The organism is Paenibacillus sp. CMAA1364, from assembly GCF_054373195.1.
Genome location: NZ_JBITNB010000028.1, coordinates 1 through 48,206 on the forward strand (window position 1 = coordinate 1; position 48,206 = coordinate 48,206).

Genomic DNA, 48,206 nt, shown 5'->3' on the forward strand with positions numbered 1-48,206 from the left:
AGAATGCGGAGAGTCTGTCTTCGCTTGTAGAAAATCTACTTTTGGGACAGCCCCTAAACTTTTCAAACTCCTCAGCCATTTGTATTCAGTTTAATTCTTAATCTTCACATTTCCAAACACGGCCTTATTATTCAAGTCGTTCCCCGGATTGCTAAGTGCCAAACCGATATACACCTTGCGATTCATCGGAATCTGGACAGTTCCAACCGTTGTCCAGTTAGTCCCACCAGTCGAGATAGCACCAGTGAAGGTATTTCCACTTCTGGTCAGCTTAAGCCATCTTGGAGCTGATGCAGCTGCAGTATGGTCCACCATATTACCCGCGGTCTCTGTACGATACTGGAAGTTAGCCCCATTCTCGGGGGTAAGCATCATGTCTACATGCTTCGCATCATGATTCAACGTCTCGCGGATCATTACGCCTGCCTTGGCCCAGCCATCCATACGGCTAGTCGACTGTACCTTAACGATGATCTCCATGTTGCCTTTCATGGACTTGTATATATAATTCAGTTGATCTCCATTTCCCCAAATATCCGTAGAGTTGCTGCTCAATGTAAATTGTTTGTTGGAAGAATTGTAGGTGGCATTCCCAGGCATGGAACCGATATTCCGCGCCTTCCATCCAGCTGGCAGCTGAGCCGGATAGTCATGATCCACAGGAGCCGTCCAGCCCGGCGTCGGCCAGGTCTCACGTTCATGGATATTGGCCAGTTCACTTTCTGGCCAGGCCCCGTAGGCAAAGAACGACAGGCGTTTCACGCCCGGATAATTCTCTCGGATGCCCTTATAAATCTCTTGATATTGATCATCGGTCCAGTCATTATCTAGCGTTGCTACAATTTCCACGTCACTACCGCTGATCCGGTCGCTAGTTTCTTTCAGAATGCCGTAGGAAGTACTGTATACCCAATCACTGTTGAAATCCCAGTCATCAAAGTACGCCATGGGTGCGATAAAGTCGATATCTTCTTTAAATTTCGCTACATTCTGTCCAACCTCTGTAAACTCTGGTGGCAAAATGTACACACCGAGTTGCGTATTTGGTTTGGAGGATTGGGTAATATCCGCACGGATATCGCCTACATACTGTCCAATTTGTTCGGTTCTCCATTCATTCCACTGCTCACGCTGAGGGGAATCCGTAGCGAAATCAATATCAAGCGGGGAATACCCGAACTCCGCTTCATATTTAGCAACCGTGTAATTACTGACGTCCATGTTGTAATTATCGAAGCGTATCCAGTCTAGCACAACACCGTCAACAGCATAATTCTCGATCACTTCCTGAATGATGGAACGCTCATACTGTTGCACTTCGTGGTGAATCGGATTGACGAAATACTCGTTGCCGTTAGAACCTGTGAACGGTGTCTGAATCCCGTTAACCAGTGCCTGCATCTGCCATTCCTCATGCGCTAGGAATGCCTGCTGATCATGGAACTGCGGAATCCAGGCATGAACCTTGATTCCTGCGGCATGGGCTGCCGTAACCACCTCCTGCAGTGCATCGAAATTCTCGTAGCCTTGTGCGATAGGTGCGATACTACTCTGATAAAACACACTTCCGGATGGGACCTCATCATCTTCATCCTGCTTCACGTTCATGCTGATGACATCGACACCGTAGCTTGTAGACAACGCGATGAAATTCTGAATATCGGCCGAGTTCTTGAACTGGTTAACGGTTCGTACAATAACTTCCGTCTCGAAAGGGGGATTGATCTCCTGTGCCTTAACCGGAACCGAACCACCCGCGATCGAAGAAACAAACACGAAGCTTAACACTGCTATGAACCTTGATTTTAGCGTAAATGCCATAATCATACCTCCAATATAATAGTCTTATTTAACCTTCAAACAAGCATTATTTCGTCGCGTTGATTTTCTTAACATTTTCCTGCCATTTTTCGGTTCTGAACTTAAGCAACTTATCTAATCCCGCTTTTTCGGTGTTCTTTTTAGCCGTCTCGAGCGCTGACAGCACTCCTTCATCTGATTCCGCCAGAACCATTTGGGCATAAGCAAGGGTATAAATATCCCCAATATTCTGTGCGATGATGCCAATCTCTGTATCTGGAAGCGGATCGGTATTTACGAATTCTGTAATGTCCAGTGCGGTTTTCCAAGTCACCGTGGACTGCGCCACGGTCTCCCATGATTTCTGGTCCGCAGAAAGCATCGCCTCGAGGCTCATTTTGGCCGTATCAATAAAGCTCGTATTCCCCGCCCAGTTAAAGTCCTCGAATTTTCTCATCGTCTCCGTACGTTCGTTAGCAGGAGTCGTCTTGTATTTCTCGTTCGGGATTGGCGCTCCGTCCGCGTCCTCTTCATCCCAGAACAAGCCTTTAGGACCGAAGAAAAGCACCTTCTGTCCCTCCGGACCCGTAATCCAGTCAAAGTAAGCGAAGATAGCCTCTGGATCTTCGGCTTTTTTAGTAATGACATTAACGTTCCAACCCAGCGTCTCAAAGCCACTTAAAAATACATGTGTTTTGTCTAGTCCAGCTTTATGAATCGGCCAAATAATTTCATAACCGCTGTCTTTATTTTTCGCTGTCAGTGCTCGGTGTCCTTCAGCTCCATACGTAGTGATATTGGATTCGACCATGACCGCTACTCGGCTGGTATTGACCTTTTCTTTGACAGCATCTTGCGTTTGTTGTAGCGCATCCTGCGTAATTAGCCGTTCACGATACAACTTATTGATATACAGCACCATCTCTTCGTAAGCCGGATCGTCCAAGATAGATGACAACTTGTCGCCTTCTGGATGTCCCATGAGTGAAATGAACTTACTGGTGGAGTTCTCCCTGAAACCACCATACATAATTTCCAGACCTGCCCCCTTCTCACCAACCTCCAAAGGTACTACATCCGGATACTTTGCTTGCACCATGAGCAAATATTGATACAAATCATCAAAGGTCTCCAATGCCGGTCTACCGAGTTCGTTATAAATATCTTTATTCACCATCCAGCCGCCATTGCCGAATTGACCGGATGTATACCAGTTCGGGATTTGATAGATTTTTCCGTCTTCTGAACGGAGCAAATTCATAGTGGATTCCTTCACATATTTCTTAAAGTTCGGATACTTCTCATAATAATCATCCAGCGCAACGAGTTGCCCTGCCTGCACCAACCGTTCCACTGAAGATCCCCGGTCCGTAAAGATGACATCTGGTAAATCACCACCAACGATCATCGTGTTGAGCTTTTCTCCCGCCGCACCTCCGGATTGTATCGGCTCAACAGTAACCTTACGGTTTTCCTGAATCCATTTTGTTGCCTCGTTATCTCCCCATGGTGATGTCGTCAGCCAGTCGTAGTTTCCATAGAAGCTGAAGGTGACGGGCTTGATCCCGCTGCCGTCATCTGCGGAGACCTCGGTATTCAGATTTTGGTCGCTTGTGTTTGGTGAAGTGTTAGAATTCCCCCCTCCATTACAAGCTGCAAGTAGAAGCACCAGCGAAGTCAGCAAAAGTGATAGCCATTTCATACGTTTACGCATTCTTTCCCCTTCTTTCTTCATAATATGGAGTTTGCTATTCTTTCATTGAACCGATCATTACGCCCTTAACAAAGTACTTTTGGAGAAAAGGGTACGTCAGGATAATCGGAATGGTAGCGATCATCATCGTAGCCATAGTCAGTGACTTCGTGGTAATCGTCCGATTTCGGTTCATGTGATCCAGTGCGATAGCATTCGACGAGCCAATTTGAGTCATAATGTTGGAGTTCATAACCTGCCGAAGAAGGGTCTGTATAGGAAGCAAGTGATCTTTTGTAATATAGATCGCTCCCGTAAACCAATCGTTCCAGTAACCAACTGCGGTGAATAAAGCAATTGTTGCCAGCACCGGGCCGGAGACGGGAATGACGATTCGGAAGAAAATGCCGTAGTTGCTACTGCCGTCGATTTTAGCCGCTTCCTCTAACCCCTCAGGTAGAGCGAAGAAAAAAGTGCGAATGACAATCATGTTCCAGACGCTGATGATACCGGGGATGATCAGAACCCAAAAGGTGTCCAGCATACCTAGAGAGCGAATTAGTAAATAACTAGGAATGAGCCCTCCACTGAAGAACATCGTAATCATGAAGAACACCATATATTGTTTTCGAAAAAGTAATCCTCTCTTGGACATTCCGTAAGCTAACAGGGCCGTGAAGAAGACGGACAATGCCGTTCCACTTACCGTTCTGAGAATGGTAATCAGAAAGGAATTCAACAAGCGATGATCCTGAAGCACAATGTAATAATTCTCCAGGGTAAATGCTCTCGGCAACAAGGTTATACCACCGAGCGCCGTATCGCTCCCTAGATTAAAGGAAATGACCATCGCGTTCCAAAATGGGTACAGCATGAGTAGCGCTAGCAGCGTCAAAAAGATATAAATGCTCCACTGCATGATTTTGTCGCCCAGGCTTAGTTTCATTATTCAGCCCTCCTAAAGGGTTTATGGAGCATTACTTACCAGAGACTAACATCTGCCCGTCGGGCGATTTTGTTAGCCGTTACTAGCAGAATGACACTGATTACTGCCTTGAATAGCCCTACCGCTGTCGCATAAGAGAATCTGGCATTCAATATCCCTACACGGTACACATAGGTGTCGATAACATCGGAGTATGGCCGCAGGATTGGATTGGTTGCCAGCAGTAAAATGTCCTCGAAGCCCGCACTGAGTAGACTGCCGATGGCAAGAATCATAAAGATGATAATAATGGGGGTAATGCTGGGAAGTGTAATCAAGTGAATTTGCTTAAATCGGCTTGCTCCATCTATAGAAGCGGCCTCATATAGGGCAGGATCAATACCTGCAATCGCAGCCAGATAGACAATGCTACCAAATCCGATCTCCTTCCACACATTCACACTTACTAGAATGGACCAGAAGTATTTGGGTAAGGCAAGGAAGTTAACTGGCTCCTGGATTAGATTTAATCGCTCTAGCACATAGTTCACGGTTCCGTTATCAACGGATAACAGCGAAAATGCAAAACCAGATACAATAACCCAGGACAGAAAATACGGTAAATAGCTGACGGTCTGGATAATGCGCTTAAAGCCCATATTCCCGATTTCATTCAGCATTAGTGCCAGAAGAATTGGGGCAGGAAAACAGATGATCAATTTAAACAAACTAATTACAATGGTATTTCGCATCACATTCCAGAACTCCGGCGCCTCGAAGAACATTCTGAAATGCATAAATCCAACCCAAGGGCTCTTCATCATGCCGCCAAAAATATCGTATTGCTGGAACGCCATAACCACGCCATACATCGGAATGTAGCTAAAAATAAATACAAAGATAATTCCCGGCCATACCATGGACTGCAAATCCAATTGACTAGTAAATCTATTCCATATACTCGGTTTCTCGGCCGCTTTCATCCGCTTTTCCTCCTTTGGACCACTCTAGTGAAACAACGGCAAAAACGGTTTGTTCTTCTCCAGCATTTCATCCAGCAGTTGTTCAGCTACGGTGACCGAAGGCATAAGTGGATGATGAACAATAGCCTGCAGAGCCATATCCCGGTCTCCGTGCACTGCCGCCTCGATGGTGAGGCTCTCGTATTGCTTGACCGCGGCCAGTAGGCCTATGACGGGCTGTGGAATTCTGCGCAACGGAATCGGCAGTGGACCTTGTTTGGTTACCACACAGTTCACCTCAATGGAGGCATCGTCCGGTAAGAAGTCAATAATTCCGTTATTCCGCACATTCAACGTCTGGATATCGCGGGAATCATTATAAATGGATCTCATCAGCAGCACTGCCGCCTCCGAGTAATAGGCTCCACCGCGTTGCTCCAGCTGCGTCGGCTTTTCCTTTAGCTCTATATTTCGATACATCTCAAACAACTCTTCCTCTACCTTCTTCACTACCTCAGCGCGCGATCCGGTCGTTATTGCTGCTTCCTTCTGTTCCGCAAGCATCTCGTCAGTCATATAGTAATAGCTCAGATAATAAGATGGGATCGCTTTCAAACCATTCAGAAACCGGTGGTCCCAAGAATCAAATGGCACATTGCTCGCCTTGTAGCCCTGGGGGTAATCAATGAGCTCCTGCAACTTACTCTTACCGTCAATCACAACATCGGATACCCAGTGCAAATGGTTGATGCCGACAAACTCCGCATAGATCTTCTCCACAGGTAGTTCAAAGAACTCGGAGAGCCACTTTTGAAAACCGATCGGCGAGTTGCACAGGCCTACGCTTTTTACCGATGAATATTTATGAACCGCTTCCGTCACCATACCGGCCGGATTCGTAAAATTCAGCAACCAAGCATCCGGAGCTAGCTCCTCGATGTCCTTGCAAATATCCAGAATGACCGGGATGGTTCGTAGACCTTTCATCATCCCTCCGGGGCCAGTCGTCTCCTGACCGATGACATTGTATTGAAGCGGAATTAATTCATCCCATTTTCGCGCTTCCAGCATGCCCACCCGGATTTGGGTGCAGATAAAGTCTGCTCCGGCGATGGCTTCCCTGCGCTCAAGTGTCTCAACCACGCTAATCGGCAATCCCGACTCAGCAATCATACGCTTGCTCAGTTCTGCAATCGTATGTAACTTCTCGTTGCCCGCCTCAATATCTACCAGCCATATTTCGCCAACGGGAAGCTCTTTGTGATGCATGATGATCCCTTCAATAAGTTCCGGCGTATACGACGATCCTGCTCCGATAACAACGAGTTTCAAGGTTTCTTTCATAATAATAGTCCCTCCTGAACCAGTGATAGACGATTAATAACTTCCTGATTTACACGCATGCCGCTGCTTTCCATTGCCAGAACGACCGAGCCTACAACCGGCTCCCGGGTTAGAATCCTTAAAGTGCCATTTGGTGCTGAAAGCTTCACTCTCTGCTCAATGGCCCGCCGGATGATACCCGATCGATCTCCCTTACTCAATAAGCTACCTGCAAGTACGATGTCAAAGGAGTCCTCTTCCATAGCCAATCGGCGAATTGTCGATACCGCTGCCAACCCCAGTTCATCCCCTTGCTTGATCAGCAGTCCGATGGCAACTTGATCCCCTTCATCTGCCGCTTGAAACAGCAACTCCGCAATTTGGGGAGGCAAGTCTCTGGAATGATCTAGGTAATCCTCTCTTAACTCCGAAACACTGGAATAACCCAGCAAATGAATTAAGCGTTCGCTTAAGACAGTCTCTTTCTCTCTTCCTTCATCCGCCCGAAGAACACTTCGGAATACCTCAACACTTAGATCATAGCCGCCGCCGTAATCGCCGAACGAGTAGCCAAATCCACCACATTGGTATGTATCGCCTCGCGGATTCTTACCGGCGCAATTCACTGCCGAGCCACAGATCAGCACGATCCCATAATTACTCTCTGTACCTGCTCGCAAGGCAATCCATGTATCGCAGGAAATCTCAGTTCGGGGAAGGTCAAGCCTGCTGATGATCGGTCGTAAAATTTGAAAATCTACTTCTCTGTCCGCTCCAGCAAGACCGAACCAAGAATACTCCAACTGATCTTTTGTCAGCCTTGACGCCATAATCGCATCCGATACGGCCTGCTGCAAACTGTTCTCCGCCTGACGACGATTCTTTTGATGATTCCCGTTCCCACCTCGGCCCACACCAATGACCTCTCCCTGTTCATTTGCAATCATTGCGTAGGTTTTGCTGCCCCCTGCATCGACTCCCAAAAAGTACTTCACAGTTCGTCTCACTCCTATTATTTAGGTTAATCTTACAGATGCGGTGGATTCCCGCACGAGAAGCTGAGGAGCAAGCTTCGTAACAGCATCCGGAATCACCTCCCCATTGATTAATTTCATTAGTAAATCAACACCAATGCTACCCATTTGCGCCTCAGGTTGTCTGACTGTCGTCAATCGGGGATGAAATTCACCCGCAAACTGCTGATCATCGAAGCCAACAACGGAAATATCCTGAGGTACAAGAATTCCTACCTCACGCAGGGCTTGAACAACCCCAAGAGCAATAAAGTCGTCACCGGAAAAGATGGCTGTCGGTAGCTTATCTTCACGAATCCATCTATTGGCCACCTCATAACCGCTGCTAACCGTAAATCCGCAATATTCCGTGCCGAAGGACGTTAGGCCCGCTTCATCCAGCGCCTGTACATAACCCCGCTTACGCTCCGCTACACTTAGGAACACCGAAGGTCCACCAATATAGGCGATCTGGGTATGTCCAAGGCCAATCAAGTGCTTGGTAGCTTCATACCCCCCTTGAAAGTTATCGACGACGACACTGGGAACATCCTCATGCTCGAACTGGTTATCCAGCAAGACAAACGGAATATTCTTTCTTTTCAACTCCTCCACATATTCCTTTTCCTCAAGCGGAGACAACAGGATAATCCCATCAACGCGGTCCTTCTGAAATAGAAAGTTAGCGCTTTCATCTTCATTCTCAGCTATGGACAGGGCCAAGAAGTAACCTTGTTCTGCCAACTTCCGGTTCACCACGCGTATGACACGGTCATAGAAAGAGTCGTTAAAGTTGGTAATCGACATACCAATGACTCCCGTCTTGCCACGCACCAGACTCCGCGCCGCTGAATTGGGCTGATAATTCAATTCCTCCATAGCATTGAGTACTTTCTGCCGATTGCCCTCACGTACAGAAGGTGCATTGTTAATAACTCTGGATACGGTCACTACAGAGAGCCCCGACTTTTTGGCTACATCATGAATGTTCATCTAAGTTTCTATGCCTCCAAGTTCAAAAGTTTAATCGTTTTAACTTTCATGGTAAATAAAAAAGTTTACTCATCTCACTTCAACTACAATCCGCCTGTGAATAGAACAACAGATATCAGTTCCACCTTTATTTAAAGTATCAGAATTATCTTGAAAGTTTAAAGGTTTATACTTTAGATTTATTTTACAACGATTCCCAATATCCGTCAAGACATAATTTGAGCTGTGACTGAGGGTTCAATACACAACGAAGACCTATGCTAATCTACTTGAAAAAAGAACTTATGGGTACCTTGGCGACCTGTCTCCGTTTGGATACCGAAAGCAATTTGCCGCTTAGAAACCTTTTTTACTGACTACTTAAAGGTACTATGACTAGTTTGCAAGCTAACCCAGTTTTTTGTTATGCCCGGAAACTGAAAAAACATCAAGATTTCAGCCATAATCGGCTAAAATCTTGATGTTTTTATAAAGAGATTATGCAATTTTGCATTCACCATCGTAATTAACAAGTAACTTTGATAGTTCCTGTATTTACAAATAAATGCCTGTTATGCTTTTGGAGGTGTTCCTTCAGCATTCGATAGAACTACATCGATTTGGACTAAAGCATCTTTAAGTAAAGCTGATACGCCAACTGTTCTTCGTGCAGGAACACCGCCTGGGAAGAATGTTGTGTAAACTTCGTCTACAGCATCAATATCTGCGATATTTTTAAGGAAGATATTTACTTTAACCACATCGTCCATAACGTGGTCGATACTTTCTATAATTGCCTTGATATTTTTTAAGCACTGTCCAGCCTGCTCTTTTACACCACCAGATACCAATTTACCAGTTTGAGGGTCCAAAGGTAATTGAGCTGAAAGGTGGTTGTAATGAGAAAACGCTACCGTTTGTGTAGATAGGGAACTCTTTGGTGCATTTTCAGTGTTGTTTGCCCATATAACGATACCATGTCTGTCTTCAACAGCTTGTGGAGGTGTACCATCTCCGTGTGACACCACTGCTTCAATTTGTACCAAAGCATCCATAGGTAACGCTGAAGCTGCAACTATTGTCCGTGCAGGGACATAGGCTACGGCTCTAGCGATAGCCGAGTCTGGGAAAAAAGTTGAATAAACTTCGTTTACAACTTCAATATCTGAGAGGTTTTTAAGGAAGATATTAATTTTAACAATATCGTCAAACGGAACGTCGATACTTTCTACAATTGCCTTGATATTTTTTAAGCACTGTCCAGCCTGCTCTTTTACACCGCCAGCTACCAATCTACCCGTTTTCGGATCGATAGGTAATTGAGCTGAAAGATTATTGTAATGAGAGAAAGACACAGTTTGTGTAGATAGCGTACTTGTTGGTGCATTTGCCGTGTTATTTGTAAGCTTAATGAGGTCGCCCGCTTGTGGTGCGTTTGGAATTGTACCTTCACCATTTGAGACAAGTGCTTCAATTTGCACCAAAGCATCCATAGGTAAAGCTGCAACTGCCACATTCGTCCGTGTAGGAACATAGGTTGGGAAGAATGTTTTATAAACCTCGTCTACAGCGTCAATATCTTTGATATTCTTAACGAATACAGTGATTCTAACAATATCGCTCATAACATGATCGATGCTGTCTACAATTGCCTTGATATTTTTGAAACACTGTTCAGCCTGCTCTTTGATACCACCAGCTACCAATTCACCGGTTTGGGGTTCGATAGGTAATTGAGCTGAAAAATTATTGTAATGAGAAAAAGCTACAGTTTGTGAATATAGACCGATACCGTTTGGAGCATTTTCCGTATTTCTTGCTAATACTGCATTATAGTCGCTCATGATAGTATTCCCCTTTTAGACAAATGTGTTACTAGATAATTTTACTACGAAAACTATTTTAATCCAACATATTTTGTCCCATTAAAATAAAGTCCCGCCATAATTCCTCGAATTCCCCACATATCCATTCACGTTTCGACCCGCTTTTCACTCTTATTATTTACCTTCTTGCAGGATCGCTTCAGGACCGTAAATATGCTGGTCGTTTAATTGAATGGAACTGTTTAAAAGATTAACTTCCATCGTACGGTCTCTCCCAGTAACATGTACGATTCGGGTGGAACATAACACACACCTCAATGTTCGATTAAATCCACTTCACCTACTGATAACGATCTTTTTCAACTCTATGAACGCCACGCATTCCACATGACTTGTCCGCCTGTCCCTTTGCTCATGACTCCCCTTCATTCTAGTCAAATTTACAATCTTTAAGAGGAATGACTTTGGTCTTGTACACAAATTTATAACCTAACCAAACACCTAAGAATAACGGAATCCCAATATAGGAAACAAACGCGCCATACCAATCGATCGTTTCTCCAGTGAAAGCTTTAAAGTTCTGGCCGATAATAACGAACATGCATAATGCAAAGGCAAAGAGTGGACCTAACGGGAACCACTTGGCTTTATAAGGAAGTTCACTTAAATCCCGACCTTGTGCAACGAAAGCTCTACGGAAACGGTAATGACTAATTGCGATTCCAAGCCATGTAATAAATCCGCACATGCCAGAAGCATTCAGCAGCCATATATACACAACCCCATCACCGAAGAAGGAAGCTAGGAACGCAAGCATGCCGACTGCACAAGTGACCAGCAACGCATTAATAGGAATACCGTTTTTGTTTAATTTCTCTAGAAACTTAGGTGCTTTGCCTTCTTTGGCAAGTACCCACAATACACGTGTAGATGCATACATCCCCGAGTTACCAGCAGACAGCACCGAAGTCAAAATGACGGCATTCATAATAGCAGCAGCGAAGGCGAATCCCGCTTTTTCAAAAACAAGGGTGAACGGACTAACTGCAATATTCTCAATACCAGCTTGCATCAAGCTCGGATGTGTAAAAGGAATCAACATGCCAATTACGAAGATTGAAAAAATATAGAAAAGCAGAATACGCCAGAAGATTTGTTTAATGGCCTTCGGTACGTTCTCACGTGGGTTCTCACTTTCACCCGCTGCAATGCCGACAAGCTCGGTTCCTTGGAACGAATAACCCGCTGCCATAAAGATACCAAGAAACGCTAGAAAACCACCATGGAACGGTCCACCATCTAGTGTGAAATTACTGAAGCCAGTTGGCTTCGAGCCGCCCATTATACCAAATATCATAAGCACCCCAACAATCAAGAAGATGATGACAACGGCAATTTTGATCAATGCAAACCAGTATTCCGATTCACCATATCCTTTGACAGACAGTAAATTCAAACCGAAAATAATGGTAAGGAACAATAAGCTCCACAGATAAGAAGGACTATCAGGAAACCAATATTTAATAATAAGAGTTGCTGCTGCAAGCTCAGAGGCAATCGTAATCGCCCAGTTAAACCAGAAATTCCATCCCAAGGCGAATCCCAAAGAAGGATCCACGAAGCGGCTCGCATATGTGTTAAAAGATCCCGATTCTGGCATATAGGTTGCAAGTTCTCCCAAACTAGTCATAAGGAAGTACACCATAATACCCACCGCTATATAAGCAAGAAGAGCTCCCCCTGGACCAGCTTCTGCTATTGCACTACCACTAGCAAGGAACAAGCCTGTACCAATGGATCCTCCAAGTGCTATCATCGTGAGGTGACGAGCCTTGAGCCCGCGTTTCAATTCCTGTGAATCAGTTGCATTGTTTGATGACATTTAAAACACTCCTTAATCATGATGTCGATCCATTGTTCTGGAGTGGGAAATAAGAAGAAACGGTGACTGTCTCTCACAACATACGTTTCTTATGGTCACAAAAAAAAACGCTCACAGAGGTGAACGTTTTATATCATTCCCATCTTATCTTCTTTGAAGATAGCTCATCACAAATCTACTTATCATAAATTTGTGACAGTTCTGCACCTTTCGGCAACAGTCCCAGCCCAATTGCCCAGAGCAGCAATCAAACTTCGGCGGTAGTTCCTTTCAACAGCTTCAATGACGTTCTCTGCGTCTCCACTGATTTACTTCTAACAACCGCGACCTCTACCTCACCATTTGATAGGATGAGGGTTGTATTCAATTTAATTTACAAGAACATTATATCGAACATTGAAAGGGTAAACAATGGTATAAAAAGTATATTAGAATCTAAAACCAAGAGAGAGTAACATAATGTGAAATAAGAGGGTGCTCAACTACTCGGCACCCTTTGTCCTGTAATAATAAAGTAACAAATACTTCACACCCGCCAACCCGCATTCGACCGTTGCCCATTATAATAAAGTCTTGCTACAAACCTTACTTTTTACCCAATTCTCTACTCATTTTGACCGATTTTTCAGGCATTTCCCCACGTTTTTTATCACGTTTTTCTCGATTTATAATAAAGATTTAATAGATCTGTTGTCCCCTAATCGTTGATGGGATGGGGCGGGCTTGGGTCGGGATAGAGTGCTAAGACTTTATTATAACTGGGGGCGGGCGGGTAGTAGCGACTTTATTATAAATGCTACGACATTATTATTGGGCTACACCTCGCGATATAGCACTACCACGCACTCCACATGCACCGTATGTGGAAACATATCCACCGGTTGCACCTCAACCGTCTGATATCCGCCGTCTTCCAGCACTCTCAAATCCCTCGCTAGTGTGGAGGGATTGCAGCTCACATATACGAGTCGCTCCGGCTTCATCTCGAGGATGGTGGCCAGTAGGCGAGGATCGCAGCCTTTGCGCGGCGGGTCAACGACGATGACATCGGCTTCCACGCCTTGTTCTTTCCAACGTGGCATGACATCTTCGGATGCTCCAACCTCGAACTCGACGTTGGTCATGCCGTTAAGCACTGCGTTAGCCCGTGCATCTTCGATGGCTTCGGGAACAATCTCTACGCCATAGACGTGTTTCGCATGTTGAGCTAAGAACAACGAGATCGTACCGATGCCGCAATATGCATCGATAACCGTCTCTGCTCCAGTCAAGCCCGCATATTCGAGTGTCTTGCCATATAAGCGTTCCGTCTGAACCGGATTCACTTGATAGAAGGAGCGTGCCGAGATGGCGAATTTCACATCACCGATATAATCATAGATGACTTCTTCGCCCCATAGGACCTGTGTCTTCTCTCCGAATATGACATTCGTCTGTTTGGTATTGATATTATGAATGATGCTAGTTACAGAAGGCATGGCCTTCGTAATCTCTGCTATCCAAGACTCTACATTTGGAATCTTAGGGCCATTCGTTACGAGAACGACCATCATTTGCCCTGTACGGAACGCGACCTTAACGACAACATGTCGTAGCAAGCCTTGTCCTGTTTCTTCATCGTACGTTGTAATACCCAACTTGCGTCCAATTGCTTTGATATGATTCACAACATCATCATTAGACTCATGTTGAATAAGACATGTCTGCATATCTATAATCCGATGACTTCCGCGTGCGTAGAACCCACTGATAAGCCTGGCTTCGGATTCTCCAATGGGAACTTGGGCTTTATTGCGATAACGCCAAGGATCGCTCATACCAAGCGTTGGAAGCACTCTAATGCCGTCCCCAGCAGGATCTTCACCGTCAACCACATTCAATTTTCCAATACGCGCCAGGTTGTCCATCACTAACTGTCGCTTCCACCCTAATTGTGCATCGTAGTCCATATGTTGTAACTGACAGCCCCCGCATTGATCGTAGATCGTACAAGGTGCTGTAATCCTATCAGGACTTTCTACAACGATTTCTAGTAGCTTGGCATAGCCATATTGCTTCTTCGTCTTTAATACCTTTACACGAACCTGTTCTCCCGGAAGCGAACCCGGCACAAAGAGGGTATAGCCTTCTGCTCGGCCTACCCCTTCTCCGTCATGGTTCATACCGATGATGTCGATGACGACATCATCATTCTTGGATACCGGCAATCCGAGAATAGGTGTCGGATTGCTGCGGCGATCGTATTGTCGACCGCTACGGTTTTTTCTCATGATGCTATATTCACTTCTTTCCTTAACTTATGATTTGGCAAAAATCTGTATATGCTGTTTAAGCATTTCGAATGTTCCCGGCAAAGAGCCACCCAGTTCCCCATCGAGGTTCAATAGCACTTCTCCTGGTGAAGTCACTTCCATATAATCCGTTTGGAAATGAATGACCTTCTTGTCATTTAGATGTTCTCCTCGGATAGCCAGACTAGCCACACGCACGAATTCAGCGAGATTACAGTTCTTCAAGGCAATCACATCAAATAGTCCGTCATCGATCATAGCGTTTGGTGCAAGTAACTCGAAGCCACCTACAGAATTTGTATTCGCGATGAGGAATAGCATGAATTCATCATGCAACGTCTCATGTCCATTCGCTTTAATAATAAGTTCTTGTGGTGAGAGTCTCACCATTTTCTCAATACCTTTGAGATAGTAAGCTAATTGACCAATCAACGTCTTCAACTTACTTGGCACATCATATGTTAACTCGGTAAGTGTTCCACCGCCTGCTATATTTATGAAGTATCGATCATTCGCTTTCCCTACATCAATAGGTCTTGTTTCTTGTGCGATAATTAGATCACAATAATCTTCCCAGTTCTTAGATATACCTAACCCGCGAGCGAAATCATTTGATGTTCCAAGTGGAAACAGCCCTAGCGGGGGAAGATTGGGTTTACCCGCCATGCCATTGACTACTTCATACAACGTACCGTCGCCACCTGCAGCAATGATCATATCGTACCCTCGTTCAATGGCAATGGCAGCTTCACGAGTGGCGTCTCCTTCTTCGGTCGTAGCATGGACTGAAGTCTCAATACCACCACGATCAAGACGTTCTAGGATATCTGGAAGTCTCTTACGCATTTCCTCTCGACCGGAGGTAGGGTTATATATTAATCTCGCTCTCTTCATATTAAGATACCACCTGTTTATATTATTTGATCTTCTGTAACATAGCATAGATTTGTTTATTCAACCAATGCGTTAACAAGGGATGAGGTAACAATGCTTTACCCGTATAACGGTAATCGAATCCATCCAATCGTTGTGGAATAACATTCGAAGTGAAATACCCTTCACTTAGAAAGAGTGGAACAACAATAACATCATAGCCTTGATCTGTCTGCCAATATGACATTTTATCTATCACAGAATCTGGATTTAACAATGCATAATCTACATTAACCATTGTGCTGATGTTACGAATCTTTCCAACTAGTAATGACATTCCATCTTCCCAACGTTGTCTAAATTGATCATAAATACTGCCATGCCCTACAATAAGAATAACTTCTCGCTTAGGATTAACAGATTGAACTTTCGCTTTATCCCATATCATATTCGCAACATCTGTATCATCATCCATCGGAACACCATAATGTATATTAGCCTCAATACGAAAAGGTACAAGATCAGTCTCGCAATCCGCTGTTTTCTTCGCTCCTAAGGCAAATGCAATTTCATCCACATGTGTGCTTCCTGAGGATACAAATAAGGGTATAACGACAATATCAGTCACGCCTTGTTGCTCAAGTGCATCTATTCCATCTTGAATCAATCTATTCTCTACGATCTCCAAGAACGAAACCGCCACAGGAATACGATCCTGTAGCGGTAATTGATGGACAGCCATATCTACTAATTCTACCCAAGATGTTTCTCTAGAACCATGGCTGATAATTAGAATACCTGGCTTCTTCATCATTACCGCCCTAATCGTTCCAATGACATTTTATACCCTTCGTTACCATAATTCAAACAACGCTTCACACGAGAGATGGTAGCTGTACTTGCACCAGTCTCTGCCTCAATTTGATTATAAGTAGATCCTTTACCTAACATGCGAGCTACTTCTAGTCTTTGTGACATGGACTGCATTTCGTTCACCGTGCACAGATCATCAAAGAATACGTAACATTCCTCTATATTCTTAAGACTTAATACAGCTTCAAATAATTGATCTACGTTCTTGTCATTGAGTTTCTTTAATTGCATATTTTATCATCCCCTACTATTACTATGTATCCCCATTGTACTTTAGTCGATGTGATATTTTCAAGCATTAACGATGTCACGCACTAAAGAAGTGAAATTTATAAGAATAGATTCTTACTATATCAAGCGATATCAACTAACTATAGCCAGATGGGCACAAGCCCTTTTCCGCTCTTATCCCGTATTATACAGGCATTCGCCCTTACATTATGTTCGCCTACCACATACAGTGTTGTAAACCAATCCGAAAAGGAAAGTGATAATCATGGCTGAGCATTATCATCGTAATTCTCCGAGTAACCAACGTTCACTCGGTCCTTTCTCTTCGCCTTCATATAATAGTCCGTATCCCGGAATTGATTCTATGGGGGAGATTCCTACCATTGAACCTTCTGGTATTACACCGTTACTAGGAAATGGTGGCTTGAATGAATTAGGAACAACCGAATATATGAATCCGGCAGTTGCTGCAACAACGACAGTCTTACCCGCTGCGAAATCAGCAAGTGGGTTCTCTCTTGCAAATATTGGAGAACTTAAAGGCGTCATCGATCGAATGGGAGGTATTGATGGTATCGTCGCCTCCATGGGCAAATTCCAAAAAGTGATGGCAGGTGTCACACAAATGGCTCCCATGATCAAGCTCATGATGGGGTCTATAGGGAAAGGCAAGAAAAAGGCGTCCTCTGAAGATAAAGATAGTCTATACTATACACCACCTAAACGCCGTCGCAAGAAGTCCTCAACCTCTAAGCGAAAACAAGCTACAGGTCGAAAGTCCAACAAGAATACGAAGCGGTTCAAGAAACGTTTGACGAACAAGAGGTAAACAGATTCTTCCATAAGCATGATCTTTCGTTTATAATGATTTGCAACCCCATTTGGGGTTCTTTTTTATGTGTTATAAATTATCACCTTTACTTAAACCACCCACGACGTATGAACCAGAGTACCATGCCACCACCAAGCAGGAACATTCCTATCATGACAAAGTAATACCCATATGGCCAATGTAGCTCTGGCATATGATCGAAATTCATCCCATAGATACCCGCTATCAATGTCAAAGGCATGAACACAGTGGTGATAACCGTGAGTGTCTTCATAATGGCATTCATCCGGTTAGAATTAAGGGAGATATAACTATCTCTCAGATCAGCCGTCATTTCACGATCCGCCTCGATCATATCCGTAAGCTTAATCAAATGATCATATATATCGGCAAAATACATCATGTGCTCCCCACTATTCTTAATGTGGTTAGAATTTATGATCCGATACATCAGATCACGCATAGGAACGATGGTGCGTCGAAGCTTAAGAAGCCTTCCTCGTAGATCAAACACTTGATTCATTAGATCTTCCACCGATTCGTTACTACCTTCATTCTCAAGCTCAGCTAATTCATCCTCAATACTATATAACGAAGGGAAATAGCGATCTACCATCATATCCATGATCGTGTAGGCACAACCAATTGGGCCTCGAGACCAAATCTTACGTTCATGGGCATGTTGAATCACTTGTTGCCAAGCTTCATCAATCTCGCTGAGTTGTTGGTGATGAAAGGATACGAGGAGATTATGGTTTAAGAATAGATCCACTTCAACAGCCTTTAAAGTCTCGGGATTCAATGCATGCAGAACAAGAAATTGCAATTCATCATAGAAATCTAGCTTGGGTCTTTGTAATACAAGCATACAATCTTCTATGGCCAGTGGGTGAAAATGAAAGTATGTCTCCAGAAGTGATGCCTCTTTGGCAGTAGGTGAACTGAAATCTACCCACATCCATGCGTAATCCTCCATCTGAATCTCTTCTAATGGAATCCCTATCTTGACTTCATGAGAATGAGTAATGGCCATTGTTCTAATCATCAGTTCGTCCTTTCTAGTCATGTTCTTTGCATGATATAGATATAAAAAAAAGCCAACCTTCAGCGATTGGCCTTATCTTTAGAATAAAATTTTGAATATTAATCCTGCAAGCAGTCCTGAGATTGGAATCGTAATGAACCATGTGATAATAATTCTTCCAGCCAATGACCACTTCACTTCAGATACGCGTTTCGCACTACCCACACCTAGTAATGCAGATGTAATGGCATGTGTTGTACTTACAGGCATATGAAGTACTGTTGCTGTTAAGATGACAGAAGCTCCAGTCATATCTGCTGCGAATCCATTAATCGGTTCGATTTTAAATATCTTAGTTCCCATCGTTTTGATGATTTTCCATCCGCCGACAGAGGTACCAAGCGCCATAGCTGTTGCCGCTGATAGTTTAACCCACAACGGTACTTCTAATGTATCTAACCGGCCCGATGTCACAAGAGCAAATGTTATGATACCCATCGCCTTCTGTGCATCGTTCGTTCCGTGAGTGAATGATTGTAGTGCTGCGGTCACGATCTGCGCAGAACGGAATCCTTTATTTACGGTGTGAGGACTTTTATTGGCAAATATCCATTTCAATACCGTCATAACAATATAACCAACGACAAATGCAATTAATGGCGAGAAGATGAGAACCTTAACGATACTAAGAAAACCTTCCCATTTCACATGATCAGAGCCTGCCCCCACGAGAACTGCACCTGCTAGAGCACCTATTAAGGCATGTGATGAGGACGAAGGAATACCGAACCACCAAGTCACCAGATTCCAGATTATCGCGGCGAGTAGAGTTGCAATAACTACCTCTATCCCATTATCCAGTGTCGCAGGATCTGCAACACTTCCACCAATAGTCTTAGCTACACCAGTAAACATCATAGCACCAAGGAAGTTCATACAAGCAGCCATAATAATAGCTACTCTTGGCTTCAAAGCACGAGTAGAGACGGATGTTGCAATCGCATTCGCCGTATCATGAAATCCGTTGATGAAGTCAAATGCTAATGCGAGAAAGATAACAATACCTAAAACAAATAATGATGTCTCCATGTTCCTAAACTCCTTAAGAATTACTCATAATAATCGATTCCAGCATATTGGCCACATCTTCACACGTGTCCGTCGTTTGTTCTAGACGTTCATAAATTTCCTTCTTCTTAATCAATTCAATCGGATCGCTAACCGTCTCGAACAAATTCTTAATACAAATTCTTAGCAATTCGTCACCTTGGTTCTCAAGGTCATTCAAGCGAATCGTGTATTCCCGTATAGCAAGCAGTTTTTTCTGAGATAGCAAATGAATCGCTTTTTGTATTTCATAAGCTGATTGACGTAATATCTCTGCAAATGCAAGGATATATTCATCTGTTTCATCAAAATTATACATATAGAATCGAGATGAAGTCGCTTCAAGACCATCTATAACGTCATCCAAACTAGATGTAAGAGCAAGAATATCATCTCGATCAATCGGTGTTATAAAGGTTTTGTTAAGTTCTAGAATAATAATATGTGTGAACTCGTCACATTCAGACTCATACTTCTTCATTTCTGTGAAAAACGCATTCACATCTTTAACATTACCTACATTTTCAGCAAAATAATCAGCAGCTTGTACGATCTTATCTGCCATATTCTCCATCGTCTCAAAAAAAATGTCCTTCTTCTTCAATCTCATTTGATTACCCCTTTACAGAAATATTGCCATGCCTACAGCCTTTAAACTCCGATGACAACCCTGTTATTCTACCACATTTATAAACTAAATTGTGAAATCAAAATTGCATTGTTTTCAGAGCTAGCCTGTATATTTTACAATAGCATATTTTTCGTGTCAAAAGTCATTCTTTTGTGACAATTTATTCGACTTTCATTCCGTGCTGGAAGAGTTGGATACTTTGACATGACTGTCAAAAGAAGGGTTATTGGGAACGATGTTGATATAGGTTGTTCCAGGTACGAACGGTATCTCTATATTGTTATGAATAAAGCGAATGACATCCCCTTTACGATGAATCCAGCTCCCCTTCATCATACGACCCTGTTGAAATATTAGCGCTTCGCCACCTTGATTGATATCAACAGAGATTCTTCCAATATCATCGAGCACCTTGTGGTCCGCACCCATAACAATAACGTTCGCAGCTTCAAGTTGCAGATTTGTCGTCAAATCGATATGCGACTTATGGTTAATGAACCGTTTATACTTTTTAATCGTGTCATCATATTCATAGGTTACAGCGTAACTTTTCTGTAGAAAGGTAATATCAATCTTCTTAGCTTCGTCACCTGAGATGACTTCATTACCATCCCTGAACTCATACGTGGGGATGGTCACCTCTTGGGCATATTTCAATTTATCAGCGCCTGCTCGTAGCTTGTCCGTATCTGAGTATAAATTATGCGGCGCTTTACGACTCTTATCTCTCCAAAAGAAGTAACCTGCTTTGCCTATCTCATCCAAGTCCTCTTTCTTCTGTCTCTGTATGATGGCATAGGCTTCTGGACTTCCTCCAGCATGTACGAGCAAGCCGTTATACATCTCTCCAATTTCAATGAGATACGGTCTAATACTACGAATGGGACCTACGGTAACTGCATCCGTATTACTTTGATAGATAGCAACAAGCCGTGTAATTCCACCTTCTGCAAGCACTTCATAGACAATATCTGCCTTACTAAGCCCTGACTGAGGTCTGGCTGCGGGCGCATTATTAACCATCACAGCGATGGGGCGTGCATTTGTTGGAACGTCTACAGGTAGTCCTGTTAATAGAGCTGTATGTACAATTGGAGGTATATCTTCAACCACATCATTGTCTTCTACAATGGGTGTTGGATTCTCAATCGGTAAGATTTTTGTTTCTGTTTCGACATTTGCGCACGATGTAATCATCAAAGACATAAGTACAATAAGTAACATATGTTTGATTTGCAATCGATTCATCAGATTATGGTTCCCCCTTATAATATATATTTTCTCTTCTTCTCATTTAATCACAAAAGAAGTTCCTTGTCTGTCCTTACTCGCTAAGAATACTAATAGGGACAGCCGTCATAGCATGTGTTACTCCACTAAATGTAGACACAAAGAAGAGCAAGACTTATGGATAAGCCCTGCTCTTCTATGGTAGATATAGTTCTATGCTTCACTCTTGTTCTCAACATCAAGTTGATCCGATTCTGCGCCAAACATCCAGCAATTCAGACTAATATTGCCATGCTGATAATCTTGAAATAGCCGTTTCGCCTGACGTTCATCATCTGCTGCGCCCATCGCATAGAATATCGGAATGAAGTGTTCTGCTCCGTAGTGTGGAACAGCTTGATCCGCATTAGGCGCTATCTCTTGATATTCAAATAAGGATTTCAAGTTCCATTGCTCTAGTTGTTCAGCGACCCAATTGTCGAACTCAACGGCCCAAGGATCCGGCTGATCGCTATGCTTAATTTTTCTAAGATTATGGACAAGTCCACCACTAGCGATGATTAGCACGTCTTTCTTACGAAGCTCAGCCAACATACTTCCTATCTTATATTGTTCCTCTGGTGTGCGTGTTGAGTCTACAGAGAGTTCTACGACTGGAATATTAGCTTCTGGATACATCTTCTGGAGAATAATCCACACCCCATGATCAAGCCCACGTCCACGTTCGTTGACATATTTCAGATTATTTCTTTTGAAAATGTCTTCTAATTCCTTATTCAGTTCAGGATCGCCTTCCACAGGATACGTAAGCTTATACATTTCCTCTGGAAATCCGTAGAAATCATGCATCGTACTGTGTTTATCATCTACACTCATCGACTGATCAGGTGTATCCCAATGTGCTGAGAAGACTACGATAGCCCTCGGTTTCTTGAATTGAAAGCTGAGTTTTTGTAGGAATTGAGTATATTTATGATCTTCTAGGGCTAGCATCGGTGAGCCGTGAGCTACAAATAGAGAAGGTAATGTCATTGATGTCAACCTCCATATATCAGTATGTGTTGCTAGTCACTATTTTACAGCTTATGGAGGCATCTTGACAATAAATATGATCTAATGATTCATATTTAATCCTCCAATGTCTATAATCCTAATATCATTTTGGCTACACTGAAATAGATAACTAGTCCCGTACCGTCTACTAATGTTGTTATTAAAGGTCCAGAGATGACGGCTGGATCTGCCTTGAATTTATGCAGGATAAGTGGCAGAATAGCAGCTACTAGTGAGGCCCACAGCACAATGAGCATCGCTGTAATCGCAACAACATAACCAATATCCGATCCGACACCGAGCATGGATGCTCTTAGAAAGGCTATCAATGAAATCGTAGCCCCTGTTAAGAACGAAGTACTAAATTCTTTCTTGACCACTTTTAAAATATCTCTAAAGGCAACTTCTCCTACAGCAAGGGCACGGACCAACGTAGATACCGTCTGAGTTCCTGTGTTCCCACCTGTACCCACTAGCAATGGAATAAAGAATGCTAGTGATATGACTTCCGATAGCGTCGCTTCATAGTACCTTAATACAGAACCTGTATAGGCTTCGGCAACGAATAAGATCAATAACCATACGATCCTCTTCTTGTATAAGTGAAACACAGAGGTTTTGAAATACGTACGATCTAACGGTCGGCTTCCCCCGAGCATTTGAATATCTTCAGTTGCTTCTTCTTTCATGACGTCAATGAGATCATCGACGGTGATCGCCCCAATCAGCCTAGACTCCGTATCTACAACAGGAAGAGCGACCAAGTCATAACGGGACAGAAGCACTGCAGCTTCCTCTTGTTCCATGGTTGCGGGAACAGAAATGGCTTCATCCATAATCTCTTTCAATAACGTCTGTGGTGCCGCTAATATAATTCTTTTCAAAGAAACAACACCTACTAGCTCACCCATTGTTCCGATGACGTAAATATAGGCCATAATCTCAGCATCATGCCCAACCTTACGTATATGTTCCAATGTTGTCTCGATCGTCCATGTGCTAGTTGCAGCAATATAGTCAATGGTAGCTAGACTTCCCGCGGTCTCTTCTGGGAATGTCATCAGCGTTAGAACTTTCTGACGATAATCCGCTGGAAGTAGATCTAATAATTTCTCTGCCTGATAACGATGTATGGCTAACATCATATCTACGACTACGTCACCCGGCATCTCATAGAGTACCTTGGAAGTTAATTCCTCTTTTAGATGATAGAGAATTTGATATTGTAATAAAGGATCTAGATATTCAAGTATTTCAGCAGACTCCCTCGATGGAAGCAGTTCAACGAATTTCAGTTGTTCTTCTCGATCCAATAATTCTAGACTCTCTGCGATATCAATGGGTCTGAACATTCCCAAGAACATAGCAATTGAATCATGATCAGATATGCTGATCATCTCACGCATTTTTTGCAAATTTATCATATCATGTACCCCTTCAACGTTATGGTAATGACAGCATCATTCCTACTATGATACCGTCATTACCCATAACAGGCAAAAGTGAATGCTAGTATTCGACTCTATTCACGTCTTTATTCATCCATACATTGCATTCGATCTTTCATATTCTTATACTTGAATTACAAGTAAGGCGTTCGTAGATAGGAGGGGTTGCATTGTCCATCAAGAAAATGATTAAAGAAAACAATACGTTACGTGAACACATGAATCCTACGAATAAGGATTATTATGAAGATATCGTTGTGTATGTCCGTAGTAGCGGAGTCGATCGAACACAAAGTGAACAGATGTTATTGAAGCTAGCCCATGAAGTACTAGACGCGCAACACAAAGGCATTACTGCACGTCAATTATTAGGTGAAGATGCTGAAGAATACAGTCGAACACAGATCTCAACCTTTGCCATACAAAAGACAATGACTGGTTTCCCCTATTATGTAATGATTGCGTGGGTTGCATTAAGTTTATTCTTCTTTATGGAGGCTATCGTAGGTTTCACTGTGCTGTGGATGAAAGGCTCCGTGTCTAGCTTCAACCAGATCAGCTTACTAACCATTATCGTTATTGCCGTAGGTTCTATTCTACTAATAGAATCTGTTACCAATTTATTAAATAAAGGGGGAGAAGATGGGGAAAACAAGAAACCAACCATTAATTTAATGACTATCGGAATATACGTTGTCATTATGGTTGTTATCTTAATGATTGGTTATATGATTAGAAATCTATTACCCGTCTTTACGATTCAGCCTTGGGTTAGTCTGATTATTGCTTCAATCGGTTTACTAGGTTGGTTCATACTATTCAAAAGGAGGAAATAACCTAATGAAAATGAAACGAATGACAGCGACAGCAACCATCATTGCATTAACACTTACCATACAGGCTTCCTTGCCCGTCATTATGGCGGATCAAGCGGGGACTTCCACAAGTCCATCTACTCACGACAATGCTGTATCGACTAAATATATGATCAATAAAGATCGTGCACAACATGTGTATAATACTTTTGTGAAGCAAGTACAACAACCTAACCACCTTAAGCAGTCACATGACTTTATGAAATCTCACATTTATGAAGTTACGCCTTATCAAGCAACTCTGATGACCCTTCGATTGGAGAATGCACTTCAAGCGCAATGGCAGAAGTGGAGCGACCAATTCTTCGCTGACTCCATCCAGAATAAATTAGTTAAAATATATATACCTAAAGATACATTAAGCACACTAATCGCACGTACGACGAACCAAGAGTTACGGAATTTTCTGCAGGGTGCATTAGATAGTGGATATAAGCTTGAGACTGCAGAGGGGATGTTCTTCCCTGAGATCGATTATGAACGGTTTGCTAAGTATCGTCCTTATGTCATGAACGATATTAAGACTTATATCGATATTATGGCTGTAGAATCGGCTAATCCGCCAGCAAAGGATGCTGCACTCGTTATTAGTTGGGAAGAGATCACCAAACGTGCCTTATCACAAGAAGCTTTTGTCCAAGCACATCCGAACTCCAATCGCACAATACAGATAGATAACTTATACCAGAGCTATGTAATCAATACGGCATATGGTCTGAATAACACACCATTATTCGATTATGACTCACACGTAATGGATGCAAAAGCCAAAGATACTTATCTATCTCTTTTAGCGAATAGTGATATCGGAAATAGTGGTTATCTAAAGAAGCTTCAATCATTTATGGATGTTCTAAAATCCAATAACTACAAGTTAAATGATAGCGTACAGAAACATCTGAAAGAACATTATCCCTTCTCTTAGTAACAGTCACTCGATAAAATAAAAAAGCGCTCTTCTTGGCACCGTGAAGTTATGTTCATTCACGGTTTCGCTCAAGAAGGGCGCTTTTATAATCTTACTTAATAGGAACCACTTCTTCCGATGCGTGGGTTATGCTTAATGGTTCGATGATCTTAGGTCTTCGACTCGCAATAAAGACGCCAACCAGAATAATCATCAGTCCAAGGATCAATGTCCACTTGATATGCTCGTTCAACAAGGTGACTCCCCAAATGACCGCTGTGCATGGGACCAAATACGTCACCATCATAGCAAACTCCGGGCTTCCTTTCTCCACAATATAATAGAACAATATATAGGCAATCCCTGATCCGAACACGCCTAATCCTATAATCATGAGTAGATTTGAACCTGTCGTCACATGTGAGAAGGAGATTCCTTCCTTAGCGAACGCCATGCTTCCACTTCCGATCATGGTACATAGAAGCGTTCCAAACGTCATCTGATACATGGAATAACCCTTGGTGATGAGCTTCTTAGATAGTTGTGTACCAAATGCATAACAGATGGTCGCTAGAATCATACACCCAACGCCGGTTACATCCATCGTAACGAGCGTTCCTGGATTGATATCGAGTAATACAATAATACCTATGGTTGCTATCCCTATCCCGAGCCATTGCCTTTTATTAGATACAGAGCCAAAGAATAATATTCCCACAATAATCGTCCACACCGGTGTCGATGCATTCAACACACTCGCCATACTGCTTGGCAGACGTGTCTCGCTATAAGCAATAAGTGCCCATGGTATAGCCGTATTAATCAAGGCCATGCTCGCCATCGGTATCCATGAGATCGTTCGAAATCCAAATGGCTTTCTTAATACAAGCATGATCAATATGATGATGCTAAGTCCCGCTCCTGATCTTAAGAATGCGATACTCCATGGACCAAAGTCGTGAAGAAGTATTTTGATAAAATAGAATGAACCGCCCCATATGAGACTGAGTGTTATAAGTGCTATATATACAAGACGTGACAATCGTACTCCTTCTTTCTCATCAGATCACACAACATTAAAATAATAGATTAAATAAGTTCGCATCTTTGCTAAGTTCTTTATAATCAAACCCTTTACGATCCAACCGTTCAATTAATGCGCCATAGTCTTCTTTAGAGTCCAATTCAATGCCTACAAGTGCTGGACCATTCTCTTTATTATGTTTCTTCGTGTATTCGAAATTCGTGATATCATCATCGGGTCCTAACACATCCTCAAGGAATTCCCGGAGTGCGCCTGCACGTTGTGGAAAGTTAATCATGAAATAATGCTTAAGCCCTTCATAGATAAGAGATCTTTCCTTAATTTCCTGCATACGAGCGATATCATTATTTCCACCACTAATAATACAGACAACCGTTTTCCCAACAATCTGCTCACGATATAAATCCAGTGCAGATACAGTCAGCGCGCCTGCAGGCTCAACAACGATGGCATTCTCATTATATAATTCTAGAATCGTAGTACAGACTTTCCCTTCAGGCACCTTCAAGATATCATCAAGTGTACTGGCACATATCTCATAAGTTAAGTTCCCTACACGCTTGACTGCAGCACCATCCACGAATTTATCTATCTCATCTAACGTGACCACTTCATTACGACGTAATGCCTCGCTCATGGATGCCGCACCTAACGGCTCTACACCAATTAACTTCGTCTGTGGACTAACCGTTTGGAAATACGATCCTATCCCAGCGGCTAATCCTCCCCCACCGATGGTCACAAATACATAGTCAGCTGGCGTATCAAGACTCTCCATCACTTCCATAGCAATGGTACCGTTTCCTGCAATGATTCGGGTCTCGTCAAAAGGGTGTATAAACGTCAACCCATGTTCATCACAAGCCTTCATAGCTTCTGTGTATGCATCATCATACGTATCCCCCGTAAGTATCACTTGTACGTTCTCGCCACCGAATCGACGTACTTGTTTCACTTTTTGGTTAGGTGTTGTACTAGGCATGTATATCTTCCCTTGAATACCTAGTGTTTTACATGAAAAGGCTACGCCCTGAGCATGATTCCCTGCACTTGCACACACGATACCCTTTGCTAATTCTTCCTCAGACAGATTGCGTATCATATTATAAGCACCACGTATTTTGAATGAGCGTACGATTTGTAAATCTTCTCTTTTCAGAAATACTTTACAATTATATTTAGCCGACAGTACCGCATCCCATTGTAATGGTGTACGCACAATGACTTCTTTCAAAACATGATGAGCCCGAACAATTTCCTCCATCATCACATGTCCAACTTTTGTATCCTTATTTGTTTCTTTCATATTTCTTCTCACTCCAATAGTTATGAAACAACGTCTTACGCTGTTTATTTTCTAATTCCCATCTTCATACCCTACTCTTTTCGAACCTATATTTCAAGCAATCCATGTCACACGTATGTATGATGCAATAAATATGATTGACATATAATTCGTGGAGCGTTACGATTTATTCTTTGTTAGTTCTACATTATCATACAGTTAGATGAGAGCATCATTGAGTATGAAAAAGGCGGCCACACTATGAAAAAGAAATCTATCGATATCCTACACATTATGGTAGGAACTTTTCTCTTCGCATTAGCAGTAAATATATTCGTCATTCCAAATGAATTCGGTGAGGGCGGCGTAACAGGTCTGACCATCATCTTCTATTATCTTTTCCAATGGTCTCCAGGTCTGGTCAACTTAATTATCAACGCTTTCTTACTCTTGATAGGCTATAGATTCTTGGACAAGCAAACGACAATCTACACGATTATTGCTGTACTATTTAATTCCCTATTTCTTCATTTAACCGAAGATTGGAGTATCTCTTCTAACGAATTGATCGTGAATGCCGTTTTTGGAGGGATGTTCACAGGTGTTGGTATCGGGATGATTGTACGTGCGGGTGGTACTACTGCTGGCACTGTGATTCTAGCACGAATGACTAATAAATATTTGGACTGGAATATTAGTTACTCTCTATTATTCTTCGATTTAATTGTTGCTTTCTCTTCTTATTTCATTATTGGAGCAGAGAGCTTGATGTTTACGATTATCATGTTATATGTAGCTACTAAAGTGATGGACTTCCTTATTGAAGGACTGAATCCCAAGAAAGCTGTCATGATAATATCCCAAGCACAAGATCAAATCGCGGAGAAAGTCACGATATGTATGGAAAGAGGGGTCACTGTTCTCTCGGGACGTGGCTATTACACCAAATCCTCCAAAGAAATTCTTTACATCGTTATCAGCAAACAAGAAGTCTCTACGCTTAAAAAGATCGTGAAATCAATTGATGTTAATGCTTTCGTTACCATTCACGATGTGCGTGATGTGTTTGGGGAAGGGTTTGTTGACATTTCGAAATAATAATTGGAAAACAGTTCATTTAACAGCATCTATGGCCGCTACGCGAATGGATTATCCTTACGATCGCTGTTGAAATGGGATTTCTTGATTATGAATATTATTGTAGTAGATATCCCATTTCAAAGGCGAGCGCTTCGCTTCTTCAAGACAATTCCATTCGCTCCGCTCAGACATGCTGTAGATTCAACCACTATTTTCCAATCGATTAATTTGCTCTATTAGGTATAGAAAGAGGCTTTACTAAGATTAAAGTGTGCGCCTTAGAAAAACATTGGATCAACCCTTGGGTAGATCCGATGCATTCTAGGGGGTGCACTTTTTTTGTGCCCGCACAAATTGAAAAGGCTGACCCTGTGGAATACAGGAATCAGCTTATAGGTTGAATGGACTTGAATCTACAACGGAGAAGGCGGAATCATTCTGGAAAAGGGAAGCGTTCACCTACAAGCTTTCCAACGGAAAGCTACTTCGGAAGCTTATGCTTTGGCCCCGGATTTCAACCTTGTTCATAGCGTTCAGAAGAAATCGGAGGGCAACAGCGATCGGAAGAATGATCCGCATGCGTAGTGATGCATAGGCTTCTACATGTTGGATAGTACCGTTGTTCTTTTAATGCCTACAAAAGTGCTTTGGCAGCGATATCGGAACGTAGTTGTTTGCCATCAAACTGAATATTCGCAGCCGATTTATACGCATGTTCACGAGCTTGAGAAATATCTTGCCCAAGACCAACAACGCCTAGCACACGCCCACCATTCGTGACCCATTCGTCCTTGTTATTCTTAGAGGTACCCGCATGAAATACGAGTGTCTCTTGGACATCTTCAAGTCCATGAATGGTAATTCCTTTGTGATAGGCTGCAGGGTAGCCCTGTGATGCGAGTACTACACAGACGGCCGCTTCATCACTCCACTGTATATCGATATCTGCCAATGTTCCGTTCACTGCAGACATCATAATGGCTAAGAGATCACTCTTCAATCGTGGTAATACAACCTGTGTCTCAGGATCTCCAAACCGAGCATTGAATTCAATCGTCTTTGGTGTTCCATCTGGAGAAATCATCAACCCGGCGAACAGTACACCTCGGAATGGACGACCTTCAGCAACCATAGCGCTCGCAGTTGGCTTGATGATCTTCTCAATCGCCTCTTCAATAATAGAAGATTTAATATGTGGAAGTGGGGAATACGTTCCCATCCCCCCTGTATTAGGCCCTTGATCATTATCGAATATTTGCTTGTGATCTTGAGCTGCCACCATAGGGCGAACGGTCTCTCCATCCACAAATGCGAGAATCGACATTTCTTGACCCGCTAGGAATTCCTCGATAACGACATGCTTTCCCGCATCACCGAATACTTTGCTCACCATAATGTCATAGAGTGCTTTCTCTGCTTGCTCCATGGTAAAGGCGACGGTTACCCCTTTACCTGCGGCTAATCCATCTGCCTTAATCACTATAGGCACTTGTTGTGATTGCAAATAAGCCAAGGCAACATCGTAATTGTTGAATTTCTCATAAGCGGCTGTAGGAATATTATATTTATGTAATAAATCTTTCATAAACGTCTTACTTCCTTCGATCGCCGCGGCATTCTTACGGGGTCCAAACACAGCAATATTCTCTGCTTCAAATGCATCCACAATACCATCCACTAGAGGATCATCGGGACCAATAACCACCAAGTCAATCTTCTTCTCTTTGGCAAAAGCGGTCAAAGCATCGAATTCATTTACACCAATAGGTACACATTCTGCTATCGTTGCAATTCCAGCATTACCGGGCGCGCAGTATATGACTCCAGCCTGCGGACTCTTCGCAAGCGACCATACGATGGCATGCTCACGACCTCCACCACCAACGACCAATATATCCATATTTGCCTCTCCCTCTACGACTTTATTTTCTAATTAGAATCATCCAAATCTATTATTCCTTAGTGTTTAAAGTGACGAACCCCTGTGAATACCATCGCAATACCATATTTATTGGCTGCTTGAATGGATTCATTATCTTTGATCGATCCACCCGGTTGGATAATTGCCGTAATGCCTGCTTTCGCTGCATATTCAACTGTATCTCCCATAGGGAAGAATGCATCGGATGCCATAACGGAACCGTTCGCTTTATCAGCCGCTTGCTCAATAGCAATCTTGGCTGAACCGACACGATTCATTTGTCCTGCACCAACACCAACCGTCATGTTGTCCGCTACCAGTACGATCGCATTAGACTTAACATGCTTAACTACTTTCCAGCCCACCAATAGTTGTTTCAATTCCTCTTCTGTTGGTTTACGGTCTGTCACGATATTCAAATCTGAACTCTTCACAGCGTGAACATCACTCTCTTGTACGACCATTCCACCATCGAATGAAGTCATCAGGAATTGACTCTTTCGATCTTCTGACGAACCGAACTCACCCATCTTCAATAGGCGTAAATTCTTCTTCTTCGTGAGAATTTCAAGAGCTTCAGGTGTGAAGTCTGGTGCAAGTATAATTTCTAAGAACACATCTTTTAACAAGTCTGCCGTATCCGCATCAATCGTACGATTCGCTGCCACGATGCCTCCGAAGATGGACGTTGGATCTGCTTGATAAGCTTTTTGATACGCTTCACACACATTCTCTCCGATACCCACACCACATGGATTCATATGCTTCACCGCAACAACAGCTGGTTCATTAAATTCTTTGACTATTTGTAGAGCTGCATTCGCATCATTAATGTTGTTATAAGACAATTCTTTCCCATGAAGTTGCTCAGCCGTTGTCAATGTTCCTTGTGCAGCCAACGGTTTACGATAGAATGCACCTTGTTGATGAGGATTCTCTCCGTAACGCAAATCTTGTATTTTCTCATAAGTTACCGTTAGACGCTCCGGTAATGGATCGCCTGTTACGTTCGATAAGTAGTCAGCGATTAGAGCGTCATAGGATGCCGTATGACGAAATACCTTTGCAGCTAGACGCTTACGTGTGGCAAGCGTGGTATCTCCATCTTTACGGATTTCATCAAGCACTGCGCTATAATCATTAGCATCTACAACCACACTCACAAATGCATGGTTCTTTGCACCTGAACGAAGCATAGTCGGACCACCGATATCAATGTTCTCGATCGCTTCTTCATAAGATACATCTGGCTTAGCAATGGTCTCTTGGAACGGGTAGAGATTCACAACTACAAGATCAATATATCCAAGATCCAATTCCTTCATTTGTTGTTGATGTTCTATGTTATCACGCACAGCTAATAGCCCGCTATGTACAGCAGGATGCAATGTTTTAACACGTCCATCCATAATTTCTGGGAATCCCGTAACTTCGGATATGCCGATAACTGGAATCCCCTCTTTAGCAAGTAGACTGCTTGTTCCACCTGTCGAGATGATCTCCACACCTAATGCAGATAATTCTCTACAAAAATCCACAATCCCCTGTTTATCCGACACGCTGACTAACGCTCTTTTTATACTCACGAATTGAATCCTCCCCTACATATATTGATGATTTTCGACCAGTCCTCTGTCATTCTACTTATATTATTTCCCGAGAAATATCAAAAAACGTATATTCTCATCACCTATGCCTAATCAACACTACTTAGTTGGCAATATCGTTACCTGTCTGTCGTTCAATTGTACGCGTCCAGCTGCGAACCATGATACGACACGAGGATATAATTCTTGTTCAATGGCATGTATGTCACTTGTTAGAACATCTAGGTGCGCATTAGGATTAATCTCGATACTCTTCTGAGCAATAATAGGTCCCGTATCCATTCCTCCATCAACAAAGTGTACTGTAACTCCAGTGATGGTAACACCATAGTTCAGTGCTTGCACGACCGCATTCGTCCCAGGGAAGGACGGGAGTAATGATGGATGTATGTTAATAAGTCGCCCACTATATTTATCGACAATGACACTTGTTAGAAGACGCATGTAACCTGCCAATAAGATAAGATCTACATTCATCGCTTCTAACTGTTCCACAATTTCCTCTTCGTACGCTTCCCGAGAAGCATACGATTTAGGACTGAAGGTATATACAGGTACACCTGCATCCTTCGCCCTTGTAACAACGGTTGCTTGAGGTTTATCACATACTAATAGTTCAACCTTCGCACCCCCGAGTAGTCCTGCCTTCGCAGCATCTACTAGTGTCTGAAAGTTACTGCCTTCACCCGAAGCGAATACAGCGATACGATAATGACTCATTATACGTCAGCCCCAGTAAAGGTTACAATGGATTCGCCTTTGTTCACACGACCAATCACATAGGCATTTTCTCCATTTGATTTCAATATATTTAGAGCTTCCACAGCATCTTCTTCTTTCACGATCAATACTAATCCAATACCCATGTTGAAGGTTGTAAACATATCCCGATTAGAAATATCACCCTTCTTCTGCATCAATTCGAAGATAGGAAGTATTGGCCATGAACCATAGCTAATATCCACATTGACACCGTCAGGCAACATACGTGGGATATTCTCAATGAATCCTCCACCCGTAATATGTGCCATCCCTTTAACGTTCAATTTCTCAATTAAATCAAGTAATGATTTCACATAGATTTGAGTAGGTGTTAGCAGTACATCTCCCAGCTTTCCACCCAATTCGCTAATTTCATCATGTAAATCATATCCTTCTTGTTCCAATAGAAGCTTTCTAACTAAAGAGAATCCATTGCTATGCACACCACTGGAAGCCAGTCCAATTACAGCATCGCCAGGTGCGATGGTTGAACCATTGATGATTTTCTTCTTGTCCACTACACCTACCGTGAATCCTGCAATGTCGTACTCACCTTCCGAATACATTCCCGGCATTTCAGCTGTCTCACCACCAATTAATGCACATCCAGCCTGAACACAACCTTCAGCAATTCCAGCAACAATAGCTTCAATCTTCTGAGGCAATACTTTGTCGCAAGCTAAGTAATCCAGGAAGAAAAGAGGTTCTGCACCTTGAACGACAATATCGTTCACACACATCGCTACTGCATCTATTCCTATCGTATCGTGTTTGTCCATTGCAAAAGCAATCTTCAACTTCGTACCGACACCATCTGTCCCTGATACTAATACAGGCTCATCATATTTATCCTTATTCATTCCGAATAAGGCTCCAAATCCCCCTAAATCTGTCATCACTTCTGGACGTAGGGTCCGTTTCACATGTTTCTTCATACGCTCTACCGCTTCGTTTCCTGCCGCGATATCTACCCCTGCACTTTTATAAGCTTCAGACATTTGAATGAACACTCCTTCCTGAATTGACGAATCATTGTATATAATCTTTTAACAGCCACATCCGCCTTTTTCTTCTCCACCGAAATCAAGCGTTGTTGGATAGTCATTATCGAAGCAAGCGAGGCATAACCCGCCGTTGTAATCATCTTTATTATCTCCGCTCACAGCACCGATGAGCCCTTCTGCCGTTAAGAAAGCAAGTGAATCGGCATTAATCTCACGGCAAATTTCTTCTACTGTTTTGCCATGAGCAATCAATTGTTTGCGGTCTGGTGTATCAATTCCGTAATAACATGGATTCTTAAATGGTGGTGACGTTATCCGCACATGAACTTCGGTAGCACCTGCTTCACGCAACAGATTGACGATGCGCAGGCTAGTAGTACCTCTAACAATAGAATCATCAATCATAACGACACGTTTACCTTCCACGACACGACGAACTGCGCTTAGCTTCATCTTAACGCCTTGTTCACGTAACTCTTGGCTCGGTTGAATGAAAGTACGACCTGTATATTTATTCTTAATTAGACCAAGTTCATAAGGAATGCCTGTCTGCTCAGCGTAACCGATGGCAGCAGATATGCTAGAATCCGGAACACCTGTTACAAGATCAGCATCGACAAAAGCTTCAAGCGCTAGTTGACTACCCATTCTTTTACGTGAAGCATGCAGGTTCGAACCGTTAAGATCACTATCTGGACGTGCGAAATAAATATACTCCATTGCACATAATGCTTTGCGTTGTGGCTCCGTGTAACGATCTTCTCTAAGACCATCCTGATCAAGAATTAGTAATTCTCCAGGTTGTATATCACGTAATAACTTGGCACCAATCGTCTCAAGAGCGCAACTCTCTGAGGCAAATATATAGGCATCTCCTAATTTCCCCATCGTTACTGGACGTAGTCCATGTGGATCCGAAGCTACTATTAATTTATCATTTGTCATAATGAGAAAAGCATAACCACCAACGATTCGTTGAAGTGCTTCTTTCGCAGCTTCCACAATATCTTTGGACGAACGTGCAATCAGATGAGCAACAACCTCCGTGTCACTTGTCGTCTGAAAGATAGATCCACTCTGTTCCAACTCATGACGGATTTGCGGTGCATTAATGATATTACCATTCGTTGCAATAGCTAGGTTCCCATCACGATATTTAAACACAAGCGGTTGTGCGTTGGCTAATTGGCTTTCGCCACTTGTGGAGTATCGCACGTGCCCAATCGACATATTCCCAGTCAATGTAGCCATGGTATCTTTATCGAATACTTCCTTCACAAGTCCCATACCACGATGATAGTTGAATGCCTTCCCATCAGACACACATAATCCGCAACTCTCTTCTCCACGATGCTGTAGTGCATGTAATCCATAATAGGAGAGTGAAGCAGCCTCCGGATGATTGAATACTCCGAAGACCCCACATTCTTCTTTTAACGTGTCAAAAATATCATCCTTGCCCGTTCCTTCGTTATAAAAGTCTCCTGTCCACAGCGGATGGGAAGTGGTTAGTTCGGACGTTAACTTAGAAGATGTTATTTCATGAGACATGGAATCGCATCCTCCCAGACCTTCTTATATGATTCTACAGATTCGTTTATAGCATTCACACCATTAATCGCAATAGTAAGGTTCTCACCCTTCACAACCCCAATCTTCACCACTGGAACACCGTGACCTTCGATATACGATTGTAACTGATCTGCCTTATCTGCTGTTGCTGATAACAAAATACGTGATTGGCTTTCACTAAATAATGCAAAATCAGAGCGAAGTTCTGTCGTAATATGGACCTCTGCACCTAGTCCTCCACTAATACAAGATTCTGCAATAGCTACTGCAAATCCACCTTCAGATAGATCATGTGCAGACTGGACCAAGCCACTTTGGATTGAACCGAGTACCGATGCAAGCAATTTCTTCTCCACTTGAAGATCAAGTGCTGGTGGGCGCCCTTCGGCTACACCATGAAGAACAGTCTGGAATTCACTACCACCAAGTTCTGCCGCCGTATTTCCAAGAAGAAGAATAACATCGCCTTCCTCCTTAAATCCTTGTGTTGTAATATGATCCGTGTCATGTACAAGACCAACCATTCCCACAACCGGTGTTGGATAGATGGATCCTTTGGCATTCTCATTGTAGAGACTGACATTTCCACCAATGACCGGCGTATCTAATGCACGACAAGCTTCTGCCATCCCGTCGACCGCACGTTCCATTTGCCAGAAGATATCCGGTTTCTCTGGGTTACCAAAGTTCAAGTTATCCGTTATTGCAATAGGTTCAGCACCAGAACATACAATGTTTCTCGCTGCTTCACTCACAGCGATCTTCCCACCCACTTCAGGATCAAGATACACATAACGACCATTGCAGTCGGTTGTCATCGCAAGACCCTTACGTGTTCCACGTATTGTGACTACAGCAGCATCCGAACCCGGACGAACCGCTGTATTGGTGCGCACCATATAATCATATTGTTCATATACCCATGCTTTACTAGCTACCGTTGGTGAAGAGAGAATCTTGCTCAATGCACCGCTAAGATCGGTAACCTCATCATAACGAAGGGTATCTATCTGATCACTATTCACATAATACGCAGGAACAGATGATGGTTTATCATAGATTGGGCACTCATCAACCAATGCGACTACAGGCATATCGCCAACCACTTCATCATGGTGATACACTTTCAATCTTCCATCATCCGTCACTTTACCTACCTTGGCACAAATGACTCCCCAACGATCGAAGATTTCTTGCGCTTGCGCTTCATCTTTAGGCTCAACAACGAATAACATGCGTTCTTGTGATTCGGACAGCATCATTTCGTATGGCGTCATACCTTCTTCACGTTGTGGTACTTGATCTAAGTAAAGTTCTAGCCCGTTGCCAGCTTTACTTGCCATCTCCGCACTCGAACATGTTAACCCCGCTGCACCCATATCTTGAATACCAACGACAATACCGCTATTAATCAATTCCAAGCAAGATTCCATCACGAGCTTCTCCATGAACGGATCACCTACTTGCACTGCCGTACGATTAGCTTCGGATTCTTCACTAAGTTCAATAGAAGCAAATGTCGCTCCGTGAATCCCGTCTCGACCTGTTGGTGGTCCAACATAGTACACTGGGTTACCTACACCTTTAGCTACACCACGCTGAATCTTATCATGATCAATAAGCCCAACACACATCGCATTAACTAATGGATTGCCCTCATAGCTCTCATCGAATACAACTTCGCCACCTACCGTGGGAATACCGATACAATTACCGTAACCTGCAATACCTGACACGACATGCTCGAATAAATACTTCACACGATCACTTTCAAGCTTACCGAAACGTAGAGAGTTCAATACAGCTATAGGTCTAGCACCCATGGAGAAAATATCGCGAATAATACCCCCAACGCCTGTCGCAGCACCTTGATACGGTTCAACTGCTGAAGGGTGATTATGACTCTCAATTTTGAATACAACCGCTTGATTATCACCAATATCTACGATCCCTGCACCTTCACCAGGACCCATAAGAACACGCGGTCCAGTCGTTGGGAAACGACGAAGCAATGGTTTAGAGTTCTTATACGCGCAATGTTCTGACCACATGACGCTGAACACACCAATTTCGGTATAGTTAGGTTTACGCCCCATGAATCCACAGATCAAATCGTATTCACTATCTGACACACCCATCTGATGGTATATTCGTTGTTCTGCAATTTGTTCTACTGTAGGTTCCTTAGCGGATTGTTGCTGTACCATGTGTATCCCTCCATGACTTTAATATAGATGTGAACATACGCTTTCCGTCTTCTGATCCCAATAAGCTATCCACAGCCCGCTCTGGATGGGGCATCATTCCGATAATATTCCCGTTCTCATTACAGATTCCAGCAATATCTTCTAGAGAACCGTTTGGATTATCTCCATAAGTAAACACAATTTGATTATTAGCCTTCAACTGTGCAAGCGTTTCTTCATCACAATAGTAATTCCCTTCGCCATGAGCGATTGGAATGATGATTTCCTCATTCTTGCTATATTCCTGTGTGAACGGTGTCTCGTTATTCACTACCTTTAGTACCGTATCGTGGCAACGGAATTTCATTGACGTGTTCCGAAGTAGTGCTCCCGGTAACAATCCCGCTTCCGTTAGAATCTGGAATCCATTACATATGCCTAGTATATATTTGCCTTGTTCAGCAGCTTTAGCAACCTCAGCCATGACTGGAGCGAAGCGTGAAATCGCACCACAACGTAAGTAATCTCCATAGGAAAACCCACCCGGTACGATAATGCAATCATACGCAGAAAGGTCAGTAGCTGTATGCCATACATAATCTACAGAATCGCCAACGGTATCTTCTACCGCTTTATAACAGTCAATATCACAATTGGAACCTGGAAAGACTAAGACTGCAAATTTCATAATCTTAACCCTCCAATTCGTAACGGTAATCCTCGACTACCGTATTAGCTAGTAGTTTCTCACACATTGCCTTCAATCGTTCTTCCGCTTCAGCACGGTTATCCGTATCTAGCGTAACTTCCATATATTTACCAATACGCAGACTTTCTACTTCTTGGAATCCCATGGAGTGTAATGCACCTTGAACTGCAACCCCTTGTGGATCTAATACACCCTTCTTAACAGTTACATATACCGTCGCTTTAATCATAATTCAACGTTCCTCCTCAGAAATTTCATATATTATTGTGAATGCGTTAATCTACGATAAATATCCATATATCGATCTGTTGTCTTCTCCACTACTTCGTGAGGAAGTGGTGCTGGCTTACTCAACTTATCCCAAGATGAGCTGGCTAGATAAGATCGAACGGGTTCTTTGTCCAAACTATCTATCTCCACATCGAGTTCCACCTTGTCTTTAGACCAGAATCGGGAACAGTCCGGTGTAAAAATCTCATCAATGAGAATCACTTCTCCATCCAATATACCGAATTCGAACTTACAATCGGCTATAACAATTCCACGTTGATCACAGTAATCATGTGCAAACTCATATAACTTCAAGCTTCGCTCCCTAAGATCAACTGCCAGATCTTCACCTACTAATTGCTTCATTGTGTTGAATGTGATGTCTTCATCATGACCGATATCATTCTTAGCTGCTGGGGAGAAGATAGGTTGATCAAAACGCTCGTTCTTTCGCATCCCTGTACGAATTGAGATGCCATTTACTTCTTGTGACTCTTCATATTGACGCCAAGCGCCACCAGTCAGATATCCGCGCACAACACATTCGATATCAATGCGCTTTGCTTTGTGAACGACCATGACACGATTCCTTAGCAATTCCTTATCCTTAATGATATCACCAAGTTGTTCTACATCCGTATGAACGACATGATTCTTCATCAGTTCAGCTGTCTGTTCGAACCAGTAGGCACTTAATTGATTCAAGATATTTCCTTTGTCAGGCACTGGTGGATCCAGAACATAATCAAAGGCAGAGATCCGATCTGTCACTACGATGAGAATAAGATCTCCTAGATCATATAATTCACGAACCTTACCTTTATATATCAGTGGAGCGTCAATAAGTTCTACAGCAGAGGCTATAGCCGTTGATGTCATGTCCATTCACCTCACATTCACATTATTATCCCATCATCATTTCATACTAGACCTAACTTTTCGAAAATAGTGTCCACATGCTTCAAATGCCAACTCGGATTAAATGCATCTTCGATATCTTCTTTATTAAGTATCTCTGTGATGGCTGATGTAGATTCAACGATATCACGGAATTGACGTTGTTCTTCCCATGCTTGCATCGCTAGAGGTTGAACGGTATCATACGCCTGTTCTCGACTGTAACCTTTATCAATTAATTTGGTTAACACTCTTCCTGAGAATGGCACCCCAAAGGTGCGGGACATATTACGTTTCATGTTCTCAGGATATACGGTTAAATTCTTCACAATATTTCCGAAACGATTCAACATATAATTCAACAACATCGTCGCATCCGGAAAAATAATTCGTTCTACTGAGGAATGTGAAATATCTCGTTCATGCCACAAGGTCACGTCTTCATATGCTGTCACCATGTGACCACGAATCACACGCGATAGACCTGAAATGTTCTCGCAACCGATTGGGTTACGCTTATGTGGCATAGCAGACGATCCTTTTTGTCCCTTAGCGAAAGCCTCTTCCACCTCGCGCACTTCACTTTTTTGTAACGCTCGAATCTCTGTTGCGAACTTGTCCAGTGATGTAGCAATCAGAGCAACGGTTGCCATATACTCAGCGTGACGATCGCGTTGTAATGTTTGGGTTGAGATTGGGGCAGCGGTAGTCCCTAACTTCTTACATACAAATTGTTCTACAAAAGGATCAATATTCGCATATGTTCCTACTGCGCCAGACATTTTACCAAACTCCACGCCTTTGGCAGCACGTCTGAAGCGATCCAAATTACGCTTCATTTCCTCGTGCCACAAGGCCATTTTCAAACCAAATGTCGTTGGTTCCGCATGCACACCATGGGTTCTACCCATCATCGGTGTATCTTTATAGGCTAGCGCCTTTTCCTTTAGAATATCGATGAAATTCAAAATATCCCTTTCAAGTATCTCATTGGCTTGGAGTAAAACATATCCTAGTGCCGTATCCACAACATCCGTAGAAGTTAGACCATAATGAACCCATTTACGTTCCTGACCAAGACTTTCAGACACTGCGCGTGTAAATGCAATAACGTCATGGCGTGTTTCGGTCTCAATTTCATTGATCCGGTCAATATCAAATTTGGCATTCTTCCGTAACAGAACCGTATCTTCCTTAGGAATCACACCTAACTCAGCCCAAGCTTCACAAGCACATAGTTCTACTTCTAGCCACGAATCAAATTTATTCTTCTCCGTCCATATTGCCCGCATTTCTGGTCTACTATAACGTTCAATCATGTTCTTATTTCCTCCAGATATTCGTTTGTGATACCCAATCGAGTCCATCTTTCACATCATTACATAATAAATTGATATGCCCCATCTTTCGATTATGTTTACTCTGCGTCTTGCCATATAAATGAAGCTTCGGAATAATGCCTAACTCAAGTGCCAGGTTATCTTGTACCCCTGTGCTCTTAATGACAGATGTAAGATGTTGTCCAAGCACATTCACCATAACAACAGGAGTAAGTAGCGTGGTATCTCCTAACGGAAGATTACATACTGCACGTACAAGTTGCTCGAATTGTGATGTTCTACACGCTTCCATCGTATAGTGACCCGAGTTATGTGGACGAGGTGCTAACTCATTTACATATATGGTGCCATCTTGGGTCACGAACATCTCAACAGCCAACAAACCAACAACACCCATATGTGATGCCAGTGATTCAGCCAACTGCCTAGCTTTATTCTGCACTTGTGCATTAACTCTCGCAGGAACAATGGATAGATGAAGAATGTTGTGGATATGGATATTCTCTGATACAGGGAAGCTTGTTACCTCACCATTAGGATTACGTGCTACAATAACGGATATTTCACATTGGAAATCAATAAACTGTTCGAGCACTAGGTCCGTTCGTAATGCGGCAAGTTCAGCATAAGCTCTGTCCAATTGGTCTTCGCCTCTAAGTACGAATTGTCCTTTACCGTCATACCCCCCAGTAGCTGTCTTTAACACCGAAGGATAACCTAATTCTTTGATTGCTTGTCGTAGACTATCTATTCCATCAATTATGCGATAGGGCGCTACCGGAACACCCGCGGCTTCAATAGCTCTCTTCTCACGAACGCGATGTTGCGTTGTATATAGAAGCTTACTTCCTTGAGGCACGTATGATTCATTCACTAATAGTTCTGCTACACCTGCATCAACGTTCTCGAACTCATACGTGATAACATCCGAGGCAAGCGCTAATTGTCTTGCCGCCTCAATATCATCATAGCCCGCAACGATCTGACGACTCACTTCACTGCTAGGAGATTGTTCAGTAGGGTCCAATGTTACAAATTGATAACCCATGGCGGTACCTGCAAGAGATATCATCCGACCTAATTGTCCGCCACCTAGAATACCAATCGTACTTCCTGGCAATATAGTGTTTGTTGTTGTCTTACCGTGTTCTTGATTTAACTTATCGTTCATAGATCATCACTACCTTCTAACACTTCATCTCTTATAGCATCTCTACGCTGTTGCACACGACGCTGCACTTCCGGATCAAATGCACCAATTATTTGTGCTGCTAATATCGCTGCATTGGTTGCTCCTGCTTTACCAATGGCCACCGTTGCCACAGGTATACCGCCAGGCATCTGCACGATGGAGAGTAAAGAATCCATCCCATTTAACGCCTTGGATTGAACCGGAACTCCGATCACCGGTAGAAGCGACTTCGCTGCTACCATACCTGGTAGATGTGCCGCACCTCCAGCTCCAGCAATAATAACCCGAATTCCACGACCTGCAGCTTCCTCTGCAAAAGTAAACATGAGATCAGGTGTACGATGTGCAGAAACCACCTTTTTTTCATAAGCGATTTGAAGCTCATCTAGCATTTGGCAAGTGAATTGCATGGTTTCCCAATCTGATTTACTGCCCATAATCACAGCTACCTCTGGCAACATTACTTTAACCCACTTTCCTTATTCGTCTTCTACATTCTTCTATTATGAAATTAAAAGATTCGGAACCTGAGAACATAAATTCTATTCTCAAGACACCGAACCTAGGAGGGATTACACCTTACCATGCATACAAGCGCAAAGCGTAGGTTGTATTTCCTCGTAGTCCGAACGTTTACGGTGTTCAGGTAGAAACTTCTGGACCATATTCCCAGACTTATACGAGATATCTAATTGGTGAATCAATAATGTTCTGTTTTATTACCACTCATGATTAGTTTAACAATCTACCCACCCTCATGTCAACCTAAACACGTACGTTCTAATCTCCGCAATATTTATTGTTCGTCTTTTCTAATAGGCCTATTTTCAAAAAAACCCATAAAGCTAACTTATCCTCATGATGCAGGATAATGGCTTTATGGGTTAATCACTTATTTAACAACAAATACTGGAACTTGAGCATGTTGTACGACATTGTGACTGACACTTCCAAGGACGAATTCACGAATGCCTCCAAGACCTCGGCTACCAATAACGATAATGTCGGATTGATTCTTTTTCGCATAATCGAGAACAACTTCGGCAGGCGCACCTTGGATCATTTCTACTGTACCATTGATGTTCGCTTCTGCAAGAGCACTCTTAGCTTCCTGAACTCTTTCCTCCGATAAATCCACATAGTCTTGCATCGCTGACGCTGGAATGGCTGCATAAGCTTCTCCAAAGTATGCACGTGGGAAACCAAAGACATGGACAACCTTTATCGTAGAATCTGGAGTTACTCTTGCCAAATCAATAGCATGTTGCAACGCCTTCTTGGAGGCTTTAGATCCATCATAAGCTACTAAAATATTTGAAAATAGCATATACTACACCTCTTTTTCCAAAGAATGATTAAAATAGTTGCGCATACTTACTACATCATAAAATACCCGTACAAAACAGCGTTCATAAAGAGTAATATGGGAATCCCAATTCGAAAGCTTACATGTCTCGTCTTGTGGCGTTTGCGATACATCGCAATAATGACGCCCAATGATCCGCCAATAGCAGCTAGCAGGAAGAGAGTTCTCTCTGGTACTCGATCTTTCCTTCGCTGGGCTCTCCTTTTATCATCAGACATCACCAGATAGCCCACCATGTTGATAAAGATAATCCAAATCCATAGTGCAGTCCCCACCCGTTACATGTCCTCCTCTCAACTCATAACTCATATACCTTACATCTCTATTATAAATCTAACTGCCTTCGGATTCAATTCACTAGCCTTTTTAAGTCGAATATTCATTATGAGCTCTCATTGTTCTTCTGTTCTAATGCTGCTTTTAGAAGATCACCCAGATTCGAGCCTACAGATTCCTGTTGAGCATATTTATTTACTAGTTTCCGTTCTTCATGCTTATTGATATGTTTATTATCTTTGTTCACAGTCTCTGTAATACCACAGGATAGACATTGTACATAAAGTCCTGCCTTACCTTCCTTCATTTCCATTTTCTTATGACATTGTGGGCAACGACGATTGGATAGTCTTTTGTCATCTGATCTGCGATAACCACAATCTTCTCTCGGACATACTAACATCGTTCCTCGTTTGTTCTTCTTCTCTAGTAAACGCGTATTACATTCCGGACAATGACTGTTGGATATGTTATGAGGTTTATATTCGACCAAGCTACTCTTAACACCTGACACCAATTCCTTTGACATACGACGAATCTCTTTTAAAAATAGATCTGGACTTCCTTGGCCGCGTGCAATCTTCTCAAGCTCTGATTCCCACTGGGATGTCAATTCTGGCGAACGCAATTGTGTTGACACCAATTCGATCAATTGTTTCCCTTTTCCCGTAGGATGCAATATATTCCCCTTACGTTCAATCGTATCTGATGATACTAGCTTCTCAATAATATCTGCACGTGTAGCAGGCGTCCCTAATCCGTATTTCTCCATTTGTGAGAGTAGCAATGCTTCTGTATATCGTTTCGGTGGTAATGTTCGACCCGGTCGAATGATGCACCGCTGTACTCTTATGGCATCTCCAACTTTTAACTCCGGCATAACCCAACGTTTCTCTGGAAGATCTGATGCATCCTCTTCATCTATATCGTCATCCACTTCTCCACCGTAGACTTCGCGCCAACCGATCTCCTTAACCGTCGTTCCTTTTGTAAATAACAGCTCATTCTCAATCTTTAACGTGACAGCTACATCATCATAACGCGCAGGCGGATAGAATAAGCTTATGAAACGTCGAACAATGAGATCGTACAATTTCCGTTCTTCAGCATTCAGCAAGTTCAACAGCACGGTCTCTTCCGTTGGTATGATAGCATGATGATCGCTGACCTTACTATCATCTACAATACGTTTCGTGATGATTAAATTCTTACGCAACAATGGACGGGCAAGTGTCGCATAAGGTCCAACAGCTATGCTCTCTAAACGTTCCTTGAACGTGCCTGTCATATCTGATGTTAGATATCTGCTGTCCGTTCGTGGATACGTGACTAACTTGTATTGTTCATATAGTCTTTGTAGTATATTAGAAGTCTGCTTAGCCGAGAATCCGTAACGTCGGTTGGCATCTCGTTGAAGTTCTGTAAGGTCATATGCTAAAGGATGCGGTTCAACTTTCTCCGATTTCCGAACCTGATCAACAACACCAGACTTATCTTGTAACTTCTTCTGTAATACCTCACCTTTCTGTCGGTCAAACATCCGAGCGTCGCCATTACCCCCTCGCCAGATTGCTGTGAATGAACCTACGTCAACGTTAAAAGTGTCATATTCCTCGGATTTGAAGTTGATAATTTCCTTTTCTCTATCCATAATCATTCCAAGAGAAGGTGTCTGTACTCTTCCTGCTGATAATTGGGCACCGAATTTACAAGTCAGTGCACGTGTAATATTCAGTCCAATCATCCAATCCGATTCCGCTCGACATCGAGCAGATTCGTACAAACGATCGTAATGGGTACCTGGCTTTAGAGTTGCAAAACCCTCTTTAATCGCCTTATCTGTCTGTGAAGAAATCCATAACCGTTGAAATGGCTTGTTCCATTTCATCATTTGTAGAATCCAACGGGCTAATAATTCACCCTCTCGAGCTGCATCCGTAGCAATAATTAATCCAGTTACATCTTTACGTTGTGACTGATGTTGAACAATCTTAAATTGTTGACTTGTCTCTCTTAACACTTTCAAATTCATCTTGTCTGGAAGAATCGGTAGATCCTCCAAATTCCAAGTTGCATATTTAGGATCATAATCTTCTGGCTCCGCCAAACCAACAAGATGACCAAGCGCCCAAGTGACTATATATTTAGGTCCTTCGAAAAAACCTTTATGCTTCTCTGTACTCCCCATCACTCGAGCAATTTCACGAGCAACCGAAGGTTTCTCAGCTAATATCAATGATTTCATCTTTTTAATTCCTTTCTGTGTATCTGCAATCACTATTTACAGCTCGCCATCATACTTCTAATCCTGTATTCTTAAATGGGCATCATAGTAACGCGTACCATCCGAAGATTGTCCTCTAAAACAAATGATCCCATCTTCCACTTCAGAACGTAGAACATGAATCACTTCACCCATTTGAGCTTCATGGTGATAGGTTATAGTGAATCCTTGTATGATGACGGTATCTAGTTCATGCTTCGTCAAAGCGTCCAAACATAGATCTGCATAACGTGCATTATTTAAGTGTCCATTGCTATCAATCCCGCTGTATCGTACTGTTGTGGAGTATGACTCAACCAATGGCACTTCTTCTGATATATTTATTTTATTAGGAATTGGACCAACAGAATCTTCATCATTAGATAAAATATGAAATGGATATGCCGAAGGTCTTAGCACCTTACGCTTATCCGTATCCACCAACACCCATAATGTAGAAGCTGTAATGATCACCTCATCATTCTCATCAAAAATTCTAAAATCTCTTAGCCAAGTTGCACCCTTTGTACCTTTATTCCACGTCGTTATTCTAATACGCTCATTAAACTTAGGAATACGAATACACTTTAGATTAATCGTAGTTAACATCCAACCCATATGCAGTGCAACCATTTCATCACGAGATCCGCCTAAATTCTCCACATCTCCATCCGCTTCTCTTTGCATCAGACTCAGTATCACAGAAAGGCGGCAATCCGCTTTATAATCAATTTGATTCGAATATATTAAGTGTTCTTCTGTCCTCATATAACCCATTGTTCTAATCCTCCACTTTCTATTGAATCCACAAACATACGATTGAAAAATGCTATCCATTCATCATAACTCAGTTCACATCATCATGCCACATTGGAGGATTGTCATTATACTGCTATGAATAGTTGGGTGTGGGTGTAGCTGAATAGTTGCATATTGCGTAGTTGTGGGGGGCACAAAATTTGCAGATCATATGCAAATGCGGAGCACGATGATTAGTTGCATTTAGTGCAGTTAAATTCGGTGATATGGTACTGGGGCGAGTATTAGTTGCAAATAGTGCATTTAAATGTTGGATACGTGCGGAAAGTGGCTGTAGTTGAGTAACTAGATGTAGGTTTTGCAACTAAATTCGCCAAATGTGGATTTGATACCAATTTAGATGTACTTTTGCTAACTAAATAGCGTGGTACGGTGAGAGATAAGTGGTGGACGCGTGGTGAGTGCCTGCTGGGAGATGATGTGATTGGTGGACAGAGATTGGTTAGTTGGTATACGGCTAAATAGTCACTAATTGTGTTTCATAGGTAAGGTCACGAATAATTAGTTGCAAATGGTGCAGTTAAATTGGGTGAAACAGTGCTAGGGCGAGTATTAGTTGCTTAAAGTACATTTAAATGTTGGTTAAGTGCGGAAAATGGTTGTCTTTGAGTAACTAGATGTAGGTTTTGCAACTAAATTCGTCGAATGTGGATTTGATACCAATTTAGATGTACTTTTGTTAACTAAATAGCGTGGTGCTGTGGGAGATAAGTGGTGGACGCGTGGTGAGTGCCTGCTGGGAGATGATGTGATTGGTGGACAGGAGATTGGTTAGTTTTATGAACGCAAATAAAAACCACTGTCGATATACATCAACAGTGGTTCTTGTGCTTGGCGACGT

General features: G+C 42.7%; 41 protein-coding genes and 2 riboswitches. Of the genes, 4 read left to right on the plus strand and 37 right to left on the minus strand.

Going from position 1 to position 48,206, the window contains the following annotated elements; all coding sequences use genetic code 11:
• Nucleotides 1-90: 90 nt before the first annotated feature.
• From ACH8E3_RS14095 to ACH8E3_RS14155, 13 genes are all read right to left on the minus strand, one after another.
• Entirely contained in the window at nt 91-1,821 is a 1,731-nt protein-coding gene (locus tag ACH8E3_RS14095; RefSeq protein ID WP_458633281.1) for a family 10 glycosylhydrolase, read from the minus strand.
• Nucleotides 1,822-1,867: 46 nt separating this feature from the next.
• Nucleotides 1,868-3,514: an extracellular solute-binding protein gene (locus ACH8E3_RS14100; protein ID WP_458633282.1), complete on the minus strand. Its 1,647-nt coding sequence runs from the start codon at nt 3,512-3,514 to the stop codon at nt 1,868-1,870.
• A gap of 34 nt (nt 3,515-3,548) precedes the next feature.
• Entirely contained in the window at nt 3,549-4,439 is an 891-nt protein-coding gene (locus ACH8E3_RS14105; RefSeq protein ID WP_458633283.1) for a carbohydrate ABC transporter permease, read from the minus strand.
• Nucleotides 4,440-4,474: 35 nt separating this feature from the next.
• Nucleotides 4,475-5,401 (minus strand): ABC transporter permease, encoded by a 927-nt coding sequence (locus ACH8E3_RS14110; protein ID WP_458633284.1) that lies wholly within the window; start codon nt 5,399-5,401, stop codon nt 4,475-4,477.
• Between the two features lie 24 nt (nt 5,402-5,425).
• The gene (locus ACH8E3_RS14115) at nt 5,426-6,724 is read right to left on the minus strand and encodes a 6-phospho-beta-glucosidase (RefSeq protein ID WP_458633285.1); all 1,299 of its coding nucleotides are present in this window, start codon (nt 6,722-6,724) and stop codon (nt 5,426-5,428) included.
• On the minus strand, nt 6,721-7,710 hold the full coding sequence (locus tag ACH8E3_RS14120; RefSeq protein WP_458633286.1) for an N-acetylglucosamine kinase: 990 nt from the start codon (nt 7,708-7,710) through the stop codon (nt 6,721-6,723). Before ACH8E3_RS14120 ends, ACH8E3_RS14115 begins: the two co-directional genes overlap by 4 nt.
• Nucleotides 7,711-7,719: 9 nt before the next feature.
• On the minus strand, nt 7,720-8,709 hold the full coding sequence (locus ACH8E3_RS14125) for a LacI family DNA-binding transcriptional regulator (protein WP_458633287.1): 990 nt from the start codon (nt 8,707-8,709) through the stop codon (nt 7,720-7,722).
• A 551-nt stretch (nt 8,710-9,260) separates the two neighbouring features.
• Entirely contained in the window at nt 9,261-10,532 is a 1,272-nt protein-coding gene (locus ACH8E3_RS14130; protein ID WP_458633288.1) for a RidA family protein, read from the minus strand.
• 412 nt (nt 10,533-10,944) lie between these two features.
• Complete coding sequence (locus ACH8E3_RS14135) at nt 10,945-12,396, minus strand: amino acid permease (protein ID WP_458633289.1); 1,452 nt, start codon at nt 12,394-12,396, stop codon at nt 10,945-10,947.
• 152 nt (nt 12,397-12,548) lie between these two features.
• Nucleotides 12,549-12,737, minus strand: a riboswitch (Lysine riboswitch).
• Nucleotides 12,738-13,211: 474 nt separating this feature from the next.
• Nucleotides 13,212-14,666, minus strand: a complete 1,455-nt coding sequence (gene rlmD / locus ACH8E3_RS14140) for a 23S rRNA (uracil(1939)-C(5))-methyltransferase RlmD (RefSeq protein ID WP_458633290.1) — start codon at nt 14,664-14,666, stop codon at nt 13,212-13,214.
• A 27-nt stretch (nt 14,667-14,693) separates the two neighbouring features.
• Nucleotides 14,694-15,581 carry a diacylglycerol kinase gene (locus ACH8E3_RS14145; protein ID WP_458633291.1) on the minus strand — a complete coding sequence of 296 codons (888 nt, stop codon included), beginning with the start codon at nt 15,579-15,581 and terminating at the stop codon, nt 14,694-14,696.
• A 22-nt stretch (nt 15,582-15,603) separates the two neighbouring features.
• Nucleotides 15,604-16,371, minus strand: a complete 768-nt coding sequence (locus tag ACH8E3_RS14150) for a sirohydrochlorin chelatase (protein WP_458633319.1) — start codon at nt 16,369-16,371, stop codon at nt 15,604-15,606.
• Nucleotides 16,372-16,373: 2 nt separating this feature from the next.
• Nucleotides 16,374-16,664: a YerC/YecD family TrpR-related protein gene (locus tag ACH8E3_RS14155; RefSeq protein WP_458633292.1), complete on the minus strand. Its 291-nt coding sequence runs from the start codon at nt 16,662-16,664 to the stop codon at nt 16,374-16,376.
• Nucleotides 16,665-16,929: 265 nt separating this feature from the next.
• On the opposite strand from ACH8E3_RS14155, the gene ACH8E3_RS14160 reads away from it, so the two are divergent.
• Nucleotides 16,930-17,493, plus strand: a complete 564-nt coding sequence (locus ACH8E3_RS14160; RefSeq protein ID WP_458633293.1) for a tyrosine protein kinase — start codon at nt 16,930-16,932, stop codon at nt 17,491-17,493.
• A gap of 88 nt (nt 17,494-17,581) precedes the next feature.
• Here the strand turns inward: ACH8E3_RS14160 and corA are convergent, their stop codons facing one another.
• From corA to mgtE, 6 genes are all read right to left on the minus strand, one after another.
• The gene (gene corA / locus ACH8E3_RS14165) at nt 17,582-18,541 is read right to left on the minus strand and encodes a magnesium/cobalt transporter CorA (RefSeq protein WP_458633294.1); all 960 of its coding nucleotides are present in this window, start codon (nt 18,539-18,541) and stop codon (nt 17,582-17,584) included.
• Nucleotides 18,542-18,619: 78 nt separating this feature from the next.
• Nucleotides 18,620-19,609, minus strand: a complete 990-nt coding sequence (locus tag ACH8E3_RS14170; protein ID WP_458633295.1) for an inorganic phosphate transporter — start codon at nt 19,607-19,609, stop codon at nt 18,620-18,622.
• A gap of 13 nt (nt 19,610-19,622) precedes the next feature.
• Nucleotides 19,623-20,237 carry a DUF47 domain-containing protein gene (locus ACH8E3_RS14175; protein ID WP_458633296.1) on the minus strand — a complete coding sequence of 205 codons (615 nt, stop codon included), beginning with the start codon at nt 20,235-20,237 and terminating at the stop codon, nt 19,623-19,625.
• A gap of 192 nt (nt 20,238-20,429) precedes the next feature.
• On the minus strand, nt 20,430-21,506 hold the full coding sequence (locus ACH8E3_RS14180) for a DUF3048 domain-containing protein (RefSeq protein ID WP_458633297.1): 1,077 nt from the start codon (nt 21,504-21,506) through the stop codon (nt 20,430-20,432).
• A 195-nt stretch (nt 21,507-21,701) separates the two neighbouring features.
• A complete protein-coding gene (locus tag ACH8E3_RS14185; protein ID WP_458633298.1) occupies nt 21,702-22,520 on the minus strand; it encodes a DODA-type extradiol aromatic ring-opening family dioxygenase in 819 nt (272 codons plus the stop codon).
• Between the two features lie 110 nt (nt 22,521-22,630).
• Nucleotides 22,631-23,956 carry a magnesium transporter gene (mgtE, locus tag ACH8E3_RS14190; RefSeq protein ID WP_458633320.1) on the minus strand — a complete coding sequence of 442 codons (1,326 nt, stop codon included), beginning with the start codon at nt 23,954-23,956 and terminating at the stop codon, nt 22,631-22,633.
• A gap of 203 nt (nt 23,957-24,159) precedes the next feature.
• On the opposite strand from mgtE, the gene ACH8E3_RS14195 reads away from it, so the two are divergent.
• Together ACH8E3_RS14195 and ACH8E3_RS14200 are read left to right on the plus strand one after the other, a co-directional pair.
• On the plus strand, nt 24,160-24,825 hold the full coding sequence (locus ACH8E3_RS14195) for a DUF1129 family protein (protein ID WP_458633299.1): 666 nt from the start codon (nt 24,160-24,162) through the stop codon (nt 24,823-24,825).
• A gap of 4 nt (nt 24,826-24,829) precedes the next feature.
• Nucleotides 24,830-25,789 (plus strand): hypothetical protein, encoded by a 960-nt coding sequence (locus tag ACH8E3_RS14200; RefSeq protein WP_458633300.1) that lies wholly within the window; start codon nt 24,830-24,832, stop codon nt 25,787-25,789.
• Between the two features lie 94 nt (nt 25,790-25,883).
• Here ACH8E3_RS14200 and ACH8E3_RS14205 read toward each other — a convergent pair whose 3' ends face one another.
• Together ACH8E3_RS14205 and ilvA are read right to left on the minus strand one after the other, a co-directional pair.
• Nucleotides 25,884-26,813, minus strand: a complete 930-nt coding sequence (locus ACH8E3_RS14205) for a DMT family transporter (RefSeq protein ID WP_458633301.1) — start codon at nt 26,811-26,813, stop codon at nt 25,884-25,886.
• A 34-nt stretch (nt 26,814-26,847) separates the two neighbouring features.
• Nucleotides 26,848-28,122 (minus strand): threonine ammonia-lyase IlvA, encoded by a 1,275-nt coding sequence (gene ilvA, locus ACH8E3_RS14210; protein ID WP_458633302.1) that lies wholly within the window; start codon nt 28,120-28,122, stop codon nt 26,848-26,850.
• A gap of 240 nt (nt 28,123-28,362) precedes the next feature.
• Here ilvA and ACH8E3_RS14215 point away from each other — a divergent pair, with 240 nt between their 5' ends.
• Nucleotides 28,363-29,199: a YitT family protein gene (locus tag ACH8E3_RS14215; protein WP_458633303.1), complete on the plus strand. Its 837-nt coding sequence runs from the start codon at nt 28,363-28,365 to the stop codon at nt 29,197-29,199.
• Nucleotides 29,200-29,815: 616 nt separating this feature from the next.
• Here ACH8E3_RS14215 and purD read toward each other — a convergent pair.
• From purD to ACH8E3_RS14295, 16 genes are all read right to left on the minus strand, one after another.
• The gene (purD, locus tag ACH8E3_RS14220) at nt 29,816-31,081 is read right to left on the minus strand and encodes a phosphoribosylamine--glycine ligase (protein WP_458633304.1); all 1,266 of its coding nucleotides are present in this window, start codon (nt 31,079-31,081) and stop codon (nt 29,816-29,818) included.
• Between the two features lie 59 nt (nt 31,082-31,140).
• Nucleotides 31,141-32,688, minus strand: coding sequence for a bifunctional phosphoribosylaminoimidazolecarboxamide formyltransferase/IMP cyclohydrolase (gene purH / locus ACH8E3_RS14225; RefSeq protein WP_458633305.1), 1,548 nt, complete (start codon nt 32,686-32,688; stop codon nt 31,141-31,143).
• Nucleotides 32,689-32,808: 120 nt separating this feature from the next.
• Nucleotides 32,809-33,429, minus strand: a complete 621-nt coding sequence (gene purN, locus ACH8E3_RS14230) for a phosphoribosylglycinamide formyltransferase (RefSeq protein ID WP_458633306.1) — start codon at nt 33,427-33,429, stop codon at nt 32,809-32,811.
• Nucleotides 33,429-34,469: a phosphoribosylformylglycinamidine cyclo-ligase gene (purM, locus tag ACH8E3_RS14235; RefSeq protein ID WP_458633307.1), complete on the minus strand. Its 1,041-nt coding sequence runs from the start codon at nt 34,467-34,469 to the stop codon at nt 33,429-33,431. Before purM ends, purN begins: the two co-directional genes overlap by 1 nt.
• A 48-nt stretch (nt 34,470-34,517) precedes the next feature.
• Nucleotides 34,518-36,026, minus strand: a complete 1,509-nt coding sequence (purF, locus tag ACH8E3_RS14240; protein ID WP_458633308.1) for an amidophosphoribosyltransferase — start codon at nt 36,024-36,026, stop codon at nt 34,518-34,520.
• A complete protein-coding gene (gene purL / locus ACH8E3_RS14245; RefSeq protein WP_458633309.1) occupies nt 36,011-38,254 on the minus strand; it encodes a phosphoribosylformylglycinamidine synthase subunit PurL in 2,244 nt (747 codons plus the stop codon). Before purL ends, purF begins: the two co-directional genes overlap by 16 nt.
• Nucleotides 38,232-38,921: a phosphoribosylformylglycinamidine synthase subunit PurQ gene (gene purQ, locus ACH8E3_RS14250; protein WP_458633310.1), complete on the minus strand. Its 690-nt coding sequence runs from the start codon at nt 38,919-38,921 to the stop codon at nt 38,232-38,234. Before purQ ends, purL begins: the two co-directional genes overlap by 23 nt.
• 4 nt (nt 38,922-38,925) lie before the next feature.
• Nucleotides 38,926-39,171, minus strand: a complete 246-nt coding sequence (gene purS, locus ACH8E3_RS14255; RefSeq protein ID WP_458633311.1) for a phosphoribosylformylglycinamidine synthase subunit PurS — start codon at nt 39,169-39,171, stop codon at nt 38,926-38,928.
• Nucleotides 39,172-39,203: 32 nt separating this feature from the next.
• Nucleotides 39,204-40,091 (minus strand): phosphoribosylaminoimidazolesuccinocarboxamide synthase, encoded by an 888-nt coding sequence (locus tag ACH8E3_RS14260; RefSeq protein WP_458633312.1) that lies wholly within the window; start codon nt 40,089-40,091, stop codon nt 39,204-39,206.
• A gap of 41 nt (nt 40,092-40,132) precedes the next feature.
• The gene (gene purB, locus ACH8E3_RS14265) at nt 40,133-41,428 is read right to left on the minus strand and encodes an adenylosuccinate lyase (protein ID WP_458633313.1); all 1,296 of its coding nucleotides are present in this window, start codon (nt 41,426-41,428) and stop codon (nt 40,133-40,135) included.
• Nucleotides 41,429-41,432: 4 nt separating this feature from the next.
• On the minus strand, nt 41,433-42,620 hold the full coding sequence (gene purK / locus ACH8E3_RS14270; RefSeq protein WP_458633314.1) for a 5-(carboxyamino)imidazole ribonucleotide synthase: 1,188 nt from the start codon (nt 42,618-42,620) through the stop codon (nt 41,433-41,435).
• Nucleotides 42,617-43,102: a 5-(carboxyamino)imidazole ribonucleotide mutase gene (gene purE, locus ACH8E3_RS14275; RefSeq protein WP_458633315.1), complete on the minus strand. Its 486-nt coding sequence runs from the start codon at nt 43,100-43,102 to the stop codon at nt 42,617-42,619. Before purE ends, purK begins: the two co-directional genes overlap by 4 nt.
• Before the next feature lie 140 nt (nt 43,103-43,242).
• Nucleotides 43,243-43,344, minus strand: a riboswitch (purine riboswitch).
• A gap of 189 nt (nt 43,345-43,533) precedes the next feature.
• Entirely contained in the window at nt 43,534-43,968 is a 435-nt protein-coding gene (locus ACH8E3_RS14280) for a universal stress protein (RefSeq protein WP_458633316.1), read from the minus strand.
• Nucleotides 43,969-44,018: 50 nt separating this feature from the next.
• Nucleotides 44,019-44,243: a DUF1294 domain-containing protein gene (locus tag ACH8E3_RS14285; protein ID WP_458633321.1), complete on the minus strand. Its 225-nt coding sequence runs from the start codon at nt 44,241-44,243 to the stop codon at nt 44,019-44,021.
• Nucleotides 44,244-44,389: 146 nt separating this feature from the next.
• On the minus strand, nt 44,390-46,528 hold the full coding sequence (locus ACH8E3_RS14290; RefSeq protein ID WP_458633317.1) for a DNA topoisomerase III: 2,139 nt from the start codon (nt 46,526-46,528) through the stop codon (nt 44,390-44,392).
• Between the two features lie 57 nt (nt 46,529-46,585).
• Nucleotides 46,586-47,323, minus strand: a complete 738-nt coding sequence (locus ACH8E3_RS14295; RefSeq protein ID WP_458633318.1) for an acyl-[acyl-carrier-protein] thioesterase — start codon at nt 47,321-47,323, stop codon at nt 46,586-46,588.
• Between the last annotated feature and the right edge of the window lie 883 nt (nt 47,324-48,206).

Excerpts from the sequence above, each read along its gene's own strand:
- ACH8E3_RS14095 (WP_458633281.1), bottom strand. The coding sequence starts at position 1,821 with ATGGCATTTACGCTAAAATCAAGGTTCATAGCAGTGTTAAGCTTCGTG.
- ACH8E3_RS14100 (WP_458633282.1), bottom strand. The coding sequence starts at position 3,514 with ATGCGTAAACGTATGAAATGGCTATCACTTTTGCTGACTTCGCTGGTG.
- ACH8E3_RS14105 (WP_458633283.1), bottom strand. The coding sequence starts at position 4,439 with ATGAAACTAAGCCTGGGCGACAAAATCATGCAGTGGAGCATTTATATC.
- ACH8E3_RS14110 (WP_458633284.1), bottom strand. The coding sequence starts at position 5,401 with ATGAAAGCGGCCGAGAAACCGAGTATATGGAATAGATTTACTAGTCAA.
- ACH8E3_RS14115 (WP_458633285.1), bottom strand. The coding sequence starts at position 6,724 with ATGAAAGAAACCTTGAAACTCGTTGTTATCGGAGCAGGATCGTCGTAT.
- ACH8E3_RS14125 (WP_458633287.1), bottom strand. The coding sequence starts at position 8,709 with ATGAACATTCATGATGTAGCCAAAAAGTCGGGGCTCTCTGTAGTGACC.
- ACH8E3_RS14130 (WP_458633288.1), bottom strand. The coding sequence starts at position 10,532 with ATGAGCGACTATAATGCAGTATTAGCAAGAAATACGGAAAATGCTCCA.
- ACH8E3_RS14135 (WP_458633289.1), bottom strand. The coding sequence starts at position 12,396 with ATGTCATCAAACAATGCAACTGATTCACAGGAATTGAAACGCGGGCTC.
- rlmD (WP_458633290.1), bottom strand. The coding sequence starts at position 14,666 with ATGAGAAAAAACCGTAGCGGTCGACAATACGATCGCCGCAGCAATCCG.
- ACH8E3_RS14145 (WP_458633291.1), bottom strand. The coding sequence starts at position 15,581 with ATGAAGAGAGCGAGATTAATATATAACCCTACCTCCGGTCGAGAGGAA.
- ACH8E3_RS14150 (WP_458633319.1), bottom strand. The coding sequence starts at position 16,371 with ATGAAGAAGCCAGGTATTCTAATTATCAGCCATGGTTCTAGAGAAACA.
- ACH8E3_RS14155 (WP_458633292.1), bottom strand. The coding sequence starts at position 16,664 with ATGCAATTAAAGAAACTCAATGACAAGAACGTAGATCAATTATTTGAA.
- ACH8E3_RS14160 (WP_458633293.1), top strand. The coding sequence starts at position 16,930 with ATGGCTGAGCATTATCATCGTAATTCTCCGAGTAACCAACGTTCACTC.
- corA (WP_458633294.1), bottom strand. The coding sequence starts at position 18,541 with ATGATTAGAACAATGGCCATTACTCATTCTCATGAAGTCAAGATAGGG.
- ACH8E3_RS14170 (WP_458633295.1), bottom strand. The coding sequence starts at position 19,609 with ATGGAGACATCATTATTTGTTTTAGGTATTGTTATCTTTCTCGCATTA.
- ACH8E3_RS14175 (WP_458633296.1), bottom strand. The coding sequence starts at position 20,237 with ATGAGATTGAAGAAGAAGGACATTTTTTTTGAGACGATGGAGAATATG.
- ACH8E3_RS14180 (WP_458633297.1), bottom strand. The coding sequence starts at position 21,506 with ATGAATCGATTGCAAATCAAACATATGTTACTTATTGTACTTATGTCT.
- ACH8E3_RS14185 (WP_458633298.1), bottom strand. The coding sequence starts at position 22,520 with ATGACATTACCTTCTCTATTTGTAGCTCACGGCTCACCGATGCTAGCC.
- ACH8E3_RS14200 (WP_458633300.1), top strand. The coding sequence starts at position 24,830 with ATGAAAATGAAACGAATGACAGCGACAGCAACCATCATTGCATTAACA.
- ilvA (WP_458633302.1), bottom strand. The coding sequence starts at position 28,122 with ATGAAAGAAACAAATAAGGATACAAAAGTTGGACATGTGATGATGGAG.
- ACH8E3_RS14215 (WP_458633303.1), top strand. The coding sequence starts at position 28,363 with ATGAAAAAGAAATCTATCGATATCCTACACATTATGGTAGGAACTTTT.
- purD (WP_458633304.1), bottom strand. The coding sequence starts at position 31,081 with ATGGATATATTGGTCGTTGGTGGTGGAGGTCGTGAGCATGCCATCGTA.
- purN (WP_458633306.1), bottom strand. The coding sequence starts at position 33,429 with ATGAGTCATTATCGTATCGCTGTATTCGCTTCGGGTGAAGGCAGTAAC.
- purM (WP_458633307.1), bottom strand. The coding sequence starts at position 34,469 with ATGTCTGAAGCTTATAAAAGTGCAGGGGTAGATATCGCGGCAGGAAAC.
- purF (WP_458633308.1), bottom strand. The coding sequence starts at position 36,026 with ATGTCTCATGAAATAACATCTTCTAAGTTAACGTCCGAACTAACCACT.
- purL (WP_458633309.1), bottom strand. The coding sequence starts at position 38,254 with ATGGTACAGCAACAATCCGCTAAGGAACCTACAGTAGAACAAATTGCA.
- purQ (WP_458633310.1), bottom strand. The coding sequence starts at position 38,921 with ATGAAATTTGCAGTCTTAGTCTTTCCAGGTTCCAATTGTGATATTGAC.
- purS (WP_458633311.1), bottom strand. The coding sequence starts at position 39,171 with ATGATTAAAGCGACGGTATATGTAACTGTTAAGAAGGGTGTATTAGAT.
- ACH8E3_RS14260 (WP_458633312.1), bottom strand. The coding sequence starts at position 40,091 with ATGACATCAACGGCTATAGCCTCTGCTGTAGAACTTATTGACGCTCCA.
- purB (WP_458633313.1), bottom strand. The coding sequence starts at position 41,428 with ATGATTGAACGTTATAGTAGACCAGAAATGCGGGCAATATGGACGGAG.
- purK (WP_458633314.1), bottom strand. The coding sequence starts at position 42,620 with ATGAACGATAAGTTAAATCAAGAACACGGTAAGACAACAACAAACACT.
- purE (WP_458633315.1), bottom strand. The coding sequence starts at position 43,102 with ATGTTGCCAGAGGTAGCTGTGATTATGGGCAGTAAATCAGATTGGGAA.
- ACH8E3_RS14280 (WP_458633316.1), bottom strand. The coding sequence starts at position 43,968 with ATGCTATTTTCAAATATTTTAGTAGCTTATGATGGATCTAAAGCCTCC.
- ACH8E3_RS14285 (WP_458633321.1), bottom strand. The coding sequence starts at position 44,243 with ATGGTGGGCTATCTGGTGATGTCTGATGATAAAAGGAGAGCCCAGCGA.
- ACH8E3_RS14290 (WP_458633317.1), bottom strand. The coding sequence starts at position 46,528 with ATGAAATCATTGATATTAGCTGAGAAACCTTCGGTTGCTCGTGAAATT.
- ACH8E3_RS14295 (WP_458633318.1), bottom strand. The coding sequence starts at position 47,323 with ATGGGTTATATGAGGACAGAAGAACACTTAATATATTCGAATCAAATT.